Source organism: Prevotella sp. S7-1-8 (assembly GCF_000758925.1).
Classification (GTDB): Bacteria; Bacteroidota; Bacteroidia; order Bacteroidales; family Bacteroidaceae; genus Prevotella.
This window is the reverse complement of record NZ_JRNC01000026.1, coordinates 1-57,671: the sequence shown is the minus strand read 5'-3', so window position 1 is coordinate 57,671 and position 57,671 is coordinate 1. Positions and strand designations below refer to the sequence as shown.

43 protein-coding genes (1 of these 43 running past the window's edge) are annotated in these 57,671 nt (G+C 50.1%); 22 read left to right on the top strand and 21 right to left on the bottom strand.

Going from position 1 to position 57,671, the window contains the following annotated elements:
* The 4 genes from thiL to HMPREF1640_RS04200 all read left to right on the top strand — a co-directional run.
* Nucleotides 1–683 carry the 3' portion of a thiamine-phosphate kinase gene (thiL, locus tag HMPREF1640_RS04215; protein WP_036892703.1) on the top strand. 430 nt of this gene lie to the left of the window's left edge, so only the last 683 of its 1,113 coding nucleotides appear in the window; the start codon falls outside the window, past its left edge; the stop codon is at nucleotides 681–683.
* 910 nt (nucleotides 684–1,593) lie between these two features.
* On the top strand, nucleotides 1,594–3,648 hold the full coding sequence (htpG, locus tag HMPREF1640_RS04210; protein ID WP_036892702.1) for a molecular chaperone HtpG: 2,055 nt from the start codon (nucleotides 1,594–1,596) through the stop codon (nucleotides 3,646–3,648).
* Nucleotides 3,649–3,798: 150 nt separating this feature from the next.
* Nucleotides 3,799–4,449, top strand: coding sequence for an endonuclease III (nth, locus tag HMPREF1640_RS04205; protein ID WP_036892701.1), 651 nt, complete (start codon nucleotides 3,799–3,801; stop codon nucleotides 4,447–4,449).
* A gap of 3 nt (nucleotides 4,450–4,452) precedes the next feature.
* Nucleotides 4,453–5,163 carry a DUF2461 domain-containing protein gene (locus tag HMPREF1640_RS04200; RefSeq protein ID WP_036892700.1) on the top strand — a complete coding sequence of 237 codons (711 nt, stop codon included), beginning with the start codon at nucleotides 4,453–4,455 and terminating at the stop codon, nucleotides 5,161–5,163.
* A gap of 3 nt (nucleotides 5,164–5,166) precedes the next feature.
* Here the strand turns inward: HMPREF1640_RS04200 and HMPREF1640_RS04195 are convergent, their stop codons facing one another.
* Together HMPREF1640_RS04195 and HMPREF1640_RS04190 are read right to left on the bottom strand one after the other, a co-directional pair.
* Nucleotides 5,167–6,411: a clostripain-related cysteine peptidase gene (locus HMPREF1640_RS04195; protein ID WP_036892698.1), complete on the bottom strand. Its 1,245-nt coding sequence runs from the start codon at nucleotides 6,409–6,411 to the stop codon at nucleotides 5,167–5,169.
* A 1-nt stretch (nucleotide 6,412) separates the two neighbouring features.
* On the bottom strand, nucleotides 6,413–9,106 hold the full coding sequence (locus HMPREF1640_RS04190; protein WP_036892696.1) for a valine--tRNA ligase: 2,694 nt from the start codon (nucleotides 9,104–9,106) through the stop codon (nucleotides 6,413–6,415).
* A 119-nt stretch (nucleotides 9,107–9,225) separates the two neighbouring features.
* On the opposite strand from HMPREF1640_RS04190, the gene HMPREF1640_RS04185 reads away from it, so the two are divergent.
* The 3 genes from HMPREF1640_RS04185 to HMPREF1640_RS04175 are packed head-to-tail and all read left to right on the top strand — an operon-like array spanning nucleotide 9,226 to nucleotide 11,640.
* Complete coding sequence (locus tag HMPREF1640_RS04185) at nucleotides 9,226–10,122, top strand: YabN family protein (RefSeq protein WP_197051483.1); 897 nt, start codon at nucleotides 9,226–9,228, stop codon at nucleotides 10,120–10,122.
* Nucleotides 10,119–10,700 (top strand): hypothetical protein, encoded by a 582-nt coding sequence (locus HMPREF1640_RS04180; RefSeq protein ID WP_052051696.1) that lies wholly within the window; start codon nucleotides 10,119–10,121, stop codon nucleotides 10,698–10,700. Before HMPREF1640_RS04185 ends, HMPREF1640_RS04180 begins: the two co-directional genes overlap by 4 nt.
* A gap of 25 nt (nucleotides 10,701–10,725) precedes the next feature.
* Nucleotides 10,726–11,640, top strand: coding sequence for a ribonuclease Z (locus HMPREF1640_RS04175; protein ID WP_036892691.1), 915 nt, complete (start codon nucleotides 10,726–10,728; stop codon nucleotides 11,638–11,640).
* A gap of 1,234 nt (nucleotides 11,641–12,874) precedes the next feature.
* Here HMPREF1640_RS04175 and HMPREF1640_RS04165 read toward each other — a convergent pair.
* The 5 genes from HMPREF1640_RS04165 to dnaB form a co-directional block, all read right to left on the bottom strand.
* Nucleotides 12,875–14,377, bottom strand: a complete 1,503-nt coding sequence (locus HMPREF1640_RS04165; RefSeq protein ID WP_036892686.1) for a BACON domain-containing protein — start codon at nucleotides 14,375–14,377, stop codon at nucleotides 12,875–12,877.
* A 17-nt stretch (nucleotides 14,378–14,394) separates the two neighbouring features.
* Nucleotides 14,395–17,661, bottom strand: a complete 3,267-nt coding sequence (locus HMPREF1640_RS04160) for a TonB-dependent receptor domain-containing protein (RefSeq protein WP_036892684.1) — start codon at nucleotides 17,659–17,661, stop codon at nucleotides 14,395–14,397.
* A 516-nt stretch (nucleotides 17,662–18,177) separates the two neighbouring features.
* Nucleotides 18,178–19,947: a phosphoethanolamine transferase gene (locus HMPREF1640_RS04155; RefSeq protein ID WP_231565830.1), complete on the bottom strand. Its 1,770-nt coding sequence runs from the start codon at nucleotides 19,945–19,947 to the stop codon at nucleotides 18,178–18,180.
* Nucleotides 19,948–20,407: 460 nt separating this feature from the next.
* A complete protein-coding gene (locus HMPREF1640_RS04150) occupies nucleotides 20,408–22,399 on the bottom strand; it encodes an NAD(+) synthase (RefSeq protein WP_036892681.1) in 1,992 nt (663 codons plus the stop codon).
* 506 nt (nucleotides 22,400–22,905) lie between these two features.
* Entirely contained in the window at nucleotides 22,906–24,426 is a 1,521-nt protein-coding gene (gene dnaB, locus HMPREF1640_RS04140) for a replicative DNA helicase (RefSeq protein WP_036892679.1), read from the bottom strand.
* 196 nt (nucleotides 24,427–24,622) lie between these two features.
* On the opposite strand from dnaB, the gene ispE reads away from it, so the two are divergent.
* A complete protein-coding gene (gene ispE / locus HMPREF1640_RS04135; protein WP_036892678.1) occupies nucleotides 24,623–25,462 on the top strand; it encodes a 4-(cytidine 5'-diphospho)-2-C-methyl-D-erythritol kinase in 840 nt (279 codons plus the stop codon).
* A gap of 547 nt (nucleotides 25,463–26,009) precedes the next feature.
* Here ispE and HMPREF1640_RS04125 read toward each other — a convergent pair.
* Genes HMPREF1640_RS04125 through HMPREF1640_RS04115 form a run of 3 tightly spaced genes read right to left on the bottom strand, consistent with a single transcriptional unit; the run spans nucleotide 26,010 to nucleotide 28,732 of the window.
* Nucleotides 26,010–26,591: an LUD domain-containing protein gene (locus HMPREF1640_RS04125; RefSeq protein WP_036892676.1), complete on the bottom strand. Its 582-nt coding sequence runs from the start codon at nucleotides 26,589–26,591 to the stop codon at nucleotides 26,010–26,012.
* Between the two features lie 15 nt (nucleotides 26,592–26,606).
* Nucleotides 26,607–27,980, bottom strand: coding sequence for a lactate utilization protein B (locus HMPREF1640_RS04120; RefSeq protein WP_036892675.1), 1,374 nt, complete (start codon nucleotides 27,978–27,980; stop codon nucleotides 26,607–26,609).
* A gap of 11 nt (nucleotides 27,981–27,991) precedes the next feature.
* Nucleotides 27,992–28,732: a (Fe-S)-binding protein gene (locus tag HMPREF1640_RS04115; RefSeq protein ID WP_036892673.1), complete on the bottom strand. Its 741-nt coding sequence runs from the start codon at nucleotides 28,730–28,732 to the stop codon at nucleotides 27,992–27,994.
* Nucleotides 28,733–28,847: 115 nt separating this feature from the next.
* Between HMPREF1640_RS04115 and HMPREF1640_RS04110 the strand changes: the two genes are divergently transcribed.
* Complete coding sequence (locus tag HMPREF1640_RS04110) at nucleotides 28,848–30,995, top strand: DNA topoisomerase 3 (protein ID WP_036892672.1); 2,148 nt, start codon at nucleotides 28,848–28,850, stop codon at nucleotides 30,993–30,995.
* A 71-nt stretch (nucleotides 30,996–31,066) separates the two neighbouring features.
* Here the strand turns inward: HMPREF1640_RS04110 and HMPREF1640_RS04105 are convergent, their stop codons facing one another.
* A complete protein-coding gene (locus HMPREF1640_RS04105) occupies nucleotides 31,067–31,939 on the bottom strand; it encodes a hypothetical protein (RefSeq protein WP_036892732.1) in 873 nt (290 codons plus the stop codon).
* Between the two features lie 600 nt (nucleotides 31,940–32,539).
* On the opposite strand from HMPREF1640_RS04105, the gene HMPREF1640_RS04100 reads away from it, so the two are divergent.
* Nucleotides 32,540–33,091, top strand: a complete 552-nt coding sequence (locus HMPREF1640_RS04100; RefSeq protein WP_156098707.1) for a 3'-5' exonuclease — start codon at nucleotides 32,540–32,542, stop codon at nucleotides 33,089–33,091.
* Nucleotides 33,092–33,151: 60 nt separating this feature from the next.
* On the opposite strand, the gene kdsB is transcribed toward HMPREF1640_RS04100, so the two are convergent.
* Nucleotides 33,152–33,901: a 3-deoxy-manno-octulosonate cytidylyltransferase gene (gene kdsB, locus HMPREF1640_RS04095; protein ID WP_036892670.1), complete on the bottom strand. Its 750-nt coding sequence runs from the start codon at nucleotides 33,899–33,901 to the stop codon at nucleotides 33,152–33,154.
* 164 nt (nucleotides 33,902–34,065) lie between these two features.
* Here kdsB and HMPREF1640_RS04090 point away from each other — a divergent pair, with 164 nt between their 5' ends.
* The 4 genes from HMPREF1640_RS04090 to HMPREF1640_RS04075 are packed head-to-tail and all read left to right on the top strand — an operon-like array spanning nucleotide 34,066 to nucleotide 38,939.
* Complete coding sequence (locus HMPREF1640_RS04090; protein WP_036892730.1) at nucleotides 34,066–35,190, top strand: MORN repeat-containing protein; 1,125 nt, start codon at nucleotides 34,066–34,068, stop codon at nucleotides 35,188–35,190.
* A gap of 13 nt (nucleotides 35,191–35,203) precedes the next feature.
* Complete coding sequence (locus HMPREF1640_RS04085) at nucleotides 35,204–35,650, top strand: YhcH/YjgK/YiaL family protein (RefSeq protein WP_036892668.1); 447 nt, start codon at nucleotides 35,204–35,206, stop codon at nucleotides 35,648–35,650.
* A gap of 33 nt (nucleotides 35,651–35,683) precedes the next feature.
* Nucleotides 35,684–37,765 carry an alpha amylase C-terminal domain-containing protein gene (locus HMPREF1640_RS04080; RefSeq protein ID WP_036892667.1) on the top strand — a complete coding sequence of 694 codons (2,082 nt, stop codon included), beginning with the start codon at nucleotides 35,684–35,686 and terminating at the stop codon, nucleotides 37,763–37,765.
* Between the two features lie 19 nt (nucleotides 37,766–37,784).
* Nucleotides 37,785–38,939 carry a DUF6057 family protein gene (locus tag HMPREF1640_RS04075; protein ID WP_036892665.1) on the top strand — a complete coding sequence of 385 codons (1,155 nt, stop codon included), beginning with the start codon at nucleotides 37,785–37,787 and terminating at the stop codon, nucleotides 38,937–38,939.
* A gap of 651 nt (nucleotides 38,940–39,590) precedes the next feature.
* On the opposite strand, the gene HMPREF1640_RS04070 is transcribed toward HMPREF1640_RS04075, so the two are convergent.
* From HMPREF1640_RS04070 to HMPREF1640_RS04045, 6 genes are all read right to left on the bottom strand, one after another.
* Nucleotides 39,591–40,055 (bottom strand): MaoC family dehydratase, encoded by a 465-nt coding sequence (locus HMPREF1640_RS04070; protein WP_036892664.1) that lies wholly within the window; start codon nucleotides 40,053–40,055, stop codon nucleotides 39,591–39,593.
* A 73-nt stretch (nucleotides 40,056–40,128) separates the two neighbouring features.
* Nucleotides 40,129–41,619: a leucine-rich repeat protein gene (locus tag HMPREF1640_RS04065; protein ID WP_081935266.1), complete on the bottom strand. Its 1,491-nt coding sequence runs from the start codon at nucleotides 41,617–41,619 to the stop codon at nucleotides 40,129–40,131.
* Nucleotides 41,620–41,916: 297 nt separating this feature from the next.
* Nucleotides 41,917–42,759: an ATPase gene (locus HMPREF1640_RS04060; protein WP_036892728.1), complete on the bottom strand. Its 843-nt coding sequence runs from the start codon at nucleotides 42,757–42,759 to the stop codon at nucleotides 41,917–41,919.
* A 263-nt stretch (nucleotides 42,760–43,022) separates the two neighbouring features.
* Entirely contained in the window at nucleotides 43,023–44,360 is a 1,338-nt protein-coding gene (locus HMPREF1640_RS04055) for an MFS transporter (RefSeq protein WP_369699820.1), read from the bottom strand.
* 158 nt (nucleotides 44,361–44,518) lie between these two features.
* A complete protein-coding gene (locus HMPREF1640_RS04050) occupies nucleotides 44,519–45,940 on the bottom strand; it encodes a glycosyltransferase family 2 protein (protein ID WP_036892662.1) in 1,422 nt (473 codons plus the stop codon).
* 94 nt (nucleotides 45,941–46,034) lie between these two features.
* Complete coding sequence (locus HMPREF1640_RS04045) at nucleotides 46,035–47,264, bottom strand: penicillin-binding transpeptidase domain-containing protein (RefSeq protein WP_231565829.1); 1,230 nt, start codon at nucleotides 47,262–47,264, stop codon at nucleotides 46,035–46,037.
* A gap of 809 nt (nucleotides 47,265–48,073) precedes the next feature.
* Between HMPREF1640_RS04045 and HMPREF1640_RS04040 the strand changes: the two genes are divergently transcribed.
* The 8 genes from HMPREF1640_RS04040 to smpB all read left to right on the top strand — a co-directional run bounded on the left by HMPREF1640_RS04040 (nucleotide 48,074) and on the right by smpB (nucleotide 56,348).
* Nucleotides 48,074–49,348 carry a replication-associated recombination protein A gene (locus HMPREF1640_RS04040; protein ID WP_036892661.1) on the top strand — a complete coding sequence of 425 codons (1,275 nt, stop codon included), beginning with the start codon at nucleotides 48,074–48,076 and terminating at the stop codon, nucleotides 49,346–49,348.
* A gap of 86 nt (nucleotides 49,349–49,434) precedes the next feature.
* Nucleotides 49,435–50,385 (top strand): D-2-hydroxyacid dehydrogenase, encoded by a 951-nt coding sequence (locus HMPREF1640_RS04035; protein ID WP_036892660.1) that lies wholly within the window; start codon nucleotides 49,435–49,437, stop codon nucleotides 50,383–50,385.
* Nucleotides 50,375–51,022 carry a trimeric intracellular cation channel family protein gene (locus tag HMPREF1640_RS04030; protein ID WP_156098704.1) on the top strand — a complete coding sequence of 216 codons (648 nt, stop codon included), beginning with the start codon at nucleotides 50,375–50,377 and terminating at the stop codon, nucleotides 51,020–51,022. The genes HMPREF1640_RS04035 and HMPREF1640_RS04030 overlap by 11 nt, the downstream gene beginning before the upstream one ends.
* 83 nt (nucleotides 51,023–51,105) lie before the next feature.
* The gene (pheT, locus tag HMPREF1640_RS04025) at nucleotides 51,106–53,574 is read left to right on the top strand and encodes a phenylalanine--tRNA ligase subunit beta (RefSeq protein ID WP_036892659.1); all 2,469 of its coding nucleotides are present in this window, start codon (nucleotides 51,106–51,108) and stop codon (nucleotides 53,572–53,574) included.
* A gap of 39 nt (nucleotides 53,575–53,613) precedes the next feature.
* Nucleotides 53,614–54,339 (top strand): YebC/PmpR family DNA-binding transcriptional regulator, encoded by a 726-nt coding sequence (locus tag HMPREF1640_RS04020; RefSeq protein ID WP_036892658.1) that lies wholly within the window; start codon nucleotides 53,614–53,616, stop codon nucleotides 54,337–54,339.
* A gap of 338 nt (nucleotides 54,340–54,677) precedes the next feature.
* Nucleotides 54,678–55,097 (top strand): Fur family transcriptional regulator, encoded by a 420-nt coding sequence (locus tag HMPREF1640_RS12745; protein WP_081935265.1) that lies wholly within the window; start codon nucleotides 54,678–54,680, stop codon nucleotides 55,095–55,097.
* A 269-nt stretch (nucleotides 55,098–55,366) separates the two neighbouring features.
* The gene (locus tag HMPREF1640_RS04010; RefSeq protein ID WP_036892653.1) at nucleotides 55,367–55,876 is read left to right on the top strand and encodes a DMP19 family protein; all 510 of its coding nucleotides are present in this window, start codon (nucleotides 55,367–55,369) and stop codon (nucleotides 55,874–55,876) included.
* Entirely contained in the window at nucleotides 55,869–56,348 is a 480-nt protein-coding gene (gene smpB, locus HMPREF1640_RS04005; RefSeq protein WP_036892651.1) for an SsrA-binding protein SmpB, read from the top strand. The genes HMPREF1640_RS04010 and smpB overlap by 8 nt, the downstream gene beginning before the upstream one ends.
* Nucleotides 56,349–56,564: 216 nt before the next feature.
* Here the strand turns inward: smpB and HMPREF1640_RS13185 are convergent, their stop codons facing one another.
* From HMPREF1640_RS13185 to HMPREF1640_RS03995, 3 genes are all read right to left on the bottom strand, one after another.
* Nucleotides 56,565–56,843, bottom strand: a complete 279-nt coding sequence (locus HMPREF1640_RS13185) for a hypothetical protein (RefSeq protein ID WP_156098703.1) — start codon at nucleotides 56,841–56,843, stop codon at nucleotides 56,565–56,567.
* A gap of 1 nt (nucleotide 56,844) precedes the next feature.
* Complete coding sequence (locus HMPREF1640_RS13870) at nucleotides 56,845–56,976, bottom strand: hypothetical protein (RefSeq protein WP_255327709.1); 132 nt, start codon at nucleotides 56,974–56,976, stop codon at nucleotides 56,845–56,847.
* Between the two features lie 249 nt (nucleotides 56,977–57,225).
* Nucleotides 57,226–57,423: a hypothetical protein gene (locus tag HMPREF1640_RS03995; RefSeq protein ID WP_036892645.1), complete on the bottom strand. Its 198-nt coding sequence runs from the start codon at nucleotides 57,421–57,423 to the stop codon at nucleotides 57,226–57,228.
* Nucleotides 57,424–57,671: the final 248 nt, after the last annotated feature.

Below are 57,671 nucleotides of genomic sequence, written 5' to 3'. Positions count from 1 at the left end.
CGCGAAAGTGCGACATAGTCTACCGGAACGGCGCAAAAGAGTCTGATCTTATTTGTGTTACAGGCGACCTTGGGGCTGCTTATATGGGTTTGCAACTCCTGGAGCGGGAGAAAACCGTCTATTATCACCAAGTTGATGACTTGAACAAAAAAATTCGCAAGGCCAAACAAGAAGGGAACGATGCGTTGGTGAAGCATCTGCAAGAACAGGGTGCGCAATTAGCGAGTTTCCAGCCTGATTTTGCCGGTAGGGAATATTTGTTGCAACGGCAGCTTAAACCCGAGGCTCGGGGAGATATCATTAATCTCCTACGAGAGCACAACATACAGCCAACGGCCATGATGGACATATCGGATGGGTTAAGTTCTGAACTTATACACATTTGCAAGCAGAGCCATTGTGGTTGTCGTGTTTATGAAAAAAACATCCCTATAGACTATCAAACGGCTGTGATGGCAGAGGAATTGAACATGAACGTTATCACGGCGGCCATGAATGGCGGTGAGGATTATGAACTCTTGTTCACATGTTCTATAGGCGATCATAACAAGTTGAACGAATTGGAGGAGCATGGTATCAAACAAATAGGTTATATCACAAAAGAGGCTTTGGGAACACGCCTTGTTTCGAGAGATGGGGAAGAGTTTGATATTACGGCTCAAGGGTGGAATCCTTTACGATAGTTACCCATGCTAAAGGTTGTCATTTGAATTGTGTCATACACCATAACAACAAATTTATAATTTCTTAGTTTTGTGCAGCGTGATATAATTAGTACAATGACGCCAAAGAGAGCGCAAAGATATTGTCAGCCGCGGAAGAGCGTTTCGGGCCTGAAAAGCCATCGTTTGGCAAGGACGTGTCTTCCCTTCAACTATTTGCGTACTTCCCTAAAGCCGCTAAAGGGCGTGAGACAGAGAGCCATCATGCCATGACCAAACCTGCAAGCGACAATCGCCTAATGGTAGATGCGTAGGCAACTCCAAACGGAATTTTGGGGATTGATGAACTGTTCTTTTCAACAAACCACGTCCATCCGTTAGATCATCTACGCCGACAATACCATGGATGGTTGCCACCGTCAAGTTCGTTAAATCATAAAGACCAATGGCGTCTTTCCGACAGACACCGCGCTTTGCAGGCTTGTATGCCTTGCCCAGCGCAATATCCGCGAGAAAAGGACCATTCCGATAGCATACTTGGCGTAGACGTTGTTGCAATCGGCCATTATGCATAGAGAAAGATTCGAGACTATGTAACTCTGCGTTGCGGCGAGTTCCCTATCGTCGAGATGCGACAAGAAACCATGTCTCGACAACCAAGGTTAAGGCATAACAGAAAAACGGCTTGACACAGTTGGGTTGGCCAACCTATGAGAAATGGCAAAACGTATGCTGACGAGTGGAATAGTTAATTAGCATAACTTCTGTCTAATAAGACTAAAGTCACAATAAAGTATATGCCCAAACAATAAAAAACTGCAATATGGGGATTTGTTATCATAGGGCTTGCAATTCGCTACGGACTGGGGCGAAAAGTGTTTGGCATGTTTTTTGCAAACTATCGGGTGGATAAAGAATAAATTATATACGTATGAAAACTGGTAATATTGGGGTTACGACAGAGAATATTTTCCCCGTTATCAAAAAGTTTCTCTATTCAGACCATGAGATTTTTTTGAGGGAGATGGTGGCCAACGCGGTCGATGCCACCCAAAAACTTAACACGCTCGCTCAAAAAGGTGACTTTAAAGGAGAAAAAGGCGATATCACGATACACGTAATTTTGGACCCAAAGGCAAAGACACTGACTTTTAGGGACCGTGGCATTGGTATGACCGCTGACGAAATAGACAAGTATATCAACCAGATAGCATTCTCCGGCGTTACTGATTTTCTTGACAAATACAAGGATGAGGCTAACGCGATTATAGGTCATTTTGGATTGGGTTTCTACTCCTGCTTTATGGTTTCCGACCGCGTGGATATCATCACCAAGAGTTATCAAGCGGGAGCCAAAGCCGTGAAATGGAGCTGCGACGGCTCGCCTTCGTACACCATTGAAGACGCTGACAAGGCCGATCGTGGCACGGATATTGTGCTGCATGTCGCCGACGATTGCAAAGAGTTTCTCGAAAAAAGTCGCATAGAGCAATTGCTTAACAAGTATTGTAAGTTCATGGCTGTGCCAGTGGCGTTTGGCAAGAAAACCGAGTGGAAAGATGGCAAGCAGGTTGAAACCGAAGAGGACAACATTATAAACAACGTTGAGCCACTGTGGACCAAGACGCCGGCCACGCTCAAGGACGAAGATTACAAGGAGTTCTATCGCACGCTCTATCCCATGCAAGACGAGCCGTTGTTCTGGATACATCTTAATGTGGACTTTCCGTTCCATCTCACAGGCATTCTTTATTTCCCACGGGTGCAGAATACCATTGAGTTGCAGCGCAACAAGATACAGCTCTATTGCAACCAAGTGTTCGTAACTGACCAAGTTGAGAATATAGTGCCAGATTTCTTGACCTTGCTTCATGGCGTTATCGATTCTCCTGACATTCCGTTGAACGTCAGCCGGAGCTATTTGCAGAGCGATGCCAATGTGAAAAAAATATCCACATATATCACCAAGAAAGTGGCCGACCGCCTGCAACAAATATTCAAGGCCGACCGCAAGGACTTCGAGTCTAAATGGAATGACTTGAAATTGTTCATCCATTATGGCATGCTGTCGCAAGAAGACTTTTACGATCGCGCCAAAGATTTCGCGTTGTTTAAAGACGTTGATGGCAATTTCTTCACTTATGACGACTACAAAACGCTTATTAAGAGCGAGCAGACCGACAAGAATGGTGATTTGATCTACCTGTACGCCACCAACAAGGACGATCTGTATACATATATCTCCAATGCTAAAAACAAGGGATACAACGTCTTGTTGTTTGATGGCCAGCTTGAGGTTCCTATGATCAACCTATTGGAGCAAAAATTTGAGAAGTCGCGTTTCAGTAGAGTTGACGGAGACATCATAGACCGTCTCATCGTGAAAGAAGACGCCAACAAGACAAAAATGGAGCAAGCGGATCGTGACAATTTGTCAGAGTTGTTCCGCTCTCAAATGCCTAAGATGGACAAAGCCAATTTCAACGTAGAGGTGGAGTCGCTTGGAGAGAGTGCCTCGCCAGTAATTATCACGCAGAGCGAGTACATGCGTCGTATGAAAGAGATGAGCCAATTTCAACCCGGCATGAGCTTCTATGGCCAGATGCCCGACAGCTACACCGTGGTGTTAAATGCCGATCACCACTTGGTGAAAAATGTGTTGGACAATGCCAACAAGGCCACAGCCGACAGTTTGAAACCTGTTGATAGCGAGCTGAAGGGCTTGGAGGCTCGTCTTGCGGCACTTCGCCAAAGTCAAGACAAGAAAAAACCGGAGGAAATATCGCAAGAGGAGAAAGACGATGTACGGAAGACGGAGAAAGCCGCCAATGAGCAGCGAGACAAACGCAACGGGATACTCGCGGATTATGCCAAGGGCAATGGCATCGTGCATCAGTTGATAGATTTGGCCCTTTTGCAAAACGGTATGCTTAAGGGCGAGGCGTTAGACAAATTCTTAAAACGCAGCGTAGAACTTATCAAATAGTTAGGCGCTCATTGCTATAAAGGGGAGATGCCATGTATGTCATGTCGCTTACGGCGCGCGATGTCTCTTGTGGCGTCTCCTCTTTTTTTTATAATATGGCGATATTGCCATTTGTGGCGATAGCGGCAACCGGAAAACATAGAAAATAGCATGAAAAAAAAGGATAGGTACCAACAGGTGTTGGCTTATTTCAAGGAGCGCAAACCCATAGTGGGAACAGAGCTACAGTTTGGTTCCGCGTTCCAATTGTTATGTGCCACGTTGCTGTCCGCGCAGTGCACCGACAAGCGAATTAACGAGGTTACCCCTGCGTTGTTTCGTCGTTACCCCACATCCGGAGAGATGGCGCAAGCTGAGCCTGAAGACATTTATGAGTATATCCGTTCGGTGAGCTATCCCAACGCCAAGTCAAGGCATCTTGTTGAGATGGCCCGCATGATAGAATCTGACTATGATGGCGTGCTGCCCTCCGATCCGAAAGAGTTGGTCAAGTTGCCCGGTGTAGGTCGAAAGACGGCCAACGTGTTAATGGCCGTGTGGTTTGGCAAGGCCGCCATGGCGGTCGATACACATGTATTTCGTGTGGCTCATCGTTTGGGCTTGGTACCCAAGACGGCCAACACCCCGTTGAAAGTGGAGCTATGCCTCATGCGTGACATTCCTCGCGAGGATATTCCCAACGCTCATCATTGGCTGTTGCTGCACGGACGCTACGTTTGTCAAAGCGCGAAGCCTAAATGCGAAGTATGCCCGTTTGATGCGTTTTGCCCCAAACGGCTGGAAGGAAGTAAACTACAATAAACGATGAAAACAAAGAAAATACTACAGTTTCTATCAGACATCACTGCCAACAACAACCGAGAGTGGTATAAGGAGCATCAAGAAGAATACATGGAGGCGCGCCAATCGTTTGAGGATGGCGTGGCAAAAGCCATTGCCGCTATCAGCGTTTTAGATCACTCGGTGGCCCATCTTACGGTTAAGGACTGCACCTACCGTTTTTATCGCGACACACGTTTTTCGCCCGACAAGTCGCCTTATAAGCGACATTTTGGCGCTTATATATCGGCGCATGGCAAGAAAAATTTGCACGCTGGCTATTACCTGCACTTACAACCCAACCGTTGCCTTTTGGCCGTTGGGGCCTATTGGTTGCCCACCAACATATTGACCGCTATGCGAAATGAGATTATGGGCAATATCGACGAATGGCGCGAGCGCGTGGAAAACGAGCGTTTCGTAAAATGTTTTGGTTATGCTGGCGAGGGTGATTGGAGTGATGACCACATCGATCCTAAAGGCTTCGGCCTTGCGCATCTTAAGACGTCGCCGCGCGATTTCCCCGCCGACTATGAGTTTATACAGTATCTGCGCATGAAAGACTACTGCGCTTGGCAAGTCGTTCCGGACGATTTTTTTGAGGGAGACGCATGGCCAAAACGGATGGTTAGGCTCTTCGAGGTGGCCAAGCCAATGATGGACTTCACCAACAGTGTCATTGACGATTATGAGTGACGCTTAGTGTGTGGCTTTCCACCAGCTGGTTTTCCGTCGCCCCTTGGTGGCAACCGAGTTCCTACTTGGATCTGATATGGTCAGTCCTGAGTAGGATTTCACTTTTATTTTCACTGGCTCCCAATATAAAAAAGAATAAAGCGTGCCTGTGTTCGATTTGGCTCTTACCACCCTGTCCATTGTGGCGCGAAAATCACTTCGCAGATTAGGGTTGTCGCAAAGGCGTGTTACATAGTCGCCTAAATCGTAAAAAATGGGCGTTTTAAATCCATCCAACACCTGCAAGCTGTCCATTAACGCTTCGTTCAAAGTGTACCGTTTGTTTATTTCGCGCATGATGGTGCCCAAAGCCTCCAGCTCCCGACAGTCCACAGCGCTAAGCGCGCCATAAGGGTAGGTGTATTTTGAATAATAATCGTGAAAGGCAGAGACCACCTCGGCGTAGGCTGGCGTGGCATTGGCCAATGATTTCCAAATGGCTTGATACGGCATGCCTTGAGCCATCACTTCCGAGGTAGAGCCTATTAAAAAGTTGGTGGCATTGCGTAATTCGTAAGCGGTCTCAACATTAGCCATGTAACAGTCGTCAAACAAGATAAACTGCATCTTCATTCCAGCGTTCTGAATGCCTGCGGCAAGGTCTGTTATGTCTATGGCATTGGCCATGCTTGACACACTTCCGAAAAATCTTGTAGTGGGATAGCGGCTTGGTTGATGACCGCTTGACGGCATACGCTTGGCTTGCGGAGCCTCTACCCATACATGTTTCTTGGCTTGATAGGGGTAGCTTTCCCAGTCGCTTTTATAAGTCCAGCCACATCCGTGACACCCAATCATCATGGCATAGTTGAGCGCGTAGGCGTTAGCCTTCACGTCGTTGAGTATCTGCGCGATGCCGGCCGGCGTGGTATAATCGGTGCCCGTATACGTCTTGACGTTTTTGTGCGTTATCTGTTTGTTCTCGTATTTCACCTCATAAAGCTCTGATTGGGTGGCCGACCTGCTGATAAATACCATCAATCGGCCTGTCATTCCTTTGTTCTTGACGATGCTTCCTTCTATGCTGTCCAAGTTTTCAAGGAATATTCCGTACAGTCCTGCGCTGGTTTGACTGCCCGACCACGGCATGAACACCAACACGGTTTGCTTATTCACCTCGTTGATGTCCATGGGGTCGTCGCTGCCGCATGCCGTAAACACCGTGCTTGTGACAACCCAAAATAGGAGAATATGGATGATTTTTCTCATTTCATGCTTTTTCAAGGGCCGCGATCGACTCTTTAAGCATTGCTATTTTCTTCTCCGAGTCGCTTTGTTTCTTGCGTTCGCGCGCCACTACATCGGCAGGGGCGTGAGCCACAAACTTGTCGTTAGCCAGTTTTTTCTTGATGCCCATTAGGAACCCTTCCAAGTGTTTCAGTTCTTTTTCCTGTTTCTCAATCTCGGCGTTCACGTCTATAAGGTTGCCTACTGGCACGGCAAACTCGTGTGTGCCTACCATGAAAGCGCTGCTGTCCGCGGCTTTGTCGCTCACCACTTTGATGTCGCTCACGTTTCCCATCTTGGCGATAACGCTGTTGTAGGCCTCGTAATGGTTGCGCCCCACAGCCTGCAGCTCGAGCCGTTCTTTTTGCGCTATGTTCTTCTGGTTTCGCACGGTGCGCACCCCCGAAACCACTTGTTTCACACATTCCATGTCAGCGCACAGGTCGTGGTCGGTGGGGCGAGGGGTGCCTATGGCCATCGTGGCGTCCATGACGCTCTCCCCGTTTTTGCGGTCAAAGATGTGTTGCCACAGCTCCTCGGTGATAAAGGGCATGAAAGGATGGAGCATTTTGAGCAGGTTCTCAAAGAAATCCAATGTAGCCTCGTAGGTCACCTTGTCAATGGGCTTGCCGTATTCTGGTTTCACCATTTCCAAATACCAACTCGAGAACTCGTCCCAGAACAAGCGATACACGGTCATTAGTGCCTCGGATATGCGGTAATTTTTGAATTGGTCGGCCAGCGTGGCGTTCGCTTCTCGCAACTTTGCGTCAAACCATGCCACCGCGAGGTTGCACGCCTTGGGCTGTTCCATGTCGGCGGCCTGCCATCCACGCACCAATCGAAAGGCGTTCCATATCTTGTTGTTGAAGTTTCTGCCCTGTTCGCAAAGCGTTTCATCGAACAGTATGTCATTGCCGGCGGGCGCCGAGAGCATCATGCCCATGCGCACGCCATCGGCTCCATATTTATCGATGAGCTTCAATGGGTCGGGCGAGTTGCCAAGGCTCTTGCTCATTTTGCGGCCGAGATTGTCTCGCACAATACCCGTGAAGTAAACGTGCTTGAATGGGAAAGTGCCTCGATACTCATAGCCTGCCATGATCATTCGGGCCACCCAGAAGAAGATTATGTCTGGGCCGGTCACCAAGTCTGAGGTTGGATAATAGTATTTTATCTCCTCGTTGTCCGGATGATTTATGCCGTCAAACACCGAGATAGGCCACAACCAAGACGAGAACCATGTGTCAAGACAGTCGCTCTCTTGCGTCAAGTCATTGGCCGTCAGCGCCGGGTTTTGCCTCTTGGCTTGCTCCAAGGCCTCCTCCGCGCTCTTGGCCACCACGAACGCGTTTTTGCCCGACGCGTCCTTGAAATGGTAAGCCGGTATGCGATGCCCCCACCACAACTGCCTTGAGATGCACCAATCCTTGATGTTCTCAAGCCAATGGCGATAGGTGTTTTTGTATTTCTTGGGATAAAACTCTATCTCGTCGCTCATCACCGGCTCGAGGGCGATGTCGGCGAAATGACCCATCTTGAGAAACCACTGCGTCGAGAGTTTGGGCTCTATGGGCACCTTGGTGCGCTCCGAGAAACCCACCTTGTTGTCGTAGTCCTCTATCTTTTCCATCAGTTGGGCTGCCTGAAGGTCCTTTGAGATTTGCTCTCTCACCTCCATGCGGTCTTGCCCTACGTAGAGGCCGGCCGCCTCGGAGATAGTGCCGTCATCGTTAAAGATATCGATGGTCTCCAATCCGTGCTTCAATCCCAAGGCATGGTCGTTGGTGTCGTGCGCTGGGGTCACCTTGAGGCACCCTGTTCCAAACTGAATGTCCACATAATCATCTTCGATCACTTGAATGACGCGATTCACCAAAGGCACCACCACGTGCTTGCCACGTAGCCAAGTGTTCTTGATGTCGTCCGGATTGATGCACATAGCCGTGTCGCCCATGATGGTCTCGGGCCGTGTGGTGGCCACCACGGCGTAATATCCCTTGCCGTCTTGGTGTATCACGTTACCTTCGTCGAGCCGTTTCACGCTGGCTTGGTCCTCTTGGGCGACATAGTATTTCAAATAGAACAGCTTGGAATGCTCATCTTTATAGATTACTTCCTCGTCAGAGAGGGCCGTTTGCGCCTGCGGATCCCAGTTCACCATACGCACGCCACGATATATCAACCCTTTCTTATATAAGTCCACAAATACATTGATGACACTTTCCGAGCGTGTCTCGTCCATGGTAAAAGCTGTACGGTCCCAATCGCACGAGCATCCCAACTTTCGCAGTTGCTTCAATATTATGCCACCGTGCTCATGCGTCCACTCCCACGCGTGCTTCAGAAACTCGTCGCGAGAGATATCGGTTTTTTTGATGCCCTGTTGCGCGAGCTTGCCCACCACCTTGGCCTCGGTGGCGATAGAGGCATGGTCCGTGCCGGGAACCCAGCAAGCGTTCTTGCCCTCCATGCGCGCCCTGCGCACCAAAATGTCTTGTATCGTATTGTTCAGCATGTGTCCCATGTGAAGCACGCCTGTGACGTTGGGAGGCGGAATGACGACGGTGTAAGGCTCGCGCCCGTCGGGCTTGGAACTGAAAAGTTTATTCTTTAGCCAATACTCATACCATTTTGACTCTACCTCTTGAGGGTCATACTTGCTTGCTATTTCCATTGATGAACGTCTTATGTATCTGATTTATTCGTATAAAAACAATGCAAAGTTACGAATTATCCACCTAAAAGCCGTAACTTTGCATTAAAAAGATACTTAAAGTGCATACACGAGAAGAAATGTTGGCAGCTTTCGGACGGCTGCTCGACGTGCAATACCGCTTGCGCAAAGAATGTCCTTGGGACAGAAAGCAAACTTTGGACAGCCTTAGGCCCAACACTATCGAGGAGGTTTACGAACTTGCCGACGCGCTGTCCAAGCACGATAGCCGGGAGATTATGAAAGAGCTCGGCGACGTGATGGAGCATGTCATGTTCTACTCGCTCATAGGCGACGAGAGCCGTTCGTTCGACATAGCCGATGTCTGCGACCACGAAGCCGACAAACTAATGTTTCGCCATCCGTTTATAGACTGGCGCGAGTCAAGTGGTGATTGGGGAATAGACAATGAGCCTTTCGGCGTTTCCAATCCTGACATGAAAATCAACGGCCAAGGCCAAGTGGTCTACAAGGCTGACGAGACCGCGACAGGCGACACTCCGGAGACTGCCGGGCAGGTGGAGCGAACGTGGGAGCAAGTCAAGCAGCGAGAGCGCGATGGCAACGCGAGCGTGCTGAGCGGCGTGCCCCAAGCCTTGCCATCGATGATCAAAGCGTACCGCATTCAGGACAAGGCTCGCAATGTGGGCTTCGACTGGGAAAAACGCGAGGACGTGTGGGATAAGGTGCGCGAGGAGCTTAGCGAGTTGGAAACGGAACTGGGCAAAGAGGACGCGGAGCGATCGGAGAGCGAGCTTGGCGACTTCATTTTCAGCGTTGTCAACGCGGCGCGGCTATACCATCTTAACCCTGACAACGCCTTGGAGCGTACCAATCGCAAGTTTGTCAGCCGGTTCAACTATGTGGAGCGCAAGGTGAAGGCCTCGGGGCGACAGATGGGAGAGGTGACATTGGCGGAGATGGACACTCTCTGGAATGAGGCCAAACTGCATGAAAATAACAATGACGAGATATGAGAACATATTATTTTAAGGCAAAATTTAGTTTTGCCGCAATTTTGTTTGGGGCGTTATTCGCGTTAGGGAGTTGCCAATTTGGCTCCAAAAAAAACGCCCGGAAGCCTGCCGATACGCTCCAAGCGGACAACGCCGCGATAGACACCACCGTCTATGGCACATGCGGCGAGGGCACGGCCATGCACTCTTTGGAACTTATCACCGACGCGGGCGACAGCCTGCAATACATGATTCTTGAGAGCGCGGACGGCCAGCAAGACGTGCAGGGAGGCTTGTTGGTGGGCGACAGGCTCGCGGTGATAGAGGGCAAGGGCCCGGATAACGAGCGGGTGGCCAAGAAAGTGGTCAATATCACCACGCTCCTTGGCAAGTGGATAAGCTTGGACAAAAACTTTGACATCCTCGAAGATGGCACCGTCAGGTCGAATGTCAAGGCCGAGTCAAATCCTTGGACCAGCTGGAAAATACTGAACGGACAACTGTTGTTAAACAAGGACACCTTTGATATCGTGAAGCTTGGAAAAGACTCGCTCTACCTTGAAAACAAGCAGGGCATCTTCACTTTCAAGCGGCCATGACGCCATTTGTGCCTTGAGCGCCCGTATGGAACCTTTCAAGATACATATCCTTGGTTGTGGAAGCGCCACGCCTACGCTGAAACATAACGCCTCTTCGCAAGTGGTGGAGGTGCGCGGAAAATTTTTCATGGTGGATTGCGGCGAGGGCACGCAGGTGCAATTGCGCCGGGCGCATGTGGGTTTCGCAAAGATACAAGCCATCTTCATATCCCACCTGCATGGCGACCATTGCTTTGGGCTGATAGGGCTCATTTCCACTTTTGGCATGCTTGGGCGCACGGCGCCACTCCATGTGTACGCGCCGGCCGACTTGGGGCCCATGCTCGACGCCATGATAAAACTGTTTTGCGCCGGCCTCGAATTTAACGTGGTGTTTCACGCGGTGGAGACGGAGCGTCAACTTGTCGTCTATCAAGACCGCAGCGTTACCGTGGAGACCATCCCGTTGCAGCACCGCATACCATGCTGTGGCTATCTTTTCAGGGAGAGCCCCATGTTGCCGCACATTCGTCGCGACATGATAGACTTTTACAATATACCTGTGAGCCAAATCGCCAATATCAAAAACGGCGCCGACTGGGTCACTCCGGACGGCGAGATCATACCCCATGACCGACTGGTGTCGCCATCCGATCAGCCGCGCGGTTATGCCTATTGTAGCGACACGCGCTATATGCCACGGCTCTGGCAGGTGGTAAAGGGGGGCACGACGATATACCACGAGGCCACTTATGACAGCGGTTTGGCGGAACGCGCCAAGCTCTACTATCACTCCACGGCCGCGCAAGCGGCCATGGTGGCGCGCGACGCATGCGCCGGCAAACTCGTGCTGGGGCATTTCAGCGCGCGTTACGAAGACGAGAAAGTGCTTTTGCAAGAGGCGCAAGAGATATTCCCTCATACGGTTTTGGCAAACGAGGGATTGGTCATTGATGTTTAGGACGCCAAGATGCCCATGCGCCTTTTGTAAACTAAATTGTCTAAAACTTGCGCGCTCCATGATGGCCATCCTGCAGAAAAATGACTTGAAATTTTGCCTTTGTTTTGCTTGGATGCCCCTATGTTTACAATGTCGTTACGCCATTGGTATCTTATGGCGTTGTGTTTAGGATGTAATGGCGTTGCGATGAGGCTTGGAACGCATCGTGTCAAAGCGGTAATCACACAGCCATTAAGCACTAATCACTACAGCAAAGAAAAACTATTTGGCCTATATTTCTGCATTGTCCCCACAAATTTCTGGTTCATAGAACGTTACAGAAAACTCTCAAAACTGCCGTATTTTCGTTCGTCACCTTACTATTTTGAGAATAATCGAAACACGAGCGACCGTTTGTCAATATCTTTTCACTCTTTTTTCACTTCGTTCGGCGCCAAATTCCAACACGCCATATGGTTTCGTTGAGGCTATAGCCCATTCTTTTTGAGATATTCTATGCTTGTTTGTAATGTAAGATCCAATGTTGGCCGTTTTTCACGCCGACAAACAACCCTTGTGTGCCTGGCGGCATATCACCGGTCACAACTCAACGCTGTCATCGCCATCCTGTCATTGCGGGACGGTATATGGCGTATGGCTGTTGCTGAATAGTTACGCTCAACGGTTCCTTAATCGTTAAAAAAAAACAACTGTAACAAATCTTTTTCCCATTTTTAGGCGCTTTCCAATATAAACATTATCTTTGTAAAATTGGAATAATTTGATGGCGAAAGTTGTCAGTCTTCTTAAGATACGGTACTTTTTTTTGCTTATGCTTTTTATGTTATAGTTTTTTTTATGACCATACAATATATTATCATAATTAGCATAGTTGCCGTATGCGTTGGTATGGCAATTTACCACGTTTGTCGCGCCATCGCCAAACCTAATTCCGCGTGCGACGGCTGCCAGCTGAAAGATGCATGCGCGCGACACAAAAAAACGCAAGAACGTTTTGAACGCAAACGCTAAACTGTTGGCGTTGTATTAAGCAATATCTTTTATATTGATCTTGCCCCCCCTCATGATAGAGGTGGACGTATTGTCACGCGCGTGACCCTGACAAGGAACATTACGCCTGATTTGTCAAGGTTGTGATGGGCTTGGCTCGAACCGAGGCTATTGTTTACACTTAAAAACAAAAGGGGCATGTCAACAATTTTGACATGCCCCATTGATTTTGCGTTTCTTGAATTTATTCTGAAGCCTTGTGGCTTACGTATACGCTACCGCCAAGTTGTGGCTTGTCATTGTGCGATGTCTTATAGCCGATTACGGTGAGCGCGTCGCCTTCTTTCAGTCCTGCTTTTTTAACCAAACCTTTACGCGCGTCGCCTGTAGCGCCAAAGTAGGGTAGTAGGCCATAAAGGAATATCTCGCCAGTCTCGTCTTTGATGGTCATGTTGCCATAGTCGGGATTGGCAATTTTGGTGATTTTGCCCGTCACCTTGAAGTAAGACGCGTTATTGTCCGCCTTGGCCAATAGTTCGGCGACAGTGGCATTGCCAACCGCCACATGCTTCTCCGCGACGGCGCCTTTCATTTGGGCTTTGCCATTGTGCTCCGATCGTTTACCCACCAAGGTGACGATGTCGCCCTCTTTGTAGCCTTTTTTGACAAAGTTGGCTAATCCGTAAACAAAGGTCTCGCCAGAAAAGTCCTTGATGTAGAAGTTACCGTACTTGGTATTAACGACTTTTGTGATGATGCCCGACACCCGATATTGCTTGTCACCTACTTTGGCGGCAAGAAATTCGGCTATGGTTGCGGGAACGATGACGCCCTTTTGCGTAAGCATGGCTTCCGATACATAATCTTTTTTCCCATCCGTGGTATGGAAAGTGATGGATGTCTTTCGGTCGCCACCAGTGTTTGCGGCTGCCTTGAATGTCACCACCGCGTTCTTGCCCTTGGTCTTGATAGACGATATGGAAAGCCATTGCTTGGCGTCATTAGGTATGTCAACCGATACGCCCAGACCTTTGCAAGTGATGTATGCCACAAATTCTCCGCCCTCCAATGGCAGTTGGGCGTTCTTGACGGAGTCAACTTTGATTAGGGATTTGTTGATCTTCACGACCATAACCTCTTTTAATTGTGGCACGCCTTTGTAAGTGCCCCTCTGGCCTTGCACCGTGATTTCGTCTCCAGATTCTATTCCAAGTGTTTTAAACTTCCTTCGTTCGGCTTTTTTATTCAATGTGCCATATATGTAAAGGCTGCCTGTGGCATCCTTGAGCCAGTAGTTACCCCATTCCTCATTCTCTATTTTACCGACAACACCAGTTACCATATAGGTTTTGCCATCAATACCGGTGTTAACCTCGTTGCATGTGGCTGGCTTGGGCTTGGGCAATCCTTGCATCACATTCAGGTGTTGCTTCTGGTCTCCACATGTGACAATCAAGTCAGCGAGGTGCCCGTCCAAAGATTTGGGCGAGGTGAAAGTAACCTTTGTTTTGCCAGCGCTTCCTTTAATGGGCGACACGTTTAGCCATTTGGTGGTGCCAGTTGTGTCAATGCTCCACTCGTCGTTGGCATTGATGGTGATAGTTGTGGAGCCACCGTCCTGCGGAATAGTCACGTAAGAAGTTGAGAGCTGAACCTTTGACAGCCCAAAGTTATAGTCCACATCGTTGCATCCTGCTATCAGGATGAGCAGGGCCACAAATGACGGTATGATATATTTTAATTTCATGTTAATTTGGCGTTTTATTAGTTGAACATGTACTTAATACCCACAGATGCGTACCAGCATTGGCCGAGATTATGGTTGGGAGCCCATGTCTTAGCATTTTTATTTATGGCAGTGGGAGTGGAGAATGTGGCATAGCCATCGGCATCCACGCCCTCGTACTTCAATATACGTGGGTCGCCCGCGATTTCAGGATTGAAAATTTTGGCCACGCCCCAACTTGAGTTGAAGAAGTTGAGCACGTTTTTCATGTCAAAGCTGAGCTGCAGCAAGTGCTTGGTTTGTCCTACATTTACCTTGAAATCGTGCTTGTAACCGAGATCGATACGGTGAACCCATGGAGAGTATAAGCTGTATGCCTCAGTATATTCGCCCTGGTGATTTTTCAGATAGCTATTGTTATGAACGTAGTCCATGAAACGGGTCTTGTCGTCTTCAGATACAAAACGGAACTGTTTGTCAGCCACTTGCTGGTCTGTTGGGATGTAAATGGCGTCATAGTTGTATCCGTCACCGTTCATGTCGTTCACTGTCATGAACGAGTAGTTGTATGTGCCGCGTCGACCCTCGTAAATGAAGCTGTAATGGTTTCCACTCTTGTCGTTTATGTTAAGCGAAGCGATTAGGCGATCGGGTGTCACGTCTTGTGCGTTGTGCAGTCTCACGAAGTTAGGTCCGGTCACCGTGGACATATAGTTCAACACTGATGACGCGTTGGCTCCTGGCAGGCTCGTTAACTCTTTGGCAGCCGTGTGTGTGTAGGCCATCATAAGTTCCATCCAATCGAATGGACGTGCGTTCACGCTCAGGTTAAACATCCATCCATATCCTTTTTGTGTATTCTCGAGCATGTATGCGGGGCTGTTCACGGCAAAACCAACAGGGTAGATAGGGCGGTTGTCCGCGCCATTGAAGCGTGCGAAGCCACCCACATAGGGAACGCTCCAGTCTCTTAATACGGCGGAGTAGATATTTTTGTTGAGAATGCCCTCTACCGTCACGTTCAATGGGAATGACACGGGGATGGCGTAATCGACAGCCAACGAGGTTTTCCAAATCTGCGGCATCTTGAATTTTGGGTTGACGCCGCATATGGAGCGAGGCACGGTACCTTTTGTTGGGTCTATTGTCATGGGATAGCCCAATTCTTTAAGTTTGCCCTGTAGCGCTGCGACAGTGGGCTTGCCATTGGCGTCTGTTACCAATCCGCCAGCGAAAGTGTCCATGCTGAAGCCCATTTTCTTGGCCTCGGCAGCGTTGATTTGAGCTTGGTATTGTACCATGCCGCTGTTGGTTGGCATGTTGGTGAAGAACACCAAGGGCAGGCGACCGCAGAACAAGCCCGTACCGCCACGCACTTTCAAGCGCTCGTTGCCGAGCACGTCATAGGTGAAACCTACGCGCGGGGATAGCGTCACGTTGTTATCAGGCCATTTGCCGGTATCAATGTGCTGACCAAAGTAGTCAAGTTTCTTGATGGCATTGTTGGTCATCAGGTTGGAGTTGTCAAAGAACATGCCGTCCATGCGCAGGCCGTAGGTCAGTTTGAACTTGTCGGTGGCTTGCCATTCGTCTTGCACGTATACGCCCAACTTGTTATAGATAACACGTGCCGCTGGCGAAGATTCGCCATTGTATCCATATGTAAGGTTCACGATCTCGGGAGCGGCGCCATTCAAGAAATCATCCAATGTTTTATAACGGTAGTAGCCAGTTCCGCTACGCATGTATTGGTTGTCGGCCATTTGATGCTCGTAGCTCAATCCGGCCATGATCTTGTGGTTGCCAGTGTAATAGGTAATATCGTCTTTTGCGTTCCAGACGTTGTTGTGTACCGCGTTGTTCCATGTAAAGAGCTCGTACCCCAAAGCCATATAGTTCACGCCCTTGCCATCAAGTATGTCAATGAATGGGAACTCCGACGAGTTGGAATAGCGTACGTCATCGAGTTTGGAGTAAGTTGCGAGAAATTGGTTGGAGAGGTTGTTGTTAATTCTGCTGTTCAGGTCTAACGATATGGTTTTTACGATACCGTCTTTTGCATACATTGTATTGGCGAATGACATGGCATATTGTGAGAGTCGGGCGTAGGGCGATCTCGAGCCTCCATCCATCGAGGATGCGTTGGGTGCGCTCCATTGACGGTTCTTGGTGTAGTTGTAACGCAGGGCCAAGTGGTTCATGGTGTTGATATTCCAGTCCAATCGAGCCAAAATTTTATAGTTTGATTCTTCGCCCGGAAAACTACTGTATGACCCTGTGTCGTAGCCGTATTTGTCTTTCACAAATTTGGAAACGGTCTCCAAATCTTTCACCGTGGTGCGCGACTGATAGTTGTCTGCGTCCATAACGCCATTTTCAGAGGCTCGCCAGCGATTGGCCACCTTGGGTGTTTCAACCATTTCTCCATTGAGGAAGAAGAAGAGTTTGTCTTTCATAATGGGGCCGCCAAGCGTGAAACCATAAGTGGTGCTGCGGTCTTTCTCCCTTGCGCCGAGTATCTGGGTGTTATTGATGGCGTCGCCACGCATTTGCTCATTGCGGTGATAGGTATAGGCTGTGCCTTTGAACGTGTTGGTACCAGACTTGGTAATGGCGTTCACGCCGCCACCTATAAAGTTGGTTTGTCGCACGTCAAACGGCGATACCACCACTTGCATCTCCTCAATGGCGTCGATGGAGATGGGATTGCCGCCACCGGGCAGTGCGCTCGACAGGCCGAAGTTGTTGTTAAAGTCGGCTCCATCCACGGTGAAGTTCGCCGTGCGACCATCCGTTCCGCCGAAGCTCATGCCGTTGCCGCCATAAGGTGAAAGCCGCGTGAAGTCGGTAATGCTACGGCTCACGGTGGGCATGTTTTGCATCATCGTGTTTGAGATGTTGGTCGAGGCGCCTGTCTTCTCTGTGGTAAACTTGGTGCCCTTAGCCGAAATCACCACCTCGCCGAGCTGCTTTGCGTCTTCTGTGAGTGACACGTTCAGCCTGTACGTTTGTGCCAACTGGAGCGTAATGTCCTTCACTTCTTTGGTTTGATAGCCGATGTACGATATTTTCACTTCGTACGGGCCGCCCACGCGCATACCGTTGATGGTAAACATACCTTTGGTATTGGTGACGGCCATGTATCGCGTGCCCGACGGTGTGTGCACGGCCTCAACGGTAGCGCCGATTACACCTTCGTTATCGGCCGTAACCTTGCCATTAATACCGGATGTTGTGATCTGCGCCATGGCCGATGTGGTGAACATCAATACCATTGCCACCAGAAATAACAATCTCTTCTGCATAAGATTTATAAATTTTAAATTAAATAATGTTGAGGTATTTCCCAATAATACCTTGTGAGTGCAAAATTAATAAAAAAGATTCTTTCGAATGTTACAAAATTATTAAAATATGAACATTTTTCGCATGAATCACCAAAAACTCGCAATAAATAATATAAAAATAAAAATATGTTGATTTATACCTTATTAAAATGTAGCTTCATAAATAAATCATGGAGGAGAGGACGCATGGTGTTGCAGGGGGACTATGGAGCTGCTTGGGGGTGTCGAAAAAGTCAGGCAAGTTGGATTTCTCATGCCAATCCAACCGCCTGCTTTCCTCTCTTTCAATGGATTTCTGTGTTTGTGTACTGTCACGGCTCTTTCATTTAAGGGCGATGTTGTTGAACGATGAATGAAGCGAATGAAAGAGCCGTGGTGCATGGCAATGTTTTTTTTGACCTGTTAATACTTCCAAAAGATACAATTCCATCGTTAGGCGCAGAGGTATTATAGGTTTCTGATATTGCCATACTTTTATCTGTTTTTTACAAACTTGTCATAATCTTTGCCTACAATCATTCGTTTTTTTGCAACGTAACGTGGACTTATCAGGTCTCTGTCTGCTTTATACCATTTTGTTCTCATTCCTACGATGTGGAATAAAATCTGACAAACATTGTCAGTCATGAATGGTTTATCTTTTGATTCTCTTATGCTTTTAACCAAATTGGGGTATTTTTCCATAAACGGATTTGAGAACCAAATGACAAAAGGCACTTCGTATTGATACTTTACTAAGTTGGGGGTAACTCCGCTACTTCCTGCGTTTCTTCCTTTTGAATCTCTGTAATCGTATATCTCGTCTCCATGGTCTGAGAAATAAATCATGACGGTGTTCTTGTCGGCATACCTTTCAACTATCTTCTTGATGACATAATCGTTATAAGAGGTAGCGTTGTCATATTCTGCGACATCCTGCTTTTTATCTTTTGTCATGTAGCTTTCATCGCGATTTATATCCTTGTAAGAGAATTTTGAGAAATATTTGGTATGCGGATACCTGTCGCTCGCACCGACATGTTGCCCTAAAAGATGGAAAATCAAAAGGTTTTTCTTTTCTAATCTGCTTGCTTTGCTCTTAAAGAAATCATCTACCAATTCGCCATCGTACAAGAAATTTTTATCCGACGTGTAAGAGTATGCGTACTTTTGTATTTCTTTATTATAGATAAAAGAATTAACCGAGAAGGTATAGAACGCATTTTTGTTATAATCTCTTTGAATGTCCCACATTGTAACTTGATAACCTGCTTTTTTAAAAAGAATGGGGAAATAAGGAGTTTGGCACCATTCTTCGCCGTCGCTTAAGCTATTACAACAAAATGTGTTTTTCTCTACTAAGGTCGTCGAATTAAATGGCGCCACGACATCACTAAATGCCACAAGGTTACCTTTTTTTTGCTCTGCGTCCATGAATGGAGTTGTCTTCAATTTATATCCATAAAGTGAGGCGTGTGATTTTATGAAAGATTCTCCAAGTATATAAATAATATTTATAGAATCGTTTATTTCATCAGTTACAGGCTGACGGTAAGTGTCTTTGGCTAAATTTACAGCTGTTTTTATTTCATTTTTAGTTGCGTTGAGAGCATGGGTACAATAAACAATCGACGTAAACGAATCCATGGGGAATGGAAGGTTTTCTGTTACCCATTTTTCAAAATCCGCATAAGTCTGACATTGACACAACGTATAATATATTTTGGTGTTGTATATTCCTGTTAAAACCAAGAAAGCTGAAAGACTGCCAAGTATGGTGGTTGTATATCTTTTTTGTAACCATTCTTTTTCTTTTATCTTTTTCCATTTCTTTTCAAGAAATATGATTAAAACTATGAGGAGTGTAACAGAAATATAAGTTATGAAAGCTCCTTTGGAAAATGCGAAGGCATTGATAAATTCGGCAGATTCTCTTCCGTTGGTTTCTGCAATTAGCTGGAAGATAAGAGGGGAGATTTGCGTTCCAACAACCCTCCAAAGGAACATGTTAACCGCAAAGATGGCAATTATTATCAAATAAAACAGGACTTTAATGATTTTATGCTTCCTTGCAATATAAGAAAATATGACAGATAGTAAGAAAGCGAGGCTGTAATATTTTAAATTAGAAGCCCCCTCCCAGTTTAATAATGAATCTTTCAGCGTGTTAAAGACTAAACACGAAGTGAAAATAACAATAAATGGAAATTCATCAAGTATGAAGTTCCCGAATTTAAGAATGGCTCGTAAAAATTTTTCTTTCATTGATTATAATAAGGATGATAAAAACACATTCCGGCTCTCTTTATTATGTGGCAGGGTATGTCTTAGGTGTGAATGTTTTGTTTATGCTTTTTTGTCATCGATTTGAAGTTTTGAGATTGCCTTTTTTATAGTCGCTCCGTCTGATGTGCAATGTGCCGCAAAGGTACTGTTTTTGTTCGGCTGCAAGTTAAAACCGCAATATCTTTTAATGTTTCCATACGGCTCTTTCATTTAAGGCAATATCGCTGAGCAACGAATGAAACAACTGAAACGAATGGACTGAGCAAGACAGTGAACGCCGCGTTCATTGATCCCGACAATCAGATTCGCTTCATTTGTTCAATTCGTTGTTGAAACAAAAGAACATGACTGTTTTCGCCAACAAGCAACCCATTTAAATAAAAGGGTCGTGACGCGCTGTAGTCCATGCCACTATTGGCAGATTTTTTGCATAGTTGTGCTATTTCGTGTTTTTGCCCAAGTTTTCCACTTCGCGCAGCCACATGGTTGAGACTGCGTCTGAAGGCATGCGCCAGTCGCCACGGGGGCTGAGGCTCACCGAGCCAACTTTTGGACCATCGGGCAGGCAGGAACGCTTGAACTGCTGGCTGAAGAACCGGCGGAAAAACACCTGCATCCAGTGCGCTATGGTTTCCTCGTCATAGTGGGTGGCAAGTACGCGGCCGGCATCGGGCTGGTCTTTCGTTGCGGCTTGGTTGCCAAATGCCTTGCACGCCAGCATGTATATTTTGCGAGGGCCGAAGCCATAGCGTAAGAAATAGAACAAGAAGAAGTCGTGCAACTCGTAGGGCCCCACAATATTCTCTGTTTTTTGTTTAATGTTGCCCTCGTTGTCGGCCGGTGTCAGTTCCGGCGATATTGGGGTTTCCACGATGTCTCGTAGCGTGCGAGCCGTTTTCTCGTCCATGGTTTCGGCCACGTAGCTTACAAGGTGCTGCATCAGCGTCTTGGGCACGGAGCTGTTCAGGGAGTACATGGACATGTGGTCTCCGTTGTAAGTAGTCCAGCCCAACGCCAGCTCTGACAGGTCACCAGTGCCTATCACCAATCCATTCATCTTGTTGGCCAAATCCATTAATATCTGCGTGCGCTCTCGAGCTTGTGCGTTTTCGTATGTGGCGTCGTGCACGTTGGCGTCTTGCCCAATGTCCTCAAAATGTTGTGTCACGCTCTTGGTTATGTCTATCTCGCGTGTGGTTATACCCAATTGGCTCATCAATGTCGTGGCGTTGTTGTATGTGCGGCCTGTGGTGCCAAACCCAGGCATTGTCACGCCAATGATGTCTTTGCGGTTTCGGCCCAGCTCGTCAAATGCCTTGACACAGGCCAAGAGTGCCATGGTGGAATCCAAACCGCCACTCACGCCGATAATTACGGTCTTGCAGCCAGTGTGCCTAAGCCGTTGTTGCAATCCCATCATTTGGATGTTCATGATCTCGTCGCATGCTTTTTTCATGTGCTGGGTGTTGGGTACGAAAGGATGCGGGTCCACATAGCGATCCAAGGTGAACTCTCGCGGCAATGTCATCTCCATGTCTATGAAGTCCACTTCCTCGCGTATCATCACTCGTTGGGCGTTTGTGAAGGTGGTGTTGTTTCGTCGCTCGCCGCGTAGTCGCTCCACGTCTACCTCTGCCACCTGCATGGTGCTCTCAATGGCAAATCGCTTGCCAATGGCCAATGGTGTTCCGTTCTCGTAGATAAGGGCGGTTCCGCCAAAGACCACGTCTTGTGTGCTCTCTCCGTATCCGGCGCTGCTGTACACGTATCCAGTGATGGTGCGCGCGCTCTGCTGTGCCACGAGGCTCTTTAGGTAGGCGTGCTTGCCAGCCTGCTCGGTGCTTGCCGATAGGTTGAAGATGAGTTCGGCCCCCGCCAGGGCCAAGTTGTTGCTGGGTGGCGCCGGCGCCCACACATCCTCGCAAAGTTCCACGCCAAACACCGCTCCGTCGCATGTGCGAAACAGTTGTGGGTCTGATGACACCCTGATTACGCTGCCCGCGAAGTGCAGGGTGGTGGGGCGCAACACCTGTGAGGAGGCAAACCAACGCTTCTCGTAAAACTCGTTGTAGTTGGGCAGGTAGGTCTTGGGCACGATGCCCAATATTTTGCCTTTCTGCATCACAACCGCGCAGTTTAGCAACAGGTCTCCGGCCACGACGGGCAGTCCCACGATAGAGATGATGTTGAGGTGTCGCGTGAAATCGAGCAACTGCATCACGCCGTTTTCTGCCGCGTCCAACAAGAATTGCTGTCTGAAAAGATCCTGGCAGGTATAGCCGGTGATACACAGTTCTGGAAACACGATTATCTCCACTCCTTTACCTTCGGCCTGGGCGATAAGCGACTCTATTTCCACCACGTTTTGTTGACAATCGGCCACCTTGATTGTTGGCACGGCCGCTGCCACTTTGATGAATCCATATTTCATAATGCCTTCACGTTTGTTGCTTCGTAGGTTACAAGATGTTGTTTATGTTCTCATAGTGAGCATCTTGGGTATGTATGTTATTAACTTTCATGCAAATATAGCTAATCTTTGTTAACTAACAAATAATAACTCGTTATTTTTCTTTTTTATGTCTGATTATTAATGTATTCTTCTTGCATGGCATGCCGCGCGTTTTATGCTTTTTTTTCACATGTAAAAATCGATACGGTTTTCACGATGGCCATGCCGTGGCATATCCCGATGGTGGTGAAAGCGCGAATCTCCGATATGCCCCAGAATTAATCTTAAAGATGGCAAGACGCAACCACGCATGAACGCACACATTGTTTTGGCGGCAAAATCATTGACCCCATCTTGATGTTTTGGCATGGCAAACAAACTCAAAAACCTTGTATTTTTTTTATGACCGGTCCATGTCAAGATTTCATCAGTGTCTCGAAAATAATAATTGGGCGCATAGGGCGCCTGTTGGTTCGCGTCCAATCTCAGAATGCGGCGTCCATGGGCACGCCCCCAAGTGGGTCGTCGTCTTGGTTGAGTCGCGAGCTGATAATCTCCCCTCCGCCGAGATTGGAGGGCAAAGGAGCCAGCATGGCGTCCTCTGGGTTCGCAAATCGCGTGTACTGCCCTTGGAAAGCCAGCAGCACGTCGCCCGTCGCGCCCTTGCGATGCTTGGCGATAATGATTTGCGCCTTGCCCCGCAAGTCGTTACCCTTGTCGTCCTCATAAATGTGATAATACTCTGGCCGGTGCACGAAGAGCACCATGTCGGCGTCTTGCTCTATGGCTCCCGACTCCCTAAGGTCGCTCAGTTGGGGGCGTTTGCCCTCCAGCCCCTCTCGGTTTTCCACCGTTCGGTTCAGCTGCGAGAGAGCGAGGATGGGTATGTCCAGTTCCTTGGCCAAGCCTTTGAGCGAGCGCGATATCGTTGACACCTCCTCCTGACGGTTGCCAAACCGCATGCCGTTGGCGTTCATCAGCTGCAAGTAGTCTATCATGATCACCTGCACGCCTTTCTCCCTTACGAGTCGTCTGGCCTTGGTGCGAAGCTCAAAGATGGACATGCCCGGTGTGTCATCTATATAGACGGGCGCGCCTGTTAGCTTGGCCAGGTTCTTGTCCAAGCGTTCCCACTCGTCGCGGGCAAGCTGCCCGTTCATTATTTTTTTGCCCTCTATCTCGCAGACGTTGGATATGAGGCGGTTCACAAGCTGTACGTTGTTCATCTCCAGAGAGAAGAAAGCGATGGGAGTTTTGTATTCCACGGCTATGTTTTTGGCGATAGATAGCGCAAACGATGTTTTACCCATGGCAGGTCGCCCGGCAATGATTACCAAATCGCTTTTCTGCCATCCAGAGGTCAAGTCGTCCAGTTTGGTAAACCCCGATGGCACTCCCGTCAGTCCATCGGATGTGGCCGAGGCTTTCTGGATTATTTCCACGGCCTGCCTGATGACCGGGTCTATCTGCGTGTACGCTTGAGACATGTTTTTTTGCGACAGCTCGAAGAGCTTGCCCTCGGTCTCTTGCATCAGTTCGTCCACGTCTACCGTGACGTCGAAAGCCTTGGTCTCCACCATGCTCGCGAATGAGATGAGCTGACGTGCCAAGTATTTTTGCTGTAAAATCTTGGCGTGATATTCTATGTGCGCCGACGATGCCACACGCGAAGCGAGGTCCACCACGTATGACGCGCCGCCAACTTCCTCGAGCGTTCCCTCCTTTTGCAACTCGTTGGTCACGGTCATGATATCCACCGGACTTTCGTTCATGTTCAGCGTTTGTATGGCGGTGAATATCTTTTGATGTATTGGCTCGTAAAATGTTTCAGACCTAAGGGTCTCGGCCACCACCGAGAAGGCGTCCTTGTCTATCATCAACGCTCCCAGCACCACCTTTTCCACGTCGGTGGCTTGAGGCTGTAAATGAGCGAAAGTGGGGTCTATGGGTGCGGTCGATTTGCGAGTGGACTTGCCTGTACGGCTATTGTTGCTATTTTGTGGCATGATTGTTTTATTGGTGTGGCAAATTTACAAAAAATAGTTCAATGTAGGCCTTAAAGCATGAAAAAAAGCGAATTTCGGTATGTAGCCCCGCAAAAAAAACGTAATTTTGTGACAGATGGAAAAATGTAGTATTTTAATAGATGATACCTAACACTTGCTGTCATACCTATTTATATAACGCTAATATCACATTGCCATGCTTGTATATCCTTGTGCGAAAATAAATTTAGGCCTGAATGTCATCTCCAAGCGAGATGATGGCTACCATAATCTTGAAACCGTTTTTTATCCTGTCCCACTATGCGACGTGCTGGAGGTGCACCCTATAGCCGGGGCTTCTGCCTCGGTCTCGCCCTGCGACCTTAAGGTTATGGGCGGCAACGTGGATTGTGCCACGGCGGACAACCTTGTGGCGAAGGCTTATGGGTTGTTGGCTGCCCACCACGATTTGCCCCCTGTGCAAGCCTTTTTAACCAAGCGCATACCCTCGCAAGCGGGTTTGGGTGGCGGCTCGGCCGATGCCGCCTTTATGATACGCCTGCTGAATGAGCTCTTCCATCTCGACATCAGTCGGCCGGAGATGGAGCGACACGCCGCGCGCTTAGGCTCCGATTGCGCTTTTTTCATCGCCGCCCAACCATCGTTTGCCACGGGTCGCGGTGAAATTTTGGAGCCATTGGATGATCTTTGCGCCAATCTCAAGGGCCATTATATAGGAATTGTCAAACCGGACGTGGCGGTGTCCACGCGCGAGGCCTTTGCCGGCATAGCTTGCCGTCAACCCCGTAAATGCTGTCGGGACATCGCGCGCCAGCCTGTCAGCACATGGAAAGCCGAGCTGTCCAACGATTTTGAGCGCACTGTTTTTCGCGTCCATCCACAATTGGCCACCGTCAAGCGCAAAATGTACGAGTTGGGCGCGGTGTACGCGCAGATGAGTGGCAGTGGCAGCGCGCTCTTCGGCATCTTCGAGAGCGAGCCGTCTGGGTTGGCCGCCTGCTTCCCCGGGTGTTTCACGTTTCAAGGGCAGTTGTGACGTTTGGCTTGGCCTGGGAACTGTTAGCTGTTGTCAATGGGCAAGTGTATATACCCGAACTCATTAATCACGACAACTGCCATGCAGTGACATCGTGGCGTGACATGTCATCTCTCGCGCGAGAAGACTGTGCCGATGTGTAAAAAAACAATCACTAAAACTGTGTTGCGCTAATTGGCTCTTTTAGCGAGGAAAATAAAAGAATCTGCATGCTTTTTAACTTTCTGGAACGCTGCATGAACTTAACATCGTCGCCATTGATACCTATTTGCGGTGTGAACAAGGCCTGTTGCCTTGACCATTCGGCGTTAAACGCGTTGCCATCAATACCCAATCGGAATGTGATTAGGTATTGATGGCAACATGAAAATGATATTTTCGGCTATAAAACGTGGCCTCATCGTTGTATCCTTTTGATTTTTAGTTGGTTGCTAAGCATGCCTCATTTTCGGCGTATTCGCGCCATTTGTCTTTTCGTTTTCAAATAAGCGCGGCGTTTTAGAGTGTTTGTCAGATTTTTTCAAGACAATTATGCCATCCGGTCCACTCAATCGAGTATCATCACCGTCACCCCGCGCGCTGCCTGGGCGCCCATCACGAGCGCTTGCTCTATGTCGGCGGTCTTGGACGGCCCACTGATGAATGTTCCGAAATTATACCGTGGGTCCATGTCTATGCGTTTGTATGCCTCGTGCATGTTGCTCACGATGTTTTGCTTGTCAAGCAGTATGACGAGATATTCCGAGATGAAACACACCGCTCTTTCCTTCATGGTTTGCGGCACCCAGACGCATGCGTTCTCCGCCACCCCGATGGTTCCCTGCACGATGCCCACGTCGGTGTGGTCAAGGTCGGAGGCTTCCGGCACCGTGTCCGGATTTTTTTGCGCTATGCTGATAAATGGCAAATTGGACGCGAACACTTTCGCGTCTGGGTACAAGTTGCGCACCATTTGGTTGAGGTCGTCGGTCTTTCGCGCCTCGACCACTTTGGCGCCCGCCGTTCTTGTGGTCTCCACGAATTTGGCGTAAACGTCCGGATATGTTGTGGCGGCAATCTCCATGTCGGGCATGTCGTATTGCTCGGTGGTGTTTTGGCGTATTTTTTCTAACAAGTCTTCTTTTCTCATAATGTGCGCGTGTGGTTATTTGGCGTGATGTTTTTTCCACCATTCATGGAACGACTCGCCCGCGAACTTGGGCAATGCGTGCCCTATGCCCCATGCGTTGAGCTTGCGCGAGTGCACCATAGAGTCGGGGACATAGTTGGCTATCGGCGCCACTTTCAGCGCCGTGGTGTATAGCGATGGGTGATTGAACAACAAGCTCATGTCCTCCGACATGAGTTTCTTTATCGTGTCGGCCTTGCCTATGCTCTCAAGGTCTTGTCGCCAGTCGTATATTTGCGACCCGGGCTTGAGCATCACGGGGCACACGTTGTCGCAACTCAAGCATAGCGAGCATGCCGATACGTTGTCGCAGTATTTTGCGGGGTCTTTGAGCATGCCCATGTCTATGCCGATGGGCCCGGGAATAAAATAGGTGTAGCTCGCTCCCGTAGACCTGCGATACACCGGGCAGGTGTTCATGCATGCGCCGCATCTGATGCACTTGAGCGTCTCCCAGTGCTTGGCGTTGGCGAGCATTTCGCTCCGTCCGTTGTCCAATAGCACCACGTGCATCTCTCCGCCGGGTCGAGCCTGCCTGAAATGCGACGTGAACGACGTGGTGGGCTGCCCTGTGCCGCTGCGGCACAGCAGGCGTTGGAACACCGCCAAGGAGGCGTAGTCGGGCACCAATTTCTCTATGCCCATGGTCACGATGTGCAGCTTGGGCATGGACGTTGTCATGTCGGCGTTGCCCTCGTTGGTGCATACCACGATGTCGCCGGTCTTGGCCACGCCAAAGTTGGCGCCCGTCAGGCCGGCTTGCGCCTGCATGAACTCGCCGCGCAGGTTCTTGCGTGCGCAATAGGTGAGATAGGTGGGGTCGTCGTTCCCCTTGTCGGCAGAGATGCCACGCTCCTCGAACAGCTTGGCCACCTGTTGCCGGGTGATGTGTATGGCGGGCACGACGATGTGCGCGGGCTTGCTGTGCAGCAGTTGGAGTATGCGCTCCCCGAGGTCGCTCTCCACCACGTCTATGCCGCGTGCCTCAAGGTAAGGGTTCAGTTGGCACTCCTCAGTGAGCATGGACTTGGACTTGACCAGTTTGCTCACCTTGTGGGTCTCGAGTATGCCATACACCATCTCGTTCAGCTCTTGGGCGTCTTGGGCCCAGTGCACGATGACCCCTCGGCTCTCCAACTGTTTGGAGAACATCTCCAGATAGTCGGCCAGATGGGTGATGGTGTGACGTTTGATGGCGGAGGCATGTTCCCGCAACGACTCCCATTCGGGCAGTTGTTGGGCCACGTGGTCTCTGTTGGCGCGCATCAACCAGAAAGTCTGGTCGTGGCGTGAAATTTTCTCAGGGTCTTGCAGCTGTTGCCGCGCCCGTTGTGCGTGTATGGTAGTCAATGTGTGATAGCTTAAAGGCCTTCGGCCAATATTTGTGAAACGTGGATGAATTTGATGTTTTTATGTTGCCGCTTGGCCAGCCCGGCCATGTGCATGAGGCACGAGGAGTCGGGGGCGGTGACATATTCCGCGCCCGTGGCCATGTGCCTGTCTATCTTGTCCGTGCCCATGCGGATAGACACGTCGGCCTCTTCCACGGCGAACATGCCACCAAAACCGCAGCACTCGTCGGGTCGTTCTGGCTGGCGAATGTCAATGCCCTGCTTGAGCTTCAGCAGGTCGATGATTTTGTTGTAAGGTGGAACGTTACGCTCCGAGGGCGACGACAGCCCAAGCTCTCTCACGCCGTGGCAACTGTTGTGCACGCTCACCACGTGGGGAAAACTGCCGGGAAGCGATCTCACCTTCATCACGTCGTGCAGGAACTCCACGATATCCATGGTGTTTCGCGCGCCGGCGCATGTGCGCTCGCCAGTGTTGAGCAGTTTGGGATAGAAATTGCGCACGTAGGCGGCGCACGACGCTGATGGCATGACCACATAGTCCACGCCGTTAAACATGTCGCCATATTTGCGCGCCAACGGCACGGCCATGCGCTCAAAACCAGCGTTGGCCATGGGCTGTCCGCAGCAGGTTTGCCGCTCGGGATACACCACGTCAAGATTTAAATGCCGCAAAAGTTTGTAGGTGGCGATACCCGCTTCGGGGAATAGGGCATCTACATAACAAGGTATAAATAATCCAATCTTCATAATGTTCTTGTTAGAACCGGTAAGCAAATATACCTATTATTTGTGATTAGATAGTTATTTTGGCATTATTTAACCAAAGATTTTACTAACTTTGTGCTTCTGAACGAAACGAAGTATGATAGTTTGTATAGCGGAGAAACCCAGCGTGGCGCGCGACATAGCGCGTATTCTCGGTGCCACGGCATCCAAGGACGGTTACATGGAGGGCAATGGCTACCAAGTGACATGGACTTTTGGGCATCTGTGCGAGTTGAAAGAGCCTAATGACTATCTCACCAATTGGAAGTTTTGGACATTGGCAGCCTTGCCCATGGTGCCGGATAGGTTTGGCATTAAGCTCATACCGGGCGACAGCATAGAGCGTCAGTTCAAAACCATAGAGCGTCTCTATGCCAACGCTGACGAGATAGTGAACTGTGGTGACGCTGGGCAAGAGGGCGAGTTGATACAGCGGTGGGTCATGCAGTTGGCCAAGGCTACGTGCCCGGTCAGGCGGCTATGGATATCCTCAATGACCGACGAGGCCATCAAGGACGGCTTCAAGAACCTTCGGGCACAGGCCGACTATGACAGCCTGTACATGGCGGGGCTGTGCCGCGCCATAGGCGACTGGCTGTTAGGGATGAACGCCACGCGCTTGTATACGCTGATGTACGCTCGCGATCGGCAGGTGCTGTCGGTGGGAAGGGTGCAGACGCCAACGCTCGCGCTCATCGTGAGTAGACAGAAAGAGATAGACCATTTTGTGCCAGAACCCTATTGGGTGCTGTCCACGGTGTATAGAGACACCCTGTTCACGGCCACTCAGGGCAGGTACATGGTCAAGGAGGAGGGTGAGAGAGACCTCGCGCTCATAGACGGCATGCCTTTCACGGTGACTCGCGTGCAAAAAAAACAAGGCAAGGAGCAGCCTCGGCAGTTGTATGACCTGACTTCGTTGCAGGTGGATTGCAACCGCAAATTTGGTTTCTCGGCGGAGTTGACACTCAATTTGATACAAGCGCTTTACGAGAAAAAACTGACCACCTATCCTCGCGTGGACACTCAATATCTCCCTGACGACATCTATCCGCAATGCCCCAATATATTGAATGGCGTGAGCCAAATTAAGGTGTCGGGCAAGAAGCCTTATCTCGACATCATCAAGACATTGGCCATGACGAGTGCCAAGTTGCCCAAGCCGAAACGTGTTTTCGACTCGTCCAAGGTGACAGACCACCACGCCATCATTCCCACGGGTCAGCAAGCGGTGGGTCTGTCGGATATGGAAATGAAGGTGTACGACCTGATTGCCCGTCGCTTTGTGGCCGCGTTCTATCCTGATTGCAAGTTTTCCACCACCACAGTGCTGGGTGTCGTTGACAAGGTGGAACTAAAAGCCACCGGCAAGGAAATTTTGGACGCGGGCTGGCGAGCTGTCTATAGCAAGGATGATGAGCAGGACGAGGACGATGGCAAAAAAGCCAATGAGGAGCGCACGCTGCCCACTTTCGTGAAAGGCGAGACGGGAGAGCACCATCCCACGCTGACCGAGAAGCAGACCACGCCACCCAAACACTACACCGAGGCCACTCTCTTGAGGGCCATGGAGACGGCTGGCAAGTTTGTTGACGACGACGAACTGAGGGCCGCCATGAAGGAAAACGGCATTGGGCGGCCATCGTCGCGAGCTGGAATCATAGAGACACTCTTCAAGCGTCATTACATAAGGAGGGAACGCAAGAACCTTGTGGCCACACCAACGGGTATCCAGTTGATAGACACCATACACGAACGGCTGCTCACAAGTTGTGAGCTGACGGGCATTTGGGAGAAGAAGCTGCGCGACATAGAGCACCATCGATACAGCGCCGAACAGTTTGTCAGCGAACTGAAAGAGCAGGTCTGCAAGATTGTCCAAGACGTGATGCGCGACAGTAGCAACCGACAGATAGCGTGCGCGGAGCCGGAGCCAGCTCCAAAACCCACTGGCTCGGCCAAGAAAAAGACTGTGCGAGGCGTCAAAGCGAGTGGCTCAAAAACATCGAAGAGGCCAGCCAAGACGGTGGGCGAGGGTGGCATGGCGGCTGCGCCGGCGCAAGATGGGCGCGCGGCCAACAAAGAGAGCGTTGGCGAGAGCCTCGCGGCCGCCAAAACCACAAATCCCACTGTCAAGGTGGGCGACGTGTGCCCCAAGTGCGGACAGGGCACGGTCGTCAGGGGCAAGACCGCTTTGGGCTGCTCGCGTTGGCGAGAGGGATGCGATTTTCGCATGCCGTTATAAAATGAAAAGAGCCATGACCGATTGGGGTCATGGCTCTATGTGATATGTCAACTCATGTGCCCAATAAGGTCTCATTGTAGCACAAAGTTCTTGCTTCCTATCATGTTGCCGTCGGCAAAGACGCTCACGCGATAGGTTCCGGCTTGCAAGCTCTCGGTCACCTCGCAATAGAGTGTCACCGGAGTCTCTTTGCCGCCATATTCGACACTGCGCTTCATGGAGCACTCAAGGCTGCGATTTTCATACGCGAAAGTGCCTGCGCCGCCAAGGAGAGCGCCCGTGGGTGTGTTGACGCGCACGTAAACCACTTTGTTGCCACTCTGTGCCGTGACATTTTTAGCCAATACGAAACTCACCTGCAAGGCTTTGGTCTTTTTTATTTTCTTGGTGGGCTTGTTGCGTTTGTCCAGACCCGTAAGGTCTATACCGACGGCGTCGAGCTGCGCGGCGATGGCCACTTTCTCGGAAAGGCTCTTTTTCTCGGTGTTGAGACCGGCTATTTGTTTGTTGGCTTCCTCGTATTTCCCCTTTATACGCGTGTTCTCTGCCGTGAGGTTTTGGTTGAGACGGTTCAAAGAATCTATCTCGATGACATAGCTGCGCAGTACCGACCTGACCGTGGCCAACTCTTTTTTGAGCCGCGCTATCTCCCGGGCGTCGGTGCTTTTGGTTTGCCGAAGCTCTTGCAGCAGGCGCTGCGTCTTCTCCTGTTCTTGGGTCAGTTGGGCAATGATGGAGTCGTTGTTGATTTGTGTTTTCATCTCGCTGTATTGCATAGCGAACTGTTCATATTGGTTCTCCATCTCTTTCTTGTCCATCTCGGCCAACTCTACCATCTGTTGTTTTTCTTGTTGTTGCTTGTCGCGGTCAATGAAAAGCCACACGATGGCGCCCGAGAGGAGCGCGATAATCAATATGATAGGAATGAGAATCTTCTTTTTCATTGTTGTAAATTTGCGTGAGTTCGTCACTATGCGAAGCATTGGTTTTTGGCGAAATCACATTGTTGGAATGTGTAAATGTTATTTAATCGTCGTGCAAATTTAAGTTTTTTATCGTAAAACACAATGTTTTTTTACAGTCGCAGGCTTTTGCAATACACTTAATTTAGACAATATTAATATATTTTATGGCATGGGCGCGGAATATCTATCTTTGCGGCGCGATCTCCAATTGTTATTTGGGAGATGTGCGCGAACGATTTTTTTTGTGGGCTTGGGCTATATGATGGTACGATGTGTCATTGCTGACAGATGTGCTTCTTGACATGCGTGGACACGCGCTCGGGTTATCCGTCAAAGGAAAAGTTTAGCCCATCTGGCAGTTCTTGCCAAGACGCAGAGTTCACCATCAAGCATGATATGGATGCCGCGTCGCGCAAATGCGACGTTGGAATTTCGCGTTTCTTTTGTGCGTGAAAGTTTGGGTGTTTCCGTCTTTTTTTGTACTTTTGGGTGTTTCCACGTCGCTTTAATCGCGAAATATGGACAAATCAGCGAGCGTGTGGAATTTTAACGCTGCAAAGACGAAAAATAAAGCAAATGATACACGGAGTTAATTTTATCGCCATCGACTTTGAGACAGCCACTCGTAGCCATGCCTCCATCTGTGAGGCGGGTATCTGCGTGGTGCGCGACGGCGAGGTTGCGGAGACCCGTTCATGGTTGGTGCAACCACAAGACAACTGGTATGACTATTGGAACATACGCATACACGGCATCACTCCGCAAGACACAGAGTGCTCTCCTGATTTTCCTGCCGTGTGGGCCGAGATAGAAAAATACCTTGATGATAGTCCTGTGCTTATTGCTCACAACGCCGCTTTCGACATCAGTTGTATCCGACAATCGCTCGAATGTTATGGGTTGCCCAAGCCTGCCGTTTCTTATTATTGCTCGTTGCGAGCCGCTCGCCGCATTTATCGCTATCCTTGCAACAAGTTAGACTATCTCTGTCAGGTTTTCGGGATACCTTGTGAGTGTCACCATCGGGCCGGGGCCGACGCCGAGATGTGTGCCCGTCTTTTCTTGCGCGAGATGCAAGACGCTGGCGCGGTGCGCCTCACCGACATGCGTGGATGCGACGGAGCGCTTTGATTGAGCCTGCCATGCTATGCGAATGATGGGGCGAGGGCTTGTGGCGAAAGCCCCTTTTGCTCAATGTCGTCGCGCTTCTTGGATAAATTTCTCAGCCTTTTCAAGGTCCGTCGGGGTATCAATGCCAATGGTTTCCACGTTGGTCAGTCCCACTTTGACGCGATAGCCGTTTTGCAACCAGCGCAGTTGCTCCAAGCTTTCAGCCTTTTCAAGTGGCGACATTGGCAGTTGGGTAATCTCTGCCAGCACCGTGCGGCGGTAGGCGTAAATGCCGAGATGTTTCAAAAATGGGTATCGCCCGAGCCATGCCTCACGCTCCGCGCCCCTCACAAATGGTATGGGCGAACGTGAGAAATATAGCGCGAACCCATTGACATCCGTCACAATCTTGGGCGAGTTGGGATTTTCCACCGCCTCCATGCTTTCAAAACGCTTGCCTATGGTGGCTATCTGCGTGCCCGGGTCGTCAAATAAACGGCATACGGTTTCAATCTGCGAGGTCTGTATGAACGGCTCGTCTCCTTGTACGTTGACCACTACGTCGGCTTTGGTTCCAATCTTTTCCACCGCCTCTTGTATTCGGTCGGTGCCACTTTTATGGTCGGCGCGTGTCATCACGACCTTTCCTCCGAAAGCTTTGACGGTATCATATATGCGCTCGTCGTCGGTTGCCACCCATGTGTCCTCGACCACTTGCAAAACCCTTTCGTACACATGTTGTATCACAGGCCGGCCGGCAAGCGTGGCCAAAGGCTTGCCCTTGAAACGCGAAGAGCCGTAGCGAGCCGGAATAATAGCGATGGTTTTCATTCTCATTCGTATTTAATTCTTTACAAAATTACGAATTTTTACCCATCCCCGGATATTTAATAATGTTAAATAGTTAGTTTAATGCCTTAAATATCCCACCCTAAACTATCTAATTCAATTATTATTACTATCTTTGAAATTGAATTTAACATATACCATTGATAGTGAAAAATCTGATATTATCTTTATTATTCATAGCCTTATCTCTCAATGACTTCGCGCAAAAGATAACTTTGGGCTCTTGTCGAGTGGAAGAGATGGGCGTCAAGGGCGTTTACAAAGGTCAGATGGTTTCAAACAAGCCACAAGGCAAGGGTAATGTCATTTTTGACAATGGAAATACATACGAGGGTGATTTTGTCAAAGGCAAACGCAATGGTTATGGCACCTACACCTTTGCCGACGGTGAGAAATACGAGGGCCAATGGCTGCTTAACCAGCAGCATGGCAAAGGGACCTATTATTTCAGCAATAACAATAAATACGTGGGGCTGTGGTTTCGCGACTATCAGCAGGGGCATGGCGTCATGTATTACTTCAATGGCGACAAGTACGATGGCAACTGGTTTCATGACATGCGCCAGGGAAAGGGCAGGTATACATATTCCAACGGAGCCTACTATGACGGCCAGTGGAAAGAGGACAAAAAGCAAGGCCGAGGCATTTTCGATTGGGGAGACGGCACCATTTACGAAGGGGAGTGGGACAACAACCAACGGTCGGGCTATGGCGTAAACAAATATGCGGACGGCGATGTGTACAAAGGACAGTGGCAAAACGACATACAGCAGGGCAGGGGCATCTACGTTTTCCAGAACGGAGACCGTTACGAGGGCGATTATGACCAAGGCGAGCGCACTGGAGAGGGCATTTTCAAATATGCCAACGGCGATCGATACACGGGCCATTTCGCCGAGGGCGCGCGCCAAGGCATGGGCACTTTCGTATGGGCCAATGGCGACAAGTACGAGGGACAGTGGAAAAACGACTTGCAAAACGGTCGCGGCAAGCTCACCAAGAAGAACGGCGATGTCTTTGATGGGGATTTTGTCAATGGCAAAATAGACGGCGAGGTCATCATCCATTACGCTGACGGGACGCGGTTTAAGGGCATTTACAAAAATGGCATGCGCAATGGCAAGGCCATCGAGGAACTCAAAGATGGCAAGCGTTTTGAGGGAACCTACGTCAACAACGTTCGCGACGGTCGTTTCGTGGAGAAAGATCGCAATGGCCGGGTCGTCTTCACGGGGCATTACGAAAGTGGCCGTCGATTTAATGACAACTAATAATTTATGCGATATGATAATTGACACCATCCAAAATCTTGAAAAATACGTAGCACTAAACCCGCGTATTCAACATGTGGTTAGCTTTTTGAGAAACAACCATTGGGAAGATGTCGCCGATGGCAAGCATGCCATCTCCGGCAACGATGTGTTTGTCAACGTGATGACACAAGATGGCAAGACGCTCCAACAAGCGCCCATGGAGTGTCACAAAGAGATGATAGACGTGCAAGTGCCCATCAACACGGCCGAGACTTACGGTTACATTCCCGCCGCCGAATTGCCAGAGTCTCCATTTGACACGGCCAAGGACATCGCGCTCATACCCGGCGTCGAGGCGCAAACTTTCGTGACCGCGCGCCCGGGGCAGTTTGTCATCTTTATGCCTCAAGATGGCCACGCGCCGGGCATTACTGATCAACCCACGCTCAGGAAAGCCATTTTCAAAGTTAGGAGATAGCCTTTATATACACTTTAAAACACTATTTGCACGATGGAAACAAAACGAAACGTGCCCAAAACAGAGACCGACAAGACACAAAAGTCTTGCGAGCGTTCCGCCGCCAAGCATATAGGCATGGTGGCTCATGACCCTTATTTGGAACCCTATGAAAATGCCATACGCGGCCGTTACGACCATGCGTCGTGGAAAATAGCCCAGCTCACCGGGCAGGGCAAGCGCTCACTGTCCGACTTTGCCAATGGTTACGATTATTTTGGCTTGCACCATCTCAAGGATGGCAGATGGGTATTTCGCGAGTGGGCGCCCAACGCCACGGCAATTTTCTTGGTTGGTGATTTCAACGGCTGGACCGAGAGCGACGCATATAGTTGCGCGCGAACAGGCACGTTGGGCCATTGGGAACTCACCATGCCTGCCCATGCCATGAAGCACGGCGACCTCTACAAATTGCACGTGAAGTGGAATGGAGGCGAGGGTGAGCGCATACCGGCATGGACGCGACGCGTGGTGCAAGACGAAAGGACCAAGATTTTCTCCGCGCAGGTTTGGGCACCGTCCAAGCCTTACGTATGGAAGAAAAAGACGTTTCGCCCCCAAAAAAGCCCGTTGCTCATCTACGAGTGCCATGTCGGCATGGCGCAGGATGCCGAGAAAGTGGGCACCTACACCGAGTTCAAGGACAACGTGCTGCCTCGCGTGGCTCGCGACGGCTACAATTGCATACAGATCATGGCCATACAAGAGCATCCATACTATGGCAGCTTTGGCTATCACGTCAGCTCGTTCTTCGCCCCATCGAGCAGGTTCGGCACCCCGGAAGAGCTGAAAGCCCTCATAGACGCGGCTCATGGCATGGGCATCGCGGTCGTCATGGACATCGTGCACTCGCACGCCGTGAAGAACGAGGTGGAGGGATTGGGCAATTTTGCCGGCGATCCCAACCAGTATTTCTACCCCGGCGACCGTCGCGAGCATCCGGCTTGGGACAGTCTTTGCTTTGACTATGGCAAGGACGAGGTGCTGCATTTCTTGTTGAGCAATTGCAAATATTGGCTCAGTGAGTTTCACTTTGACGGGTTTCGCTTTGACGGCGTCACCTCAATGCTCTATTACAGCCATGGGCTTGGCGAGGCGTTCGTTAACTATGAAGACTATTTCAATGGGCATCAAGACGACAACGCCATCTGTTACCTCACGTTGGCCAACAAGCTTATACACGAGGTTAATCCACATGCCGTCACCATCGCCGAGGAAGTGAGCGGCATGCCAGGACTGGCGGCCAAGTTCGAGGATGGCGGATATGGGTTCGACTACCGGTTGGCCATGAACATTCCAGACTATTGGATTAAAACCATTAAGGAGAAAAGAGACGAGGACTGGAAACCCAGCAGCATATTTTGGGAGGTTAAGAACCGACGCTCCGACGAGCGTACCATTTCTTATTGCGAGAGCCACGACCAAGCGTTGGTGGGCGACAAGACCATCATTTTCCGTTTGGTGGACGCTGACATGTACTGGCACTTCAAGAAAGGCGACGAGAATGACATGGCGCACCGTGGCATAGCCTTGCACAAGATGATACGCTTGGTGACGGCCGCGGCCATGAACGGTGGTTACCTCAACTTCATGGGCAATGAGTTTGGGCATCCGGAGTGGATAGATTTTCCGCGCGAGGGCAACGGCTGGAGCCACAAATACGCCCGCCGGCAATGGAACTTGGTGGACAACCCAGAGCTTGATTATCACTATCTTGGCGACTTTGACAAGGCCATGCTCGCGGTGATTAAGCAAGAGAAGGGATTTGTTGACACGCCCGTGCAAGAGATCTGGCACAATGATGGCGACCAAGTGCTTGCCTTCATGCGTGGAGACCTCATCTTCGTGTTCAACTTCTCGCCCAACCGTTCGTACACCGACTATGGCTTCTTGGTGCCCGAGGGTTCTTACACCGTGTGTCTAAACACTGACGACAAGGCCTTTGGCGGCAATGGGCTGGCCGATGACAGCGTGGAGCATTTCACCAACCATGACCCACTCTACGCCCCAGACCACAAAGGATGGCTAAAACTGTATATCCCGGCGCGTTCTGCCGTGGTGTTAAAACGCAAATAATCATTTAGAGACAACACTGATGACAACCACTTCCAAGAATGGCGCCGTCATGCCAAGGATGACGTGTGCCGTTCTTTTCTTGATTTTTACGTTCCTGTATCTATACGATTATCAGGCCGACATACTGGCCGTAACCCAACACGTGCTCTCTCATGGCCAAACCAATTACAACCGATTGGTGGGGGCGTTGCTCATCACCGTGGCGCTGTGGATGGCGCAAGTTGGCGTTTATGCCGGCACGAGGCTCAGGGGATACACGCACGCGCTGACCTATTTCCCCTCGTTGTTGTTGCTCGGCATCTTGACAGACATCACGCCAAATATAGGGAGAGAAAGTTATATAGGCCATTGGTGGTGGCTCTTCCCATTGCTTATGGTAGTGTACGCGGGCGCGGTTTGGCTGTGCAAGCAGTTCGAATCGGTGCGCGAGCAAACGGGGGGGGGCAACGCGCTGAGGCATGTTTGGATAAACCTCTTCACGCTCACGGCCTTTTGCCTGATGACATGCGCCATCGGATGCAATGACTATTTGTTGCACTATCGCTCGCGCATGGAGAACGATATGAGGGCCGCTCGCTACGATGAGGCGTCGCAAGTGGGTGTCTACGAAACCAAAACCGATAGCAGCCTGACGTTACTGCGTGTGTGGGCTTTGTCTTGCAAGCGACAGATGGGCGAGCGTCTGTTCGAGCATCCGCTTGTTGGACGGTCGGCCAGCATGCTGCCCAATGGTCGGTCTGTCAGGCTGCTGATGCTGCCGGAAACCGCGCTGTATAGGCATCTTGGAGCTTATGTCAAAGGGTGCGAGTCGCCGATGGACTATCTCGTGAAACTTCATGCCATCGGCCGGGCCACCCCCGCGGCGCACGACTGGTTGTTGTGTGCCTATCTGCTCGAGGGCGACATGGACGCTTTCGCCAACGCCTTGCCTCGCTATTACAATCTCAAGAAGCCTTTGCCAAAGCACTATCGCGAGGCGTTGACGCTCTATGCGCACACGCGCAAGCATCCCAGCGTCGTGTATAAGGACCCGGTGCTCGAGGCCGACTACGAGGACTATCAAGCTCTTTGTCGCGAAACAGCCGACGCGCGATGCCGATATTCGGCGCTGCGCGATAGCTATGGCGGCACTTTCTGGTTTTATTATTATGCGCTCAAGCACCATGACATGTAGCGCGTCATTATTAAATGTTAGAGAAAGCATGATGTTTCTTGAAAAATTTCTCCGGCTTTTAAGCATGTGGTTTTTATTGAAAAAAAAGCCATTAACATGACAGTGTTTGATAAAAACTATTTGGAAAAATATTAACAACAGTGCCTCTGTTTTTCGATTATATTCAAACAAGAACATCGTCGCTCGCAAATACTCGACAAATGGGAGTTTTTCGCAAGTAGCTCATTAGCAAACATCTGCGAGCGTTGCTTCTTGTTTATGTCGAAAAAGTTTTCTCAATGCGCTGCGATTAGGCCTTGTTCGCGTCTCGAACAAGGCCTAATCGCAGCACGTTTAAGTATCGTTCTACACGTGATAACTCACTATTCGCGACGCAATTAGATACCAATGGTGAAATGAATGGTTTTTTAATGGTTTGTCTTGAGCGAGTGGGGCAGAAAAAATTGAGAATTTCTTTCTAAAACGATAGGTTTGAAGCGCACTTTTTTTATGACTATTTTTTGACTTGTATTTCATTTTGTAGCGCGATGACAATGGCTCGAACCTACATTTTTTGTTTATTGTCGGTACGAAAAAGCCATGACGAGCGGTGCGCTGCCATGGCTTGTTACTTGACGGTGCCTTGCCGTGCAAACGGCGCGCGACTACCTTTTACTCAAAATAATACAGAAACTGCACGTCGCCTTTCATAGCTGGCTTGCGCTCGCCCTCTATCTCTATGGCCACGCTGATGGTGGCCTTGCAGATGCCACGCAGATTGTCTACCTTTTTCAGGTCGGCCGAAAGGCGTATCTTGCTACCCGTGATGACGGCGTTTCCAAATCGCATGTTGTCCATGCCGTAGTTCACCATCATTTTCAAATGGTTCACTTCGATAATCTCGCTCCATAGGTGGGGCAGGAGCGACAGGGTGAGATAGCCGTGCGCGATGGTGCTGTGGTAGGCGCTCTCAGTCTTGGCGCGTTCCGTGTCTACATGTATCCATTGATGGTCCAAGGTGGCGTCGGCGAAACTGTTGATGCGTTCTTGGTCCACTTGGAGCCATGATGACTCGCCGAGATGTTTGCCCTCGTAGGCCGCGAGTTCATCAAATGAGTTAATGATAAGTTTTTTCATTTTTGGTGTTTTGCTTCATGAATAGGCTGCGAAGTTACCTTTTTTCTGCCAAATAGGCAAGCGTTTCTTGTCCTTATTCTTCTATAATCTTCGCCGCGCGCTTCCATCCGTCGGCCTGCCGGTAGGCGACCGCGGCGCCCATGGGCACATAGACGGTGGTGTTCTTGTGGACACCATAGCGTCCCAACGAGGGGGGCGTGAGCCATTTCACGTGGAGGTTTCGTGCGTGTACACCTCCAAGAATGGGTGGTGTCGATGTGTTCACGATCAGCGTGGCAGGCAGTCGTATCTCGGCCAACGTGTTTGTGGTGGCTAATGCGTATTGGCCGAGCAGCTGTAGCCGTGAGTCTTCGGGTATGTTGATGCGTGTGAGTGACTTGCAATTGGAAAAGGCGCGCGCGCCAATGTCTGTCACCGTGGCGGGTATATCAATACCCTTCAGGTGCTCACAAAAGCAGAACGCTTGGTTGCCGATGTGCTCAAGGCTTGCCGGGAGCGTTATCGTCTCCAAGTGTGTGCGTGCGATGAGGAAAGCCTTGTCGCCCAACTCGTTGTCTCTTGTGGCATTGTAGCGAGGGTCAGTAGAGCTGTCTATGCGTGGCTCCACGTACTCATCACCACCTTTGACCAGCTTGCAGGCGCCCATGTCAACATGTTTCAGGCCCAACGGCACGCTGTGTTCCACCGATATGTTGCCCGCCGCGTTGACCTCGGTGAAGCGTACCGATGGACGCAGCAGCATGCGCAGCGCCTGTATGTCGGTCGCGTTGAGCGTGCCCGAGAGCGTGAGCCGCTCAATATTGGCCCAGTCGTTGGCGTTGGCTCCGAGCAGCGTGCCGAGCTGTCCGGGCTTGCCCACGTGTATGTTTTCGGTGGCTTTGAGCTTTCTGCTCCACTGGTGTACGCATGCTGTTTGGCTTTTACCGTGGGCCATCGTGAACGTCACGCGTGCCAATCGTCCAAGGTCGGCGTTCCTCTCGGCTTTGAAACAATATTCCAAATATATCACGTCGTTGGCTTTGTGGTTGCCTGCCTTGCGCCTTATGCCCACAAAAGTGAGCCACGGCGCTTCCTTGTCCATGATAATTTCTGGTTGGGTGTTGGTGCGTAAAGTCACGAACACGTTGCCGCCCGTGCCAAGAACATCCACGTGCGAGGCCACTATTTGAAATTGTGGCGACGGCTTTTGCTCAATGTCGAGCTTGTACCGCTTGCTTGCCGTTGCTATTGTCAGCGTGGCCGTTCGGCTCGCAATGTCGCGATTGGGGCTTGCTTTTACCGTTATGGCCGTCTCGTTTTCGTTGGCTTGGGTTGTTGTAGAGCACCAATCCGTGGGTTTCCCATTGGCGTTTTCCGTCTTGACGCTCCAGCCGTTGCCGTTTGCGCGAAGTCGCAATGTCACCTGCCCACCGTCGGCGTCGAAGTTTATGCGCCCAGACTTGATAATTTGCTGAGTGGCCTCGTCCATGATGACGCTTGGCGTTTCGTCTCCGTCGCAACTGGCAAAAAATATACCGGACAGAGCCAAAAGGCATAGGATGAGCAATGTTCTATGTGATTTCATGTCTCGGTTCAATTAAGTATAATATTTGAAAATGTATGATATTCGATGAGTTAGACAAGACAACTTGAGGCTATTTCACTTTTTGGTTAAATAAACGAAAGCGCGCTCCAAAGGTCATGGCTATTTGTCACGCATATCATTATGTCTTGTTGATATTGCCTTTATGGTTTATCACTGTTGTCTTTATGATTTGCGGACTGCGATTTTGGGTTTGTGGCAAACTGTTTGGGCAGGCTCTCTTTGAGCGCGTTGTTTACCGATCCGTGTGCCATGAGAATTTATTTTCTTGTCGCAAACTTATTGGTGAAACTCCACCAAGCCATCCATTGGCGCCTTGATGATACGCCCAAGCCGCATGTTCTCTTCTGCCACAACCTCCGCGAGTTGTTTGTTGAAGGCCAAGGCGATGGACCCGACGAAACCGATAGGCAGCTGTTCGCACAGCTCGTACTGCCTTACGTTGCGGCGCAAGAAGCGTCTGAAGCCATCTTTCACCATCTCTTCGATGTGTGGCTCGTCAATATTCTCCTTGATAAAAGGCGCGAACGACGCCAAGAATCTGTTGGGTGTCTTTTGCCGATAAACCTTGTCTATGATGTCGGCGTTATTCAGTGGGTATCGCTCATGAAACTTGTCTATGATGCGCTGCGGTAGTTGACGTTTCATCACATCGCCCAAAAGGGTTCGCCCGAGCACCGCCCCGCTGCCTTCGTCGCCGAGAATAAACCCAAGGGGAGAGACGTTAGCCGTGATTTTTTCGCCATTGTAGGCGCACGAGTTGCTGCCTGTGCCGAGTATGCACGCGATGCCCGCGGAATGCCCGCAAATGCCTCTTGCCGCGCCAAGCATGTCGCTCGCCACCTCGCAAGTTCCCTCAACGGATAAGCATTGGCGAAGCGCGCGCTCCACCGTGGGTTGTTTTTCCAATGTGCAGCCGGCCCCATAAAAGTGCAGTGAGGTGATGGAGGTAGTCGGGATGCGCGGCAATAACGCCGTGTTTATTTCCGCCTTGATTTCGCCTTCGGTCATTTGGAAAGGGTTTAGACCCTTGGTTCGCACTTGTGTTTTAGTTCCGTCTTGCGCCAACAGGCACCAATCTGTCTTGGTGGAGCCACTGTCCGCGATAAGTATTGCTTTCATACGCTGTCTGTTTTCTATGTTTGTTTTATGCCCTTGGTTTGCTTTCGACAAACCAAGAGAGTGTGTGTGGTGTATCTCTTCCGCGTTTTGGCTTTGCGCCGAATATCTTTTGCCGCTCCCAAGCGAGTCATGACACTCGGCCTGCTACAGGCCAACATATCCCCTCGTCGTATTATCTGTACATTCTGTATTCTCCAACGTAGATCCAACGTCAGTCTCACGGGCGCATTTGGCGTTCTCAAGTTTGGCTGACATCGGCACGACTACACATGCGTCTGCGTGCTCGTGTTTGTTTCATTGATTTTTTTGCGCACAAAGAATGTGGCGCCCATAGTTCCCAAAATGCATGCCATCACCAGCCAAAAGAAATGCTCATAGCCCATCATTTCTTGCAGATAGCCGGCAAACATGCCCGGAACCATCATGCTCATAGCCATAAACGCCGTGCAAATGGCATAGTGGGCGGTTGTAAATTCGCCTTTGGAGAAGTGCATCATATAGAGCATATAGGCAGTGAATCCAAAGCCATAGCCAAACTGCTCGACCGCCACGCACGCACTGATGACTATGATGTTGACGGGGTGGAACATGGCGAGGTACACAAACGTGACGCAGGGCAGCGAGATGCTGGCGGCCATTGGCCATAGCGAACGGCGCAATCCCCACCGCGACGCGGCTATGCCTCCGATAATTCCGCCTATGGTAAGCGCGATGACACCTATGGTGCCATAGACAATTCCCACCGTGTCCGTGTCCAACCCCAGTCCTCCACGCGACGCCGGGTCAAGCAAAAACGGGTTCACCATCTTGAGAAGGAAAGCCTCTGGAAGCCTGTAAAGTAACATGAACGTGATGGCCAACCATACGCCCGACTTGCTGAAATAGGTGTAAAACGTGCGGGCAAACTCGCTTATTACCTCTCTTGCGCTCACCCTTGATTCGTGCCCCATGCGTGGGTCGTCCGCTTGTGGGCGAGGCAGGGCGAACGTATGGTACAGCGTGAGGGCGCAAAACATTACGGCAGTGATGCCCATCGTGATTTGCCACGAGGTGGGAATGTCGCCCGTCGACTTTTCCAATCTGCCGGCAACGTACACCAACACGCCCTGCCCAAAGATGCTGCTGAGCCGATAAAAGGTGCTGCGGATGCCTACGAAGAAACTTTGTTCCTCCTCGTTGGCGGCCAACATGTAGAAGCCGTCGGCCGCTATGTCGTGCGTGGCCGAGGCAAACGCCGTGATGACAAAAAGTATGAGCGTGAGCGTAAACATGCTCACAGGCACTGTTTTGCTGCCTATCAGGGTGGTGTCGGGGTGCGGAACGCTCAGTGTGAGCAGCACGAAGAGCGCGCTCATGAGCACTTGCGTGGTTACAATCCACCATCGTTTGGTACGCAAGATGTCAACGAACGGACTCCAAAGGGGTTTGATGACCCATGGCAGATAGAGCAAACTGGTGAACAATGCCATCTCGCCGTTGGGCACACCCATCCTCGTAAACATGGTCACCGATATGTTGTTCACTATAAAATAAGGTATTCCCTCGGCAAAATAAAGCGTGGGAATCCACAACCAAAGACGTTTGTTCAGTTCGCGATTCACAATTTTCAATTTTCAGTTATTGCCTTTCGGGCTGGTGTTTTATGTTTTTTTCAATTCACAATCAACAATATTCAATTCACGATTATTATTTGTAAACAGTCGCGTCTCCGTCAAAGGTTCAATATTTGAAATCGTGAATTGAAATTGAAGATTGCGAATTACGACCTCTTTTTCATGCGAGCCATCAGTTCCCATGTGCGCAAGCGGTCTTTGTAAAGATTGTTGCGATTGTTTTTCTCTACGCTCAGGTCGCCGTCCGAGTTGTCGTCCCAGCGCCGGCAATTGTATATAGCATCGTATATTCGGCCTATGCGATACTCTCTGCTGATGGCCAAGCCGATAGCGTAGTCCTCGCCATAGCACACGTTGGGCAGCTTGATGTCGCGCAGTACGGGCGTGAAAAACGCCCGCGGCGCGCCAAGCCCATTGATGCGCAAGGCGTTGTTGTGCCCATTCTCGGCTGTCCACTCACGGTGGTCAATCTTGCCCGGTGGCAAGATGTTAAGGTCAATGTCTGTCAATGTGTACGAGCCGATGACCATGGCGCATCTCTCTTGGCGGAAGGTTTCTACAATTTTTTGCAGTGTGTCCGTGCCCGAGTATACATCGTCCGAGTCCAATTGAACGATGAACCGGCCGCACTGCGGATGGCGCGCGGCCATGTTCCAGCTGCCCCCCACGCCGATGTCATTGCGCTCCGGTATGATATGTATCACGCGTGGGTCGTCTTTGTACTCGTCTATCAGTTCGGTGGTGCCATCGGTGGAATGGCAGTTTGGGCCATTCTCCACCACGAAGACATTGTATTTGAAATCGGTTTTTTGGCTCAACGCGCTCTCGATGGCGTCTCGAATGGTGCTCACGCGGTTGAGCGTGGGTATCATGATAGAAGCCTCCACCATGAAGTCGCCCGTGAAGTCCACCTTCTTGCTTACGGGAGGCAAGTACGCCCCCACTTCCTTAAGATGCTCCGTGCAAGCGGCCTCCATCTCTATTTGTGAGTCTCTGTTGCGTGGATTTACATAGTCGAAGAGTTTCTCGCCTGTCTTTCGGGTGTCAAGTTCCACCTCGGAATACAAGAATTCGTTGATGTGCTCTATGCGATGGCGTTGCGACAGTTTCAGTCTCAGGTCGTAAATGCCCGCCGCCGCATAGTCGGCGGTGGTGCGCGCGGCAGCCTCTTTCAACGCTTCGGTGCGAAAAAGGAGCGCGCTGCCGAAGTCGAAATCGTCTCGTAGGCTGCCTGCCTGATAGTCAATGACGGGTGCCTCGGTGCGTTGTCCGTTGACCGACACGTTGTAATGGTCGGCGTAAATCATGCCCGCTCCTGTCATCTCGGCCACTTGCACCATGCGCTCCAAAGCCAGATAGCCCATGCGAATGTATTGTGGTTTGAGATAGAACAGGGTGTACTCGGCTTTGGCCATGTCAGCCATCGTGCGCACGGTCTCGCTCTCGCGCATGGACGTCTCCACGATGGTGATGTCGTTCACTATATCGAGCGCGTTCAGCGCGTTGACGTTTTTGTCGGTCTCTTCGTCGTTGCCCGCAGGCACGAAACAATCTATGAGTTTGGTCATTGTATAGGTATTTTGTATTTGATATTTGCTTATGCTATAATATAAAGGTGTAATTGAAAGCTTGAGCCTACCTTGAAGAGGGCTTGGCATGGGCTTACAGGTCGTCAAAACTAACAGCCTTCTCCACTGGCGTTACCTTTACTTTCTTGTTTTCCCATTTCGCGGCCCGACGCTTTGACTTAGCCGACAGGTTGCCCGTGAGATACTGTTCTATCATCAGCGCTGCCAATGGAGCCGCCAAATCGGCCCCAAAGCCACCATTTTCGACAAACACACTGACGGCGATACGTGGCGAGTTCATCGGCGCGAACCCCATGAAGATGGAGTGGTCGGCCCCCTCGTTCTCGGCCGTTCCGGTTTTGCCGCATATCTTATAAGCCGGTGTGTCTATGCGAGCGGCGGTTCCATGCTTGACGGCCAAGCGCATACCTTGTATGACATAATCGATCGCCCACGGTTTGGCCAAACATTGTCGCGACCGCGCGCGCGTGCCGTCCAAGGGGCTGTCGGCTGTCGACAGATGGATGTGAGGGGTGAAAAAGAACCCTCGGTTGGCTATCATAGCCGCCAAATTGCACAGTTGCAGTGGGGTGGTTGTAACCTCCCCTTGCCCCATGCCCATCCACATCACGGTGGCGCCATTCCAGTTTCGGTGCAGCGCGGAGAGCGAAGCGGCGTTTGGCACATGCCCAGCCACCTCCCCGGGCAAGTCCACGCCGAGCGGCTCTCCCAAACCCATGCTCCGCATGTAGGCGTTCCATCGGTCGATGGCGCCGCGCTTAGTGGGATACACGGCTTTGTTGTCTATCATCTCCTGGAAAGCCTTGCAGAAATAAGCGTTGCAAGAATATCCTAACGCTCCGACCAAGTCGAGCGGCGAGCGATGCGCGTGGCAGCCAATATGAATGCCGCCAAATGTGAAGCCTTTGTCGCAAGGATAAATAGTCTCCGGTTTGAGCGTGCCCTCCGAGAGCATGGCAAGAGCCTGTGCCACCTTGAAAGTGGACCCCGGCGAATACTCTTTTGATATGGCCCGGTTGATGTCTTCGCCCACCCTGTCGGCGCTAACGAGCGCCAAGACGCGGCCCGTGGCTGGCTCTATGGCCACCATGCTTCCCTGTTTGCCGCGTAGAAGTCGCTTGCCCAGAGCCTGAAGTTTGGGGTCGATGGTCAGCGGTCCGTCGGTGGGCAGGCCTTGAGCCAATGCCGCGCAAGCCACGAACGCGCTAAGGATGAGTGTCGTGAAACGTATCATTTGGGTTGTCTTAAAACGGGCTGCGCCTGTTGCTGTTGCCAAACTGGCGCCCACTGCCTCTCTTGTCATTATAGACATATGATTTGCGTGGCCTTTCCTGATTTGGCCACATCGCTGCAAAGATACGATAAATAGACGACAATTGGCGACAATACAGTTGCAAATTACACTATCGTTTAGTGTCGGAGGCAAAAAATGTTGACCGCGCCACTTAGCCAAGACATGACCTCGGTGTCAACATATAGTCACAAAAACATGTCCTTGAAAAATTGACCAAATAGCGGCAAAAAAATTGTTGCCGACCAAAAATTCGGTCATTTTTAGGCTATCATGTTACGGTCAAAACGCCATTGGCGCCTATTGGCGTTACGTTTAAGTACCGATCGTGGCATGAATGTTACCCATTGAGGGTGCGCTTAAGGGCTAATGAGGGTGCGATCAAGGCCCAATGGCGATGGCGTAAGAAAACTATTTTTGCAGCGTTCGCCTCATATTTTTGCAACATATTGAAGCATAGCATTTTATGAAAAACTCAAAATGCGGCCGTATTTGTGCGCGCATGCCTTCTCGCTCGTAAATAAGCCGCTCCCGAAGACCCTTTTGTCAGTTATTTTCAGGGCTTTTTTCTTTGCCCTGGGCTTGGGCTAACGTAAAACGCGGGGCGAATGTTCTGCGCCCATTTGCCCGACCTGATACCGACGGTTTGCCTCGTTCTGCCATTCGTATTTTATTACCGCGCGCGGCAAAGATGAAACCAACCGCTCGCGAACCTGTCCCAACGCGGACGTCGCGCGACGGGTGGCACTATATTAAAGGGTTTCTATATCTTTAACAGTGAGATGATGGCGGTTGGTTAATATTTTATTAATTTTGCAAACATGAGTAAACCTTTGGCGGAAAGGATGCGCCCGACGACCCTCGACGACTATGTGGGGCAAGAGCATGTGGTGGGCAAAGACGCCGCGCTTCGACGCATGGTGGAGGCCGGCCATGTGTCATCGTTCATACTGTGGGGGCCGCCCGGCGTGGGCAAGACCACGTTGGCCCGGATTATAGCTGGCATGCTTAAGGTGCCATTTTTCACGCTGAGCGCGGTGACGAGTGGCGTGAAAGATGTGCGCGAGGTGATAGAGCGTGCCAAACAGGGGCATTTTTTCAACGCGCAATCGCCCATACTGTTCATTGACGAGATACACCGCTTCTCCAAATCGCAGCAAGACTCGCTCTTGGGGGCTGTGGAACGCGGTGTCGTGACGCTGATAGGGGCCACGACGGAAAATCCCTCTTTCGAGGTAATCAGGCCGTTGCTGTCTCGTTGCCAGCTCTATGTGCTCAAGTCGTTAGACAAAGACGGCCTGACGAGGATATTGAGCCGGGCCATCGCCGAGGACGAGGAGCTGAGGCGTCGCGAAATCGACCTCAAGGAGACGGGGGCGATGATGCGATACAGCGGGGGCGACGCTCGCAAGCTGCTCAACATTCTTGACTTGGTGGTGTCGTCCACCACAAGCCATGAGGTGCTGGTTACCGACGAGACGGTAGAGAGGCTTTTGCAATCCAACCCATTGGCTTACGACAAGGACGGAGAGATGCATTATGACATCATTTCGGCCTTTATCAAGAGCATCAGGGGGTCAGACCCCGACGCGGCGCTTTACTGGATGGCGAGGATGATAGAGGGTGGGGAAGACCCGCGGTTCATAGCCCGCCGGTTGGTGATAAGCGCGGCCGAGGACATCGGACTGGCCAACCCCAACGCGTTGTTGTTGGCCAACGCGGCTTTTGACGCTGTCATGAAGATAGGATGGCCCGAGGGGCGCATACCATTGGCCGAGGCCACGGTCTATTTGGCCACCAGCCCGAAAAGCAACTCTGCCTATTTGGCCATCGACGCGGCGATTGACGAGGTGCGTCGCAGCGGCAACCAGCCCGTGCCGATGCCCATCAGGAACGCGCCAACCAAGCTCATGGCCGAACTTGGATACCATGACGGCTACAAATACCCGCACGATTATCCGAACAATTTTACAGAGCAGCAATATCTGCCGGACGCTCTCGTGGACGTGAGATTTTGGCACGCGCAGCATGCGCCGGCCGAGGACAAACTGTACAAGCGCATGACAGACTGTTGGGGCGACCGCTTCAAAGATTGACAATGGCATGGGCTCACCCATCACGCGAATAATCATGGCACACGCCTTGAAACATAAAAGACGACGAAACGAAAAAAAAAAGAGAAATGAAAATTGTAGTATTAGACGGCTATTCAGCCAATCCCGGCGACCTGTCATGGTCGGCGATGGAAAAATTAGGAGACTTGAGGGTGTATCCGCGCACCTCGGAGGACAAGGTGGCGGAATATGCCAAGGATGCCGAAATCATCCTGTTAAACAAAGTGAAGATAACACGCGACACCATCGACAGGCTGCCACGTCTTAAATATATTGGCGTACTCGCCACGGGTTATAACGTGGTGGATGTGGATTACGCCCACGAGCGTGGCATCATCGTGTCCAACATTCCGGCCTACAGCACTGACAGCGTGGTGCAGATGACTTTCGCGCACATACTGAACATTACCAACCAAGTGGGGCATTACGCCAACGAGGTGCGCGATGGCCGATGGAGTGACAGCAAGGACTTTTGTTTTTGGAACACACCCATCATTGAGCTTGCTGACAAAACGATAGGCATTGTGGGGTTGGGCAATATCGGCATGCACGTAGCCACGATAGCCCGCCAGTTTGGCATGGACGTGTTTGCCATGACATCTAAAGAGGCGGCGCAACTACCCGAGGGCATTCAGAAAACCACGTTGGACGGCCTGCTGAGCATATCAGACGTGTTGACATTGCACTGTCCGCTCACGCCCGATACCGACAAGATGATCAACGCCGAGCGATTGGCGCGTATGAAACGCGGCTCCATACTCATCAACACAGGCCGCGGGCAGTTGGTGGATGAGCAGGCCTTGGCCGACGCCTTGGCCGATGGGCACCTCTTGGGCTATGGCGCCGACGTGATGGGCTTGGAGCCACCATCCAAAGACAATCCGTTGCTAAAACAGCCCCACGCCTACTTCACGCCTCACATCGCTTGGGCGTCTATGGAGGCGAGGGCGAGACTGCTCAAGATAGCTGTGGAAAACGTAAACGCCTTTATAGCCGGACAACCTAAAAATGTGGTATGAAATATTCTATCGAGACCCCGATTTCGTTCGCTCGATACAGGTAATCCTTGAGTTGCTCGGAACATTGGCTTTCGCCTTGTCCGGCATAAGGCACGCGGCCGAGAAAAAATACGATTGGTTTGGTGGCTTTGTCTGCGGTTTTTCCGTAGCCATCGGTGGTGGCACGCTTCGCGACATGATGCTTGGCGTGACACCGTTCTGGATGACATCGCCCTTCTATGTGGTCTGTACGATACTTGCGCAAGTCATCGTGATTGTGTTCGCGAAATACATGAAACGGCTGGATAACACGTGGTTGGTATTTGACACCATTGGATTGGCGCTCTTCACCATAGCCGGCATTCAGAAAACCCTTACCTGCGCCCAGCCGTATTGGGTGGCCATCATCATGGGGTGTATCACGGGATGCGCGGGCGGTATTATCCGGGACGTGCTTCTGAACAAACCACCCGTGGTGTTTCAAAAAGAGATTTACGCCATGGCGAGTGTCGCCGGCGGGTTGCTTTATTGGTTTATGGTATGGCTGGAGGTCAATTTCGCAGTAACGGTGGTTGTCACTTTCGTAGCCATTATCATGATACGGTTCTTGGCCTTGCGCTATCATATCTCGCTGCCTGTTCTGCAAAGCGAAGATTAAGAAAACACGACGTGTGCTTGGGCGTGTCGTATTAATTTAGTAATTTTGCAGGCAATTCGAAGGTTTATAAACTCAATAATTTCATGAAGATTTCATATAAGTGGCTTAAGGAGTACGTGGACTTCTCGCTAACGCCCCAAGAAACCGCTGACGCATTGACCTCCACGGGGTTGGAGGTGGACTCCTTGGAGGAGGTGCAAGCCATCAAAGGAGGCCTGAAAGGTCTATACGTGGGAAAGGTGCTCACCTGCGAGGCCCATCCAAACAGTGACCATTTGCATGTCACAACCGTTGATTTGGGCAAGGGTGAGCCACAACAGATAGTATGCGGCGCGCCCAATGTGGCGGCAGGCCAGAAGGTCATCGTGGCCGATTTGGGCTGTGTGCTCCATGATGGCGACAAGGAATTTGTCATCAAAAAATCGCGCCTGCGCGGCGTGGACAGCTTTGGCATGATATGCGCCGAGGACGAAATAGGCGTGGGCAGCAGTCACGAGGGCATCATTGTTTTGCCGGAAGACGCTGTCGTGGGCACGCCTGCCGCCGAATATTACCACTTGGAGAGCGATTGGGTGATAGACATCGACATCACGGCGAACCGCGCCGACGCGTTGAGTCATTATGGCGTGGCGCGCGACTTGTACGCTTGGCTGGCGCAACGGGGGTATGAAACCACATTGCGTCGCCCGGACTGCGACAGGTTTGAGGTGGACAATGAGTCGTTGCCCATCGACGTGGAGATAGAGAATACTGCGGCATGCAAACGCTACGCATGCTTGAGCGTGACAGATTGTGACGTGAAAGAAAGCCCCAAATGGTTGCAAGACAAGCTGGTGACCGTGGGATTGCGCCCCATAAACAATATCGTGGACATCACCAATTATATCATGATGGCCTACGGCCAACCCATGCATTGCTTTGACGCGGATATGGTAACGGGGCACAAAATAGTAGTGCGCACGCAGCCTGAGGGCACGAAATTTGTGACATTGGACGGCGAGGAACATGAACTTGGGGAGCACGACCTGAGTATCTGCAACGCCGAGGAGCCTATGTGCATTGCCGGCATTTTTGGCGGAAAAGGCTCCGGCACCTACGAGACCACGAGAAACGTGGTGTTGGAAAGCGCCTATTTCCATCCCACATGGATTAGGAAAAGCGCGCGAAGGCATGGGCTTAGCACCGACTCAAGTTTCAGGTTTGAGCGTGGCGTAGACCCCAACGGACAAGTATACGCGTTGAAGCAGGCTGCCATACTGTGCAAGGAGTTGGCTGGCGGCAAAGTCTCCATGCAGGTGAAAGACGTCTATCCAGAGCTAATGGAGGATTTCAAGGTGAGCCTGCGATATGAATATTGCGACCGTCTGATAGGTAAAAGCCTTGGCAAGGATACCATAAAGCGTATAGCGCAAAGCCTTGAGATGAAAATAGTAAGCGAGAACGAGGAGGGCATGGAGCTGTTGGTGCCGGCCTATCGCGTGGATGTGCGTCGGCCGTGCGACGTGGTGGAGGATATCCTTCGAATATACGGGTATAACAATGTGGAAATACCCAACCAGCTAAAATCATCGCTTACCGTAGAGGGGGACGAGGACAGGGAACACCGATTGGAAAATATCGTGAGCGAACAATTGGTGGGTTGCGGTTTTAATGAGATATTAAACAACTCGCTTACCAAGTCGTCCTATTATGAAAAAGACGATTTGAGCGCGTTCCTTTGGAAGAACACGGTGAAACTAATGAACCCATTGAGCGCGGATTTGGGCGTCATGCGCCAAACCATGCTTTTCGGAGGATTGGAGTCTTTGGCTCGGAACATCAACCGAAAACGCACCAATCTCAAATTTTTTGAGTTTGGAAACGTTTATCGTTACGCGCCGGAGAAAGACGACAACGACGCTTCCATCAAAGCCTATTCGCAGGAATACCACCTTGGATTGTGGATCAGTGGCAAGCGCGTGGAGGGCTCGTGGGCGCACCCCGACGAGGAAACGTCTTTCTATGAGCTCAAGGCTTACGTTGAGAATATACTGCGAAGGGCTGGCGCGCCAGACGGGATCATGGTGCCATCGAAGAGCGACAACAATATTTTCGCTTATGGTTTGACCATTAAAAACCGCGGTGGCAAGATGCTTGCGGAGTATGGCAAAATCTCCAAAAAAGTGTTACGCAAGATGGATGTCGACAACGACGTGTACTATGCTGAACTTAATTGGGCTGGCATCATGAAAGCTGTCAAGAAAAACAAGATAGTGTTCAAGGAACTAAACAAGTACCCGGCCGTTAGCCGTGACCTCGCGTTGCTGCTTGATGAGGGCGTGGAGTTCGCGCAAATAGAGCAAATAGCACGCCAGACGGAGAAGAAATTTTTGCGTGATGTTGTCCTTTTCGACGTGTATCAAGGCAAGAACCTGCCCGACGGAAAGAAGAGCTACGCCGTAAATTTCATTCTTGAGAATGAGGAAAAAACATTGAATGACAAGCAGATTGACGCTATCATGCAGAAACTTATCCATAATTTGACAACAAAACTGGGCGCCGAATTGCGTTAATCGAAGATAGATAATAATCATATAAATAGACAAATTCCCATGGGAAGAGCATTTGAATATCGTAAAGCTACTAAATTAAAGAGGTGGGGGCACATGGCCCGCACGTTCACAAAATTAGGTAAACAAATCAGCATCGCCGTGAAAGCTGGTGGACCCGAACCTGAGAACAACCCTACCTTGCGTGCGATTATCGCCACATGCAAGAAGGAAAACATGCCCAAGGACAACATAGACCGTGCCATCAAGAACGCCATGGGCAAAGACACCAGCGAGTACAAGGATGTGACATACGAGGGATATGGACCCCACGGAATAGCTGTTTTCGTGGAGACACTGACCGACAACACCACCCGAACCGTCGCCGACGTGCGCTCGGTATTTAACAAATTCAATGGAAATCTTGGCAATCAAGGCTCGCTGAGTTTCCTTTTCGACCACAAGAGCGTGTTCACTTTCAAGACGAAAGAGGGGGTGGATATGGACGAATTGATACTTGACCTTATCGACCACGAGGTGGAAGACGAGTACGACGTGGATGAAGAGGAGGGCGAAACCACTATCTACGGCTCGCCAACAGCTTTTGGCGAAATACAAAAATACCTTGAGGAAAATGGTTTTGAGATTACCAGCGCGGAGTTCACGCGCATTCCCAACGACTTGAAGGACGTGACGCCGGAGCAACGCGAGACCATTGACAAGATGGTGGAAAAACTCGAAGAGTTTGACGATGTGCAGAACGTGTACACCAATATGAAGCCAGAGTAACTGTCTTAAGGGCCAATAGCGGCCCGCTCGAGTTTCTCACAAAACCATTTGCGCTTTTTTGTCTTTGGGGCACGGGCGCCAAAAGGTACATTGCGCGACGCCAAGCAATCGACTCGATGGCTTGGCGTTTTTTATATGTTTGACGCGATGCTATAATCTCACAAACATGCTTTTTTTAGCATTAATGTCAAGAAGATTAATGATAATGTAACAAAATGCTAACTGAAATTAATTTAATTTGATAAAATTTGTATCTAAAAAATTTGCTAAAATCTATTATATTTTTTATTTTTGCATGCCTAAGTGATAGATGAGTAAATTTTAAACGAAAAAGAGTTATGAATCAAGAAGCTTATGATAGATTGGTAAGCTGTGGCGTCAGATTATCCATGCAGCGTTTGGCTATTATGGATTACCTGCTTACCCATCACACTCACCCAACCGTAGAGGATGTCTATCAGGGCATTTGCAAGGAAATAAGGACATTGAGTCGAACCACTGTCTATAACACATTGAGACTTTTTGCTGAGCATAACGCTGCCCAGATGATCACCATTGACGATCATCGCGTGTGTTATGATGGCGAAATTCGCCCTCACGTTCATTTCTTTTGCCGTAAATGTGGACATGTTTACGATCTTTTTGACGAGGTTCCTCCACGAATGGAACAATCCAAAAACATAGGCGGGCATTCCATTGACGAGATGCAACTTTATTACAAAGGCATATGCAAGCACTGCAAGGCAAATGGTAATTAACAATTTATCCATCACGACTAACAGTTGGCCACTTGCGTAACGACATGCAAGTGGCTATTCTTTTTTATTTTTCGCCATCGTCCTTGCCGCCAGGCGGAAAATGCGGCATACCTCGTTCCAATCACATTGCTCATTCAATGATATTCTTTTTGCAATTGAATGGTGTAAACATTGAACGCCAAGGGCTTAATTTAACAACCTTTTACGCATAACGAGAATGTTTACAGCTTAAAATGTTTATCTTTGCAATCTTAAACCAATAATAGACAATGATAGAGGTAAGGGTAAAAGATTCCGATTTGAGGCGAGCCTCGCAAGAGGGCATGGACGCGTTTGTAGCCGTGTTTGCGGACGCCATTCTCGAGAGTGTCGGCGGCGAGCTGAACGCGGACAATATGTCTACGCTCAATTCAGACCAAATCACGTTGGTGGCCTATGTGATTTTACGCGACGAGCTGATGAATGGCGGTTTTGTCCAACTCATACATAATGGCTATGGCGATTTTATCTATCGCAACCCCTTTGACAAGGCCGTGCGTGAATGGGGGATGACCGAACTCTATCGCATCATCCACAAAACCCATCGTCTTTATAGCAAATGTCATGAGGCTATTGAACAAGACTGTACGCAGGAAGAGTTTGACGCGCTGTACGAGCAACATCCGGAGTTTGACGTTTATGATGATGCTTTTGTGGAGTTGGAGGAAGATTTCACCGCGCAAGTGGCTCATTATGTGGATGGGAATATTGAGAATTTCGCAATCGTAGAACATGAATAAAGACGCGCTCGCACTTCGCAAGAAGAGCCCTATACAGATAAAAAACAAGAAAGCCTCGTTCGAGTACAGCTTCATTGACACTTACACGGCGGGCATCGTGCTCACCGGTACCGAGATCAAGTCTATCCGATTGGGAAAGGCCTCATTGGTAGACTCGTTTTGTATCGTGAGCAATGGTGAGATATGGCTTAAGGGCATGAACATCTCACCCTATTTTTATGGCTCTTATTCTAACCACGTTTCAAAGCGTGATCGCAAGCTGTTGCTCTCAAAAAAAGAAATCAGGCGCTTGGCCGAAGATGCCAAGACGCCTGGCCTGACCATCGTTCCAACCTTGGTTTTTATTGATAATAATGGTCGTGCCAAAGTTGACATTGCCTTAGCCCGAGGCAAGAAGGAATACGACAAACGCCAAAGTCTCAAAGAGAAAGAAGACCGCCGGGAAATGGATCGGGCGATGAAACATTTTTGAAATGGCTGAGATTTCGCTGCGCCATGTATGGGACGGACTGCTTTGTGGCACTGCGGAGGGAGTCGGGAAAAGCATCGCGAGCGTTCAATGTTTGCATTCTCTCACTCTAACGAATGACCCTTGTGCGCCCTCGGCGGCATATAAGGGCTGTTTGTCTGTATGAAGATTGAGTGCATTTTTTTTGTGAGTCTTCCTCCGTCGTTTCTGGCAGCGGCTTTAAAAGGGTTCTTTCTTCCATGTGCGATAGCCCTGATGGCTTGCCCCATGAGCTTGTTGTCCGTGTTGAAGCGTCCGTCGCGCAACCTGCTTGCCAACGCGTATCCATACGTTGAAGGCATAACGCGACGCCTTCCCCATGGCTTCCCCATGGGTGTACAGTTCGTGTAAGTCCAGCTTATAAGTCTCCGGATACATTGGAATGGGGCAAGTTTTGGCTTTTCGCTCCGTCTCCACTTCCTCGGGTGGCGGTTTCTTGTGTCTGAGGTTTTTCTCCAACTCATAGAGCGTGCCATCGTCTCGATGGTGTGGCGGCGTTTTTACCGTCAGCCGCCAAATGTTCGAACTTGTGCCTCACTTGCGCCATGCGTCCCAGCGGCGCTATGGCCTTGTACGCTCTCAAGTACTCCATAAGAAAGGTTGAAATCATTTTCGCTCGCCATATGGGACAGGCGAAGAATGCCTTGACGCATGTCCTCGGTGCGCGACAAGCCCGAAAAAACATTTGTTTCGTTGGGTGCGAAATAAAGTTTTTCGGGCTAAGGCGGTGAAGAAGGAATGCCACACAAAGGCGACTAATGGTCGACGCTTGCTTTAATTTTACTCGCGCTTGGCGTAAAGAATATTTTCGCCGCCCTTGATGATGTACGCTCGGTTAATCTCAACCAGTTATCAGACTGTCCAAATCGCCACCATTATGGCCACCAATATTACTTCCACCGGTGTTGTCGCCGCTTGCAGCCAGCAGCGTACACTCTGCTTGCATGGGTATCATCGTGATTTGTGGGCGAACGTACTGTTTCTTTTCCTTAAATGTTTTTTGGATGTTCATTACTTTCATAACTTTAATTTTTTTCATATTGTCTGTGCTTTTGTTTGAAATATCCCATTTAGTGTTATCGTCTTCCTCGTTGGTTCTGTTGGGTGTGGGACGCGTTCGTTACTTTCACCACTATATTGTCTTGCCCGTGTTGTATATTTGTATGTCATGCCGCAACATGGCAAAGCAGGAAAAAATATATAGCGCAAAAGGAATTTTGGGTACAAGTCGCATGGCGCTGACGAATAAGACAACACTCCCCCGGCGTCTTTCCTTTCGAGGAAAGA

Excerpts from the sequence above, each read along its gene's own strand:
- HMPREF1640_RS13870 (WP_255327709.1), bottom strand. The coding sequence starts at position 56,976 with ATGGAGTACTTGAGAGCGTACAAGGCCATAGCGCCGCTGGGACGCATG.
- HMPREF1640_RS04195 (WP_036892698.1), bottom strand. The coding sequence starts at position 6,411 with ATGAGAAAAATCATCCATATTCTCCTATTTTGGGTTGTCACAAGCACG.
- HMPREF1640_RS04200 (WP_036892700.1), top strand. The coding sequence starts at position 4,453 with ATGAAAACAAAGAAAATACTACAGTTTCTATCAGACATCACTGCCAAC.
- HMPREF1640_RS04050 (WP_036892662.1), bottom strand. The coding sequence starts at position 45,940 with ATGACCAAACTCATAGATTGTTTCGTGCCTGCGGGCAACGACGAAGAG.
- nth (WP_036892701.1), top strand. The coding sequence starts at position 3,799 with ATGAAAAAAAAGGATAGGTACCAACAGGTGTTGGCTTATTTCAAGGAG.
- HMPREF1640_RS04155 (WP_231565830.1), bottom strand. The coding sequence starts at position 19,947 with ATGAAAGAAAAATTTTTACGAGCCATTCTTAAATTCGGGAACTTCATA.
- HMPREF1640_RS04180 (WP_052051696.1), top strand. The coding sequence starts at position 10,119 with ATGAGAACATATTATTTTAAGGCAAAATTTAGTTTTGCCGCAATTTTG.
- HMPREF1640_RS04085 (WP_036892668.1), top strand. The coding sequence starts at position 35,204 with ATGATAATTGACACCATCCAAAATCTTGAAAAATACGTAGCACTAAAC.
- HMPREF1640_RS04040 (WP_036892661.1), top strand. The coding sequence starts at position 48,074 with ATGAGTAAACCTTTGGCGGAAAGGATGCGCCCGACGACCCTCGACGAC.
- htpG (WP_036892702.1), top strand. The coding sequence starts at position 1,594 with ATGAAAACTGGTAATATTGGGGTTACGACAGAGAATATTTTCCCCGTT.
- HMPREF1640_RS04065 (WP_081935266.1), bottom strand. The coding sequence starts at position 41,619 with ATGAAATCACATAGAACATTGCTCATCCTATGCCTTTTGGCTCTGTCC.
- HMPREF1640_RS04105 (WP_036892732.1), bottom strand. The coding sequence starts at position 31,939 with ATGAAAAAGAAGATTCTCATTCCTATCATATTGATTATCGCGCTCCTC.
- ispE (WP_036892678.1), top strand. The coding sequence starts at position 24,623 with ATGCTTGTATATCCTTGTGCGAAAATAAATTTAGGCCTGAATGTCATC.
- smpB (WP_036892651.1), top strand. The coding sequence starts at position 55,869 with ATGAATAAAGACGCGCTCGCACTTCGCAAGAAGAGCCCTATACAGATA.
- HMPREF1640_RS04070 (WP_036892664.1), bottom strand. The coding sequence starts at position 40,055 with ATGAAAAAACTTATCATTAACTCATTTGATGAACTCGCGGCCTACGAG.
- HMPREF1640_RS04110 (WP_036892672.1), top strand. The coding sequence starts at position 28,848 with ATGATAGTTTGTATAGCGGAGAAACCCAGCGTGGCGCGCGACATAGCG.
- HMPREF1640_RS04080 (WP_036892667.1), top strand. The coding sequence starts at position 35,684 with ATGGAAACAAAACGAAACGTGCCCAAAACAGAGACCGACAAGACACAA.
- kdsB (WP_036892670.1), bottom strand. The coding sequence starts at position 33,901 with ATGAAAACCATCGCTATTATTCCGGCTCGCTACGGCTCTTCGCGTTTC.
- HMPREF1640_RS04115 (WP_036892673.1), bottom strand. The coding sequence starts at position 28,732 with ATGAAGATTGGATTATTTATACCTTGTTATGTAGATGCCCTATTCCCC.
- dnaB (WP_036892679.1), bottom strand. The coding sequence starts at position 24,426 with ATGCCACAAAATAGCAACAATAGCCGTACAGGCAAGTCCACTCGCAAA.
- pheT (WP_036892659.1), top strand. The coding sequence starts at position 51,106 with ATGAAGATTTCATATAAGTGGCTTAAGGAGTACGTGGACTTCTCGCTA.
- HMPREF1640_RS03995 (WP_036892645.1), bottom strand. The coding sequence starts at position 57,423 with ATGAAAAAAATTAAAGTTATGAAAGTAATGAACATCCAAAAAACATTT.
- HMPREF1640_RS04175 (WP_036892691.1), top strand. The coding sequence starts at position 10,726 with ATGGAACCTTTCAAGATACATATCCTTGGTTGTGGAAGCGCCACGCCT.
- HMPREF1640_RS04150 (WP_036892681.1), bottom strand. The coding sequence starts at position 22,399 with ATGAAATATGGATTCATCAAAGTGGCAGCGGCCGTGCCAACAATCAAG.
- HMPREF1640_RS04045 (WP_231565829.1), bottom strand. The coding sequence starts at position 47,264 with ATGACAAGAGAGGCAGTGGGCGCCAGTTTGGCAACAGCAACAGGCGCA.
- HMPREF1640_RS04020 (WP_036892658.1), top strand. The coding sequence starts at position 53,614 with ATGGGAAGAGCATTTGAATATCGTAAAGCTACTAAATTAAAGAGGTGG.
- HMPREF1640_RS04035 (WP_036892660.1), top strand. The coding sequence starts at position 49,435 with ATGAAAATTGTAGTATTAGACGGCTATTCAGCCAATCCCGGCGACCTG.
- HMPREF1640_RS04190 (WP_036892696.1), bottom strand. The coding sequence starts at position 9,106 with ATGGAAATAGCAAGCAAGTATGACCCTCAAGAGGTAGAGTCAAAATGG.
- HMPREF1640_RS04060 (WP_036892728.1), bottom strand. The coding sequence starts at position 42,759 with ATGAAAGCAATACTTATCGCGGACAGTGGCTCCACCAAGACAGATTGG.
- HMPREF1640_RS04125 (WP_036892676.1), bottom strand. The coding sequence starts at position 26,591 with ATGAGAAAAGAAGACTTGTTAGAAAAAATACGCCAAAACACCACCGAG.
- HMPREF1640_RS12745 (WP_081935265.1), top strand. The coding sequence starts at position 54,678 with ATGAATCAAGAAGCTTATGATAGATTGGTAAGCTGTGGCGTCAGATTA.
- HMPREF1640_RS04185 (WP_197051483.1), top strand. The coding sequence starts at position 9,226 with ATGTTGGCAGCTTTCGGACGGCTGCTCGACGTGCAATACCGCTTGCGC.
- HMPREF1640_RS04030 (WP_156098704.1), top strand. The coding sequence starts at position 50,375 with ATGTGGTATGAAATATTCTATCGAGACCCCGATTTCGTTCGCTCGATA.
- HMPREF1640_RS04010 (WP_036892653.1), top strand. The coding sequence starts at position 55,367 with ATGATAGAGGTAAGGGTAAAAGATTCCGATTTGAGGCGAGCCTCGCAA.
- HMPREF1640_RS04160 (WP_036892684.1), bottom strand. The coding sequence starts at position 17,661 with ATGCAGAAGAGATTGTTATTTCTGGTGGCAATGGTATTGATGTTCACC.
- HMPREF1640_RS04075 (WP_036892665.1), top strand. The coding sequence starts at position 37,785 with ATGACAACCACTTCCAAGAATGGCGCCGTCATGCCAAGGATGACGTGT.
- HMPREF1640_RS04165 (WP_036892686.1), bottom strand. The coding sequence starts at position 14,377 with ATGAAATTAAAATATATCATACCGTCATTTGTGGCCCTGCTCATCCTG.